This window comes from Candidatus Woesearchaeota archaeon, from assembly GCA_018303405.1.
Classification (GTDB): Archaea; Nanobdellota; Nanobdellia; order Woesearchaeales; family JABMPP01; genus JAGVYD01.
The window spans coordinates 1-55,511 of sequence record JAGVYD010000003.1 but is presented as its reverse complement, the minus strand read 5'-3'; the positions used below and the strand labels follow the sequence as shown (position 1 = coordinate 55,511).

Sequence of the window (55,511 nt, the reverse complement as noted above, 5' to 3'; positions counted from 1 at the left end):
AAGGCCCCATATGAGCTTGAATTACAAAACGCCAAAAGAAGTTTGGGACGAATTATGTAAAGCAGTTTCGTGATGTAAACCAGTTTCGGGATAACAGAGCTCATTCTCTCTCCGCAACCTTTTTAAACACCCTTCTTTTCCATAGCCATTATGCAACTCAATGTTCTTGAAAGCGAAAAAAGAAGGATTGTTGTTGAGTTCAGTGATACTGACCAGGGTTTCTGCAATGCCTTAAAGACAGAGCTGTGGAATGACGAAAATGTTGAGGCAGCTGGCTACCAGATAGAGCATCCGCTGATTGACAAGATCAAGTTTACAGTGGAAACAAATACAAAGGAAACGCCCCAGCAGGCAATTCAGTCTGCTGCAAAAAGGATAGGTTCTGGGATTGACAAGATGTCCAAGGCATTTCCGGTCATTAGGTAGGCATAGGCGGTTCTTTTTTCATCAAAACTTATTTATACAAGTTATTCTCTAAACCATATATAGATATAGCAAAAAGTATAATGTATTATATTTCAAAGTATATTATACAAAATATATAATAAAGTATTATTGAACATAAGGCAAAAAATAGAACAATACATATAATATTAAATATTACAAAAGATATAACATGAAAATCAAAACCAAGCTTTGGAAGCGAAGTCCTACTTCTTTTGCCACGACTATCCCGCAGATTGCCGTAATGCCCCTGGATGAGGACAAGGAGTACAATGTTACCTGGGAATATGATCGGCAGAATGACCTCTGGAAAGTAAAGTTTGAAGAGATTAAAAAGGGTGAGAAAAAATGAGCGATGCCCCTGTAATGCCAGGCATGGCCCCCCACTCTCCGGCAAAGGCTCCCTCCCCTGCTGCACAAGGGATAGGCAAAACTATCTTTTTTATCCTGCTATTGGCATTTATTGGAACAAATTTCTACTTTGCCTGGCAGGAAGCTGGGCAGGAATTCGGCAATATCGAATGGGTCCGGCTAGTTTATCCAAATTATTTGAAAGATGTTGTCAATGATGTGAGCAAGAGTTTTGCAACAACTGGCAGTGGTTCAGACACTACAGCCACAGATGATTCGGCCGCGACTGCCCAGCAGGCTCAGCCTGGACAGAAAGACACTGCTGAAATTGCAACAGGCGAAAAAAGACTAAAGGACCGTTTGGTTGTGCACAATCCTACTGCAAATGTTGGCCTCACAGATGCCATTAGCATTGGCGCGGGTGAATTCCTGGATGCGCTGCTGATTAATGGTGAAGTGGATTATAATGAAGTCAGGATTGAAATTGTGCCTGGCTCTGTGCAGGTGCATCCTTCAGTAAATGGGCTAAATCCAACAGCATTCTATATTTACCAGGCAAACAGGAAATATTACCTCAGATACAGGGATAATGGCGGCGATATGCCTGACACAGCTGAGCCTCTTGAGGCATTCATGACCTTGAAAATTCATGACAGCGAATTTTCTGTCAATACTGATATTAAAGTCATAGTGGCGGGCAGCTGGACAAGCAATGTGCCCGGAGGAGGATGGACAATAGGAGGAGCCTCTGTGGCTATTGTTATAGTTCTTGCATTAATGGGCAGGAATTTTGTGAGAAATCGGAAAGCAAGGAGGGCCGGGCCATCTCCAGAACCACCCGTGGGCACCATACCGCCAACTAGCCCACCGTCCGCCCCGCTTGACCAAAGCCACCACTTGTCTGAATTAGTTTGGAGAAAGCTTAAGCTTATTGACATGCTTTACAAATATGGCGCCTTCCTCGAAAAGAATAAGAGGGACCTGAACGCTTATGCTGCTGCAATTTATTCCAATCTAATCGAGGAACTGGAATTCAAAATACAAAAAAGGGGAGGAGGGATTAAGGCTCGGGACGAACTGAGAAAAGTCATAGACAATGTTGATGTTCTTAGGAGCAATTTAAAATATTTTGATTTGGAGCATCATCACCAGGACTTGCTTTCTTATATTTCGGTTAATCATGGGCGTGCACTTAAAAAGTTCGATAATGACAACAAGTTTGATGAGGCTTTCTTGGGATATATAGTACAAGCCCTGCAAAAATCAGATTCTGGCGCTCAGGAGCTGGAGCAAAAGATTGAAAAAACAGAGGAGACTCTCATAAAAATTGCAAAGGCCATTCTGCGCATCGAAGATTACCTGATTCAAAATCTTGGCAGGATTTCTGATGAAAGAAAGCCCATAGAAGAGAGATTAAAGCAGATTCTGAAGGAAGAGCATATGCAGTTGAGCAATCTTGAATCATTATGGAACAAACTGAAAGAAGATAATAGATTGAGGGAGCCAGAATTTTATAAGAGGGCCATAGAAGAGCTTCTGTCTGAAGATGCAAAAAACAACAAAGAGCTTAATGAAACAATAGCACGCGCAGCAATTCTAACCGGAAATCTAAGCCAATGGGCATCCCAGCTTGACAAGTTTAAGAGTGTTCTTCGGACAATAGCATCAAAACTATCCTTGGTTACAGGCAAGAAAGAGGATGTTGATGCTCTCATAATAAGGGAAGTTTTGGAAAAGATATCCCTTATACATAAAACATATTTTGAGGATGACCGGGTAACTCCCAAAAAAGAAATTCGTGACATGCGTGAAAGCATTTCAGAAATGGATGGCCTTAAGAAAAAGTATGCTGACTTGACATCCAAAATGGAAGGGCTTATAGCGGCCATTATTCAAAATAGGGAGCAAATGGAAAAAGAAGCAAGAGAGCGTGCAGGATCAGGCCAGACAACAACAGAACGGCCTGGCCAGGCCAATCCGCCGCAACAAGGCCCTGTAATGACTGGAACTGCCCCACCGGCCCCTCCGCCGGGAACCGAGCCTCCTCCAGGCGGCCAAGCCCATGATGCCAGCTATCAGGAAGTGGAAGGCGGGCAAGCCAAAGGGCAGGCATCGCCAAAACAGTTGAATGCTGGCAAGCCAACCACGCCGGCTCCAGACCAGGTCCTGAAAAATTTTCCTGAGAAAATGAGGAAACTGAAGTCTGATGTAGTTAGAATAAGAGGCAGCTTAAAATCAATGGAAAGCCATGATAAAGAGCTTAATCCATTAATGAGCGAAGACATGCAAATCCATGCAACAAAAGAATTCTTAATTCCAACATTCATGGGCTTTGCGCAGAGAAATGTTTCAACGACATGGCCAGGGGTCAGGGAACTCACAGAACTCGCAAAAAAAGTAACATTAGGCAAAATCCCGGACGAATTAAGGGATGAGAATAAAGTCAAAAAATGGCTGGCTAAGATGCTTGACAAGCAGGAAGATAACCTCAGGTCAGTTGAAAAAGAGATTGCCAAGGGCCAAAAGTCATTTGGAAAAATTGACGCTGTTGTGAAAATGATTCTCGAGGCAGAGGCAGGCCAGGCTGAAATTTATACGCTGTTATATGAATTGGAGCAGGACCAGGTCCTGAAAACCCAGTTGCAGAACACAACCATGTCATTGGATAAAAAAGGGGCTGAAGCGGCCGGGCATGAATTGGCCGAACGGATTAAGGCAATATTAAGAGTATTGGAGGATAATACAAGGGAAAAGAAAATCAACCTGCAAAAACAGCGGGATTTGCTGTCAAGGCCATTGCGCATTAATGCTGAAACATACAACCAAATGCTGGCTGAGGAAAAGCAATTAAGCTCCAGCATTGCGCAGAACATACGGAACCTTTCTGATCGTGCAGAGATACTGGTCCGCAAATTAAAATCACTTGAACAATTGATTGGTGAAAGCGGGAACCAGCAGGGTAGCGTCAGGAAATGGCTTTCTGCCCTAAGTAAGAAGATGAATAAGTACACGTCAACTTCTGTCAGGGGATTGGTGCTCCTTGCCTTAAGCGCCACAATTTCAGTCCAGGCATTGACAACAACTATAACACCAGGCATGATTTCCGCGGCACGTTCCCAGTCAGATAAGACCCATGTTGCGATGATGGAGCAGCAAAGGCAAAGAATGAGGGCCCAGGACTGGATCAATACAATAAACGTGCCTGGCCAGGCGCAAGAGCAGGCAATCGTCGCCCCAAATGTGCCAAAAATTGATGTGGTGGAGAACGAGGCAGTTTCGCAGTACACTGTCAGCTTCTACACCAGGGCGCCATTCTGGTTCAGCGGCCAGTTTGACAACAAGGAGGGCGCCAAAGACATGCAGGCCGCACTCGCTGCATTGGATTCCGGGCTGAATAGGGAAATAAGCCATGCCATGGCAAGGCTTGACAGGGAACTGGCCAGGGATCTGCAGGCGCGAAAGAAAACTTATGCTGAAGCGGTGAAATTGCTGAAATCAGGATCCATAACAGTCAGTGACATCGAGATTTCGTATGAAGGCCATGCCTGCGCCATGGGATGGTCTGCAAGAAACAACACAGGCAAGGAAGCCAATGAGGAGCTGAGCAAATTGCGCGCAGAACAAGCCAGGGATTCGACAGTGGGCAGGATTGACAGCATCTTGGCTCACAGGCTGGGATACAAAATGACCAATAAGGACATGGAGCAGATTTTTGTAAATGGCGAAGGCTCCATTACCGATGATATTTCAGTTAAGAATGTTGTGCAGGAGCTTAACAGCAGGGGATTCGAACTTGACTGGGAAAAAGTCAAGGCCGCGGACAGGCAGGAATTGATTAAATTTGACAGGATTTTCAAGATGCTGCAGGCTATCCAGCTCAGGGACATGCAGGCGTTAAAGGACAGGTTTGAAGCCTTTGAAAAAGACTACAATGTGGACTCAGCAAAATTAGCCAGGATTATCCAGAATATCAACCTGACAGAAAAAGATCTCTTTGAAAAGCTTAAGGGTATGATGGACGGCTTGAGAAGGGTGGATATTACAATCAAGGTTAAGACCAAGAAGCAAGTGCCAATTCCAATAATCCCAATTCCTTTTGTGCCTCCCCATGATGCTGTGCTAAATGAGCCATGGAGACCATATTTTAGCAAGCAAAAGATACTTCCCCAGAATATCAAGCCAATGAACGATGTGCGATTCAGGAAGCCGATTGGCATACCCAGAGGGGAATATGGAAAAGGGTCAAAGTCTGGTGTGGCAAGGGCACGGGGCCGCGTTTCAGGAAAAGTCGTTCGTGGCGGCAGGGGAGTCGGCAGGTAAACCGGCCGGAGCAAATACTGGATCTTTCAACTTTACTTTTTACTTTCAGATATCTTTATAAATGGCCATTTTCTCCCAAGAAGCAATATCAATGCCAGTAATCCCGCGTACTAATGCCGCGTGCGGCCTTAGCAGGGTGGAGTCAGAATGGACAAGAAAGTTGTATTGGATGCTTTGAAACAGGTAAGAGAAGGTTCTACTAAGAGGAATTTTAAGCAGAGTTTTGATTTTATTATCAACGTTAGGGGCATTGACCTCAAGAAGACTGAAAACCAAATTGAATTCTTCATGACATTAAAGCACACCAGGTCTAAAAAAGCCAAGGTATGCGCGCTGGTTGGGGCAGAGCTTTCTGATGAGGCAAAATCAGTCTGTGATTTCAGCGTTGTCCAGGATGATTTCCAGAAATATGGGCAGGACAAGAAAGCCATGAAAAAGCTTGCTGAGCAGTATGACTTTTTCATAGCACAGGCAAACATCATGCCAAAAGTGGCTGGCGCTTTTGGAAGGGTTCTTGGGCCAAGGGGAAAAATGCCAAACCCAAAGGCTGGCTGCATTGTGCCGCCCAAGTTCAATCTCCGGCCATTGTACGACAAGCTGCAGCACACAGTCAAAATTAGCCTCAAGACATCACCAATAATCCAGACAGTTGTGGGCTCAGAAGACAAGGGCGACGATGAAATTGCTGATAACATCCTGAATATTTACGATCAGGTGGTGCATCACCTTCCGAATGACAAGAACAACATCAATTCAATGTTCATAAAATTGACAATGGGCAGGCCGGTCCAGCTGCTTGAAAAAGTATCAGCTGAGGTCAAAAAACAGAAGAAAAGCCTGCTGCACAAAAAGCATGACGAGCCCAAGAAAGCCGAGGCGGTTGCCCAATGACGGTAAAAACAGAGCATATTCCGGAAGCCAAGAAGAGGAATGTCACTGACTTTGCGCAGCTTATGGACCAGTATCCGATTGTCGGCGCTGTAAACATAGAAAATCTTCCTGCTCCGCAGCTGCAAAAAATGAGGGAGCAGCTCAGGGCAAAGAACATTGTCCTGAAGATGACCAAAAGAAGGCTCATTAAGATGGCCATTGAAAAGGTCAAGGGAAAAAAACAGGGCATTGAGCACCTTGAGGCAAAGCTCGAAGGCATGCCTGCAATGATATTCTCAAAGGAAAGCCCTTTCAAATTGTTCAAGTTCCTGCAGAAAAACAAATCAAATGCGCCTGCCAAGCCAGGCCAGACCGCTCCGGCAGACATTAAGATCAGCGCCGGGCCGACTCCCTTTGCCCCAGGCCCTATTATCGGCGAGCTTGGTGCTTTGAAAATCAAGTCAGGGGTTGAAGGAGGCAAGGTTGTGATTAAGCAGGACAGCATAATTGTCAAAAAGGGAGAAAAGGTCAGCCAAAAGGCATCTGAGGTTTTGTCCAGGCTGGGGATCCAGCCGATGGAAGTCGGGCTTGACCTTGTTGCAGTTTATGAGAATGGCGAAATATTCACGCGCGACCTGCTTGCTGTTGATGAAAGCCAGTATATCAGCAACATAACCCAGGCATCAACATGGGCTATGAACCTGGCAGTTGAGGCTGGATATGCCAGCAAAGACACCGTGGAAATGCTGCTTCAGAAAGTTTACAGGGAATCAAGGGCAGTTGTTCTGGAAGGCGGAATTCCTGCGGCCGGAATGATGGGAGACCTCATGGCCAGGGCCCAAATGCAGGCAATGTCAATTAAGGCAGAGTTCAATATCAATTAATGCTTTATGGAGGTACAGACAATGGAATACATATATGCAGCGATGCTTTTGCACAAGGCTGGGCAGAAGGTTGAAGAATCCTCTGTCTCCAAGGTGCTTGAAGCTGCAGGTGCCAAGCCTGATTCCGCAAGGGTCAAGGCGTTAGTGGCCGCTTTGGACGGCGTTGACATAGACAAGGCCATCGAAAAAGCCGCAGTTGCAGCACCAGCAGCAGTTGCATCTTCAGGGGCTGGAGAAGGCAAGGCTGAGGCAAAGGTAGACGAAAAGAAAAAGGCAGAAGAAGAGAAGAAGAGCGAAGAGGCTGCAGCAGCAGGACTCGGCGCCTTGTTCGGTTAAATTTTTCGGTGTGATTTTAGTTTTCACCCACATGTTTATTATAGTTTGTTGACCAGTTGCGACGACGGCTAATACAGCAGTGATTTGGAGCGGACATGCTAACAGATCAAGAAAGAAAAAATCTTTTGGATAGAGCGGACTCATTGAAGAGGGAAGTCAATTCGTTGAAATCCTCGCTTAATGAGATTAACACCCAGAAGGAATCCTGGTTCTCAAAGAAAGAAGAGATTGGAAAAAGGATTAGGCAGCTTATTGGGGAAGTCAAGGAAGCCAAAACCAGGAGAAATGAGCTCACTAATTCTGTAAAGATTGAGAAGGCAAAAAGGCAGAAGCTTAATGAGACGATTGTCGCCAAGATTGATGAGATCAGAAAAATCAAGCAGGAAAAGGATGCAGTTTCCGGAAAAGGCAAGGAGAAGGGATTGAACCCTGGCCAGGTTAGGAAGCAGATTGCTGATATAGACCGGATTGTTGAGACTGAAGTTATTTCTTTTGACAAGGAGCAGGCGCTCATGAAAAAGAGAAAGGAGCTGAAGCGCCAGCTTGGGCAAATGGTTGCGGCAGGCGAATTGTCAGGCAGCCAGCATGGCCTTTCCATGGAAATTGACAGCCTGAAAAAAGAGGCCAATACTGTCCATGGAGAGCTGCAAACCAAGGCCGAGCAGAGCCAGCAGAGGCACGAGGAAGTGCTGGCCAAGTCCAAGGATATTGACGCGCTGAAAGTGCAGGAAGAGGAAGCCTATAAGAGTTTTTTCGAGCTTAAGCAGAAGTTTGGTGAAGTCAACAATAAGCTGAAGGAAAAGCTCACTGAGCTAAATGAAGTCCATAAGCAGCTCGGCCAGGAGATGGAAGAGCACAGGGAAGAGAAAAGGCAGCAGCGCCGGAAGACACTGAGGCAGAAAGAGATGGATGTGCAGGAAAAGATAAGGCGCGGGGAAAAGCTGACAACAGATGATTTGCTTGTAATGCAGGGCGCAGAATTGGAAGATAGGTAGTTCTGGGGGTCTGATATTTAAAAAAGTTTGAATTTCAAAAAAAGGAATTTACTTCTTCCCTGAAAATTCAGTATAATGGCAGTTGCCGCATGTTTGCCTGTCCTTGTGCTTGGCCAAAAAGAATCCCTGGCCGCACTTTGGGCAATATTTATTCTTTCTTTCCAGCTTGTTTCCTGAAACTGTGTACAATGAATGAATGCCCTTCCCTGCCTTTTTGCTTGGTGCCTTTCCGCCTTTTTCTGCCATGTTTATCACTCAAATAGCTTGTGCCTATTCCTTTTTTTCCTCAGCAGGCTTGGCTTCTGTCTTGGCCTCGCCTTCCTTGCCGGCCTCTTTCTTGCTTGAGCCCCTCTTAATCGCATACTCATACTCGATTTTCCCCATGGATGCCTCATCCTTGTAAATGTAAGCCTCAACAACTGCCCTTCCAAAGCCAACTGCTGCCTTTATTTTCTTGATTATGACAACATTTTCCTTAACGCCTTCCATGCCAGCAATCTTCTTCTTAATCTCTTCCCTTGAGGGAACAGCGCCAGTAAATCCAATCTCAAAAGTCAGCTCAGTCCTGTCGAGCATTGCCCTCTCCTGTTTCTTGACTACATTGAGCTGCATCCTAACGCACCTTTATTGCATATTCGCCTTTTTCAGATATGCCGACTTTGTTGGCTATCATGGATTCTGCTGTGTTGAGTATGTGAAGCCTGCCCTGCCAGCTTGTTGAAAAGCTGCTAGTCTTGCAAACCGGGCACTCAGCGCCTTCAACAAAAAGCTTGCATCTCTTGCATACTTTCTTTTTCATTTTTGCACCTTATTTCTTCTTGCTGTCTTTTTTATCAGACTTTGCCTCTTTCTTTTCTTCGCTTCCGGATTCTTCAGGGGCCGAATCAGCCATCCAGTCCAGCTTTCCGAGGCCAATCTGCCTCATCGTCATGCCAATCTTCGGGTTGGAGACATCCTTATAGCTTACTGCGATGATTCTTGCACGGCAGATGTCATTCACTTTCAGGCTTCTCTTGCTGTCCTTTCCAACCAGGACCTTTTCCTTGCCAAATGAGACAAAGTCGTCCATGGTTTGTGAAATATGTATCATGCCGTCTGTTGGCCCGATATTGAGGAATGCCCCAAAATCTGCAATGTCCTTGATCTTGCCAGGCATGACTTCCTGCTGCTCTGGCTTGAATGTAAGCAGTGTGAATGTCGTTTCGTAGTATGCTGCGCCGTCCCCGGAGATGATTATTCCCTCATGGACATCGTTGACATCTGAAACGTCGATCACAAACCCCAGTTCCTTGGAGATGTAGCCGTCATACTTCTTTTTTATTCGTTTAATGATGGCCTCATTCTTCTCCATGTTAAAATATCCTGGAGGCACCCTTATGTGGTCTTTCACTTGTATCTTGTAAAACATTTTTTCACCCGAATTTCAGGTATTTTTTCTGCCTGATCGTGATAATCCCTGCGCCCTTGGCTTTGAGCCTTCGCTTGAGCGCCAAGTCTTGGGTAGCGACGATGAAATTGGTGTCGGCGACCATGACAATGCCTTCATCAGCGGGCATTATGCCTGATTTTAAAATCTTCACATTTTTCCGCTTGATGAGCTCCAAAGCAAGCTTTGCCGTGCGGCCAATGTTGCCCCTGCTAGGCGCGGTCAGTTTGGACAATTCCACCACAACGCTGTCAATTGTGACCAATTCATACCTGAAGTCACATATCCTCTCAATCTCTGAGAAAATGTCAACCTTCAGAGCGCCTATGCTCATAAGCATGTTTGTGTCGAGCAGTATTTTTTTCATATTTATTTATGTGAGAGAATGGGATTAGGGTGTATTTAAAAAGCTTACTACAGGGGGGCTTTGCCCGAAAAGTTAGTTTGGGCATCAGTTTTGCGAAGCCCGTTCCCGGAGGGATTATGCATTTTTCGGGGTTGCAGAGGAGAAAAATGCAATTCGCGAGAATCTGCCATGCTGAGCAGATGCCCAAACCGGGCCGGAAGGCGAGTTTTCGGGCAAAGCATACAGGAAGAGGATGGAATTATTTATATATCAATTCATGTCACATTTTAGCAATGAGCAGGATATTGTCTGTCATTGGCATGGTACTGGGCATTGTTCTTGGGCTGAAATATTTCGGATTTTATGATGTTGGCTCCGGCGTTGGCTTTGACATTGCCTTTATTGGCGCAGTGTATTTGGTGTGTATCCAGCTATATTATTGGGTTATTCAGCATTTCGAAAACAAAGGCACGCCTGCAAGCTCTGGAATTATAAAATTGGTCTTAATTTTTCCAGGATTGCTGTATATTGTCCAGGCATTATTTGCTATTGACTTGGCCTTTGACTTGACAATAATAATTGCAGCTATCTTGTTCCTTGAAGGGTTGTATGGTATGCACTGACACTCATTCTAGCCGTTCAGCTTTATTTCTCTCCATTTGTGCCAGGCATTCTTCTTTTTGTCTTGGCGTCCAAAATTTAAGCTCCCCTAGGGGTCGCGAATGTATTGGGTGACCGCCGTGAGTGTAAGTTGCGCCAATTTTGCCAGGAACTATTATCTCAAGATGCTCTGCAGCCAAAGAAGCCTTCACAGAGTGATATTTATCCTCACCAATTATTGCTTTGGCAATAGACGAAATCTTAGTGCTTCTGATTTTTGCGGTCCTTTTTTCGCCAATCAAATTTTCGAGCGCAGAGGCTATTGTCATTTGCATCACTGTTGCTCATTATTATCTGCTAATCACGGGGGCGAGTGTTGTGCCATTTTCTCCATGGTCATTCAAAAAATATTTGGCCAAAAGGGTATGCAAATTCTGTCCTATCTCCCTTGTCTTCCTGTAATCCGGAACAAAATATGGGCTATCCATGAAAGCATACTCATTTTGTCCATGCTTTTCCCAAGCTGCAAATCTCTCCAAAGAATCCCGAGACCAGAAGCTTCTCAGTTCCCTCACTGTTGCTCCAGTTTCCGGATCAGACGCTCGCAAAATCAGGCTTATGTCATCCACTACCCCATCAGTTCTCCGCGTGTCAGAAGCATCTTCCGAAAAATGGTCAAAATTGTCTATTATGTCAATTGTCAAAGAAGTGCGTTTATTGTCGGCAGTTCTGCCATATGCCTCCAGCACATACCTGTTCAAGACACTGTCCTTCCCAAATAATGATTGTTTTGTGGTTTGGTCAACCCAAAGGTGTCCGCTTGTAAATCCAACAGGCATAAAAGGAAGGGCTTCTTCATGGATACTTGCCTGTTTCCACTGGTCATAATTGGCTTCAGCCATGATCTTTTCAATATCCCACCGCTTGAGATAAAATTCCCTTTGTTCATGCTCCTCAGTTTCACCAGTGAATGATTTTAGGGCATAGCTGCCAATATGTTCAAATGGGATTGTTTTAATTGCCAAAAGCATGCCCACTGCACCCATGCCAGCATGCTTCAAGAATTCCCGCCTTTTAATTCTGTGAAATTCTTTCTTCTGATAATCAGTCATGCCTTTTTCCATTTCTGTTTCGAAATATTTCCTTGTGTATTTGAAGTCACTCATATTTACCCCTCTATAGTACTAATAATATTAAAACAACTATATTAATTATTCTATTGATTTTTTTAACAAAACCTATAAATTTATATATAAACTGGCAATTATAAAATAATATGGCAGAATACAAGCTTGACTTGTTTGACAAGAAAATATTGTATGAAGTGGATAAGAAGTCGAACATCAGCCTGGCCGAGCTGTCCCACAAGCTCAAGCGGTCCAAGCAGTTTATTCTTTATCGCATGAAAAAGCTTGAGCAGGAAAATATCATAACAGGCTACCATGCAATCATTGACATGGCAAGGCTTGGATACTTCACTTTCAGGGTCTATTTCAAGTTCCAGCAGATGGCCAAAAAACAGGGTGATGAATTCGTCAGCCATGTCGAGAATAATTTAAGCCAGGTTTGGACAATAACATCCATGCATGGGAAATGGGATTTTGCCTTGTTTCTTGGAGTGAAGAACATCCTGGAATTTCATACCATCTGGGACAATATCATGCTTAAGTACAAGAAAAATATCAAGCTGTACAATGTGGCTGTTTATGCCCCTATTTATAACTTTAACAGGAAATTCTTTTTGGACACGCATGAGCATTCCATAGAAAGGGTCTATGGGGGAGGGCAGCGAGAGGATGTTGATGAGTTGGACTGGAGAATCATCCAGAAATACGCCAACGACGTCCGCCAGAGTTCCCTGGAAATTGCAAAGAGCCTGAAAATATCCCCTGACACGGTGCGAAGCAGGATAAGGCTGCTGGAAAAGAAGAAAGTCATTGTTGGCTACAAGATAGGCCTGAACCTGGAGAAGCTGGGCTATGTATCCTATAGGGTTGACCTGCAACTGTTATCAACAGCGAGAAATGCTGAGCTGTTTGAATACTGCAAGAACCACAGGAATATTTACCAGATAAACAAAAGCATCGGTGGTGCTGATTTTGAGACAGAGGTGATAGTCCGGGACCTGAACCATCTCCTGGAGGTCATTGATGACATCAAGTCCAAATTTCCTGATGTTGTGAATGACGTTGATTACTTTGGTTTCTCTACATTCCATATTTTGAAATATATTCCGGACTGATTGCAGAAGCCAATTAACTGGCTATGCGCCAAATCCTAAAAAATTCCGTAGAATACTGCTCAGCGATCTCTTTGTCATGTATTATTAGTATGTTTTCGTCATTCCTGCTGTTGCCGTTCTTGGTCGGGTTCATGCTGCCCGTAATGACCGTCTTATTGTCAATAATGAACACCTTGTGGTGCATGTTGTACTTGTTCGCGTCTTTTCTGGCTTCTATTCCATGAAACTCAAGAAACGGGTAAGATGACTGGTTGCCGGCATTTTTTTTCTCCATCACTCCCTTTATCTCAATCCCGTTTAATTTCTGCATGGCCAGGGAATTTGCGATCCCTTGGCTGGTAAAGGAGAACGCCATAAAATAGACTGAGGAGCCAGCAGAGCCAATTTCTCTTTTGATCTGCATCTCACATTCGTCTATCGGGCAGAAATAATTTTCTATGCTGATATTGTTGTATATGATTTTTGGATGAACAGCATTGCCCTCCCCGGGCCTGCCTTCCCATATCGCAATGAAATTACGCCTGTAATTTTCAGCAAGGAGCTTTGATTCAATGGCTATGGCATTATTGTCATTTTTGTAGGCATCATTGCTCGTGGGGTTAAAGGAGCCTGTGAAAATCCTGGCATCGTCACTAACGCAATATTTGTTGTGCATCAGTTTGGCAGAAGAGTCTTCTCTGGAATAGTTCCTGGGGATATGGTATTCATCATCCATATAGAGCCTTATATCCTTGGTTGCTGACAGCTCATCAAGCAGGCTGATGATTTCAGGCAGGTCCAGGTCATAGAATGCGCAGTAGGCATATTCCCGCGTTTGGCCGAGAAACATTGCCAATGCGTGTGTGCAATTGCCTGTTCGGCAAAATGTTACATCGACCCTCCTTCCTTGCTCTGTAGGCAATGTTGATTCCTTGCCCGGTGCGCACGATTGGAGAAGAATGAGAAGGGGTATGCATATAACTAAGACAGACAAGTTAATTTTTCCCTGGTTTCCTTTTTTGCGTTTTTTTGGCATGCGCCTGGGAGCTGATATTTTCAACTTCCTCGCTGCTTCTCACAAGGCCGTGCACAATTTCAGGATGTTCCCTGTCCAGAAGCCTGATAAATCCTATGGAAGCGGGCATTTGGCTGGTCCATGTGTTCAGTCCCCTTATTGTGCAGTAGGATTTAAGTTCTTTTTCAGTGATTTGGCGGAAAAGCTTCAGGATTTTTATGGAATTTGGGGATTTCTTGTTAAAAAATGATTGCTCAAGGAACACGGCAGCTTCCAAATCCGCTGTCCACGGAAGAACAGCTACATCATGGTTCTTGTCTCGAATGAGTTTTATAAAATCCGGATGTGATATCAACGCCGGTAAATTGCATGGGCTTAATTTCCTTGACTTCAGAATATCGATTGAAAAAGGATAATTAAGCAGACTCCTGATGATTTTCGCAGCTGCCTTGTCCATCACCAAGACCCTGCTGCCTTTGTTTATCCTGCCTTTGAGTTCTTTTCTCATGCGTTTTTCAAGAATATCGCAAAAACAGGCCTTGCAGTAAACCCCTGTCATTTCAGATGCAGGAAAAGCCTGGCACCTGTGGCATTTTTCAGCTTTGATGTTACCCATATACACAAAGAAAGGTGATGGTTTTTTATTTGTTGGCGTTTGGCGGGGCCAGTTCAGTCGGCAGGCTGCCCTTGCCTGCCAGGATTTTCTTGTATTGGTGGTATTTGTGGAATATTTTGTCTATATATCCGACTGTCTCTGTGTATGGCATAATCTGGACATTTCCAGGCCCTGCATTGTACATGCTCAATGCCCTTAACGGGTTGCCTTCGGCCTTTTTCATAAGGTAAGCCATGTAATGCACTGCTGCATCAGTTGCGAGCTTGAGATTTTTCCTCTCGTCCTTTTTGAGGACCTCTGCTTCTGGCAGCTTGTCAATCTCTATCATATCTGCCTTGTACAAGGACATGTAACCCCGCTCTTTATCCTGAAGGATGGCATAGTAAAGCTGTTGGTTGTCCAATTCGCCAAATAGGTATTTCGCCCGGTTCACATTTGCCTGCGAATACCTCTCATCAAGGTGCTCAAGAAAATCGCCAACTGTCCTGAATTCCTCCCCGTCGCTAAATCTTTGGATGAACCCCCGAAGCTCGTTTCGCGTTGATGCTAAGACACTTGACTGGCTTCTTCTTTTGGCACGGTAATCAAGGCCTTTTTCATAATTGTCTGTTGTTTCAACATGCAGCCCCATGTCCCGCGCTGTTTCAGGAATCAGTTGCCAGTCATATGCAGCGCCTGCCAATGAAAAATTATGGCTGCCGAATCCTGATTCCGCCTCAACAAGGCAAAGCATCAGTAATTTGCTCACAGGATAGATTGATGAATATTTTTTTAATGCGTCATCAAGGAATGGCTCATATTTTTTGATCTGGGTCCTGAAAGGATGCTTGTTATAGTCTATTTCAAGGCCATCTTCCCTTATATGCGCCATTAAGCCGCTGTATTTTTCCTCAAGTTCCTGCAAGGCCCTTTCAAATTCAGCCTTTTCAGCCTCATGCTGCAAAATTAAGCCTGAAAGCCTGTCCTCAAGGTTCTGGTTTTGCCAGGATAAAGTGTCTATCTTGGCCCTGTAAAGCTGATTCTGGTCCCTGATTGTGCGCCTGCCCGGCTCGGTGATTAGCCATGCGCTGACCCCTCCGAGAACAATGCCCACTGCAGCAGGAGGCACCATTTCCAGGAATTTCCTTCTGTCCATGATATGGGCACGTGTTAGGGAGTTTTAAATCTTCTGAAACTTCTGTTTTTGTTACTACTCCAGAATACTTAAAAAACGAAACATTTAAATAGTAGTTTATTTTATACCACTCAAGAGTATTAAAAGGCATGCTTTGTGTCATGCTTTGCTCACATAGGGGGAAATGTCTCTTTTTCCTTATCACCTCTTTTTCCCCAGCGGGATTTTCCGCAAGGAAAATCTCGCTAGGGTTTAAAACCACAACCTGTTATAGGAGTCAAGAATTCATTAAAAATGAGCATCGGAGTGTTAAGATTTTGAAGATTTAATTCCTATTTCCGCTTCTTGTATTGGTTTGCGCTTTGCTTTTGCAAAACAGAACGTATCTTTTTTTCATGCAGCTTTATGGTCAACACAGACCCGGCGCCAAAGCCCAGCACAAATATCCAAAAATAGGTAAGGCCTTGCCAGTTTATCCTATTGAAAAAACTGGTTTTTTTGGGCTCCTTGAAATACAGGTCCAGGTTGCTGAGTTCCAATGAGTATTCCGAATACAAGAGCGAAGAGAATGGGTCAGCCTCCAGCAAAGTGGTTGCGTACTCATAATAACTGTAACCCAAAATCGGGAAAAACCCCTTGGATTGCTGTGATACAATGTTTTTGCGCACAGCAGGCAGTTTTTTTTCAACCACTTCCTGCACTTTGGAAGGGTCAACGCCGTAAACGCTCAAGACCATGTCTGCCTCAGCCTTTGCCTTGCTGGCCTTGAAGAGGCAAAGTGCATAAGCTGAGGAATTCATGTCAGAATATGCCCTGTTCAGCTCCTGCCGCGTGTCGCCGAGCAGGTCCGGGACAAGCATGGAAACATATTGGTATCTTTCTTCAGCCTCTGCAATTTTTTGTGTGCAGCTGTTTTTCAGGGATTCCCTGTTGATTGTGACTTCTTTTGTTTTCAGATGAAAGAAATTAGACCATGATTCTGCGCTGTTGATGCGCTCTTCAGCATATGCAAGGTGAAAAATTGCCATATCAGTGAGATTATTTTCCATGTCTGCCACATAGCTTTTCAATAGGTCCTCGGCTTCCAATAGCCTTTCTTTCACAATAATGTATGTTTCAATCTGGCTGACAGTTGTGTAGTTTTGATTTTCAATTTTTATGCTCATTTCACTGAGCCTGGTTTTTTGCTGTTTGTATTTGCCTCGCAGTTCGTCATCTGTAAGGTTCAGGATTTTAAGCTGGAGGTAGGAGTATTTTGTGTTAGCCCCAAAACAGAGGCTGGCAGCAGAATAATAATTCCCGTCACGCAAATGCGAGTATGCCTTGAGAGTAGTGTTTTGGAGGCCATCGATCATATCGTTGCTGATATTGTAAAGTGTCAGGTTTGTGCCGCCCATCGCTTTTTGCATCTCAAGCGTGTGGGTGCAGAGCTCATCTGCCAAATGGCCCATGATTTTGGTATACTCGGTATCAACAACAACATCATTATCAGGCTCTTCGAGCCTCGTTCCTGTAAAACGGTATAATGCATCCTGGACATCGTCAATCTCAATTACAGTAATATTATGCTCTGTTGCAAAGGTTTCAATGTCAACAGTTTCATTTGTTGCGTTATCTTCTTCAAGGTATTTCTCACTTGAGGGAATCAAGACGGTTGTTATGCCATTGGCAGATGCAGCCTCGATTTTTTCCCTCACTCCGCCAACAGGCCCCACCAATCCGCCTGAGTTTATTGTTCCGGTAATTGCCACATCCGGGTCTATGTCCAGTCCCAGCAAAACAGCCATGGTCAGCACGGTGGTTGCAGAGCCTGCGCTCGGCCCGCCGACAATTGTGCTGCCAGCCTTTATAGTGTAAAAAAAATCATATTCATCACAATCGGTTTCGGTCTGCCTGCACGCATATTCTGCGGCAAACCTGGTGCTTATTTGGGTGTCAAGCCTTGTTAGAGGAAACGTGTCAATGTATACTCCGCCATTGCCCGGCTTGACTTCAAGGTACATGTCAGCCACACTGCCGATGAGTTCCCCAGAAACCCCGTCGCTTACGGCGAGAAGCTTGATCGCGCCTTGCTTGGCTGCCATGCCAGGCATGCTCAGAATCAGGAAAAATGCCACGACTAGGACAAGTTTGATTGCTTTGTGCTCAATGAAGATTTTGCCATTCCCGAAATCGCCTGCGCTCATGGCTCCTCGAGTGGATGAGTGTTAAAAAATCTTTGCATTGAGGGGGCTTTGTCCAAAAAGTTAGTTTGGGCATCAATTTTGCGAAGCCCATTCCCGGAGGGTCAAGCATTTTTCGGGGTTGCAGAGGAGAAAAATGCAATGCATGAGAAGCTGCAATGCTGAGCGGATGCCCAAGCCGAGCCGAAAGGCGAGTTTTCGGACAAAGCTGTATTGAGGCAAAAATGATGGGCCAGCATAAATTGTCAAGAACCACCGGTCAGAGACCGCTGGAATGTCATGTTTAGTTCCACAGACCTTGTGGTTCTTGAGCATGTTAGGAATTTTTCACTTGAAAGTTCGACATTGGCTTTCCAGCCACCGGTTAGAAACTAGTGGAAAATTCCAAACATTTTATAATGACTGCATTTGCTACATTCTCATGGCAAAGTTTACAGTATTTGTAAGTGGCGTGGCTGAGGTAGTGGATGAAACACACGACACAAAAACCCTGAAATTCCACAGGCCACAGGGCCTTGATTTTAAGCCGGGCCAGTTTTTGACCATGCAGTTTATTGGGAAGGATGGCCTGCCTGAAAAGAAGATTAGGTCATTTACAATAGCTTCATCTCCTGAAGATGAAATGATTGATATTACTGTCAAGCGCGAAGGTGAAATGAGCAATAGGATGTGCGATGCTGAAATCGGGGCAAAGTTCAGGTTTTCCGGGCCATTTGGCGCTTTTTTCCTTATTGAAGACGATGCCAAGCATCATGCAATGATTTGCGGCGGCTCCGGCGTGACACCGTTTCGCTCATTCATGAGGCATGTGAATCAAAAAAAACTGGGGCATAAAATGACCTTGTTTTACAGCAACAAAACGCCCGTGGACATAATTTACAGGGAAGAATTGGAAAAATTATCAGCGGAAAATCCAAATATCAGGAATGTCCTTACCATAACAAGAGAGGAAGGCCATAAGTGGGACAGCCTGACTGGGAGAATCAACAAGCAGGTTCTTCTGCAATATATTCCTGACATCCAAAACACGATTTTCTATACTTGCGGCCCCAAAGGGCTTATCAACACCGTTCTGGACATTCTTAAGGAGCTTGGAGTCAAGCCCGAAAACATAAAGACAGAAAGATGGAACTAAAACCAGGGGGCACTAACTAATCGGTTTTTGCAATATGAGCCAAAAATTTGTCGCCCTGTATTTTCTGCCAAGCTTGAATGCCTTTTCGGCAGATTGCACTTTTTTGATTTCAAGGATTTTAAAGTCGGAATAAAATTCTGCAAGTTCATTCTCTGAATAATCCTTCTGGAATTTGCCGTTTGGCCAAATAACGCTGTTTTTTTCCGGCCCCGGGTGTTTTGCCATTAATTCTCTCTCCATCTCATCATCAGCAGAGACAACAGAAACGAATGCAAATCCGCCAGGCTTAAGGGTTCGGAACATCTCGTCTCGGCACAGCATACGGCCTTTCTTGGTTTCGATGTCTATGGAAGAGAAGCAGTCTATGGCCGAGCCAAAAAAATCATCTTTGAATGGCCACTTGCTGTCGAGCTCCATATTATACAAATGAATCCGGGGGCCAAGCTTATGCTTTGTTGCTTTTGCCCGCAACGCGTCCAGCGCACCTTTTACGTAATCAATGCCATAAACTATAAAACGCTGTTTTGCCATATAGACCGAATTCCTCCCTTTTCCGCAACCTATATCAAGGAGTCTATGAGGCACAGAAGCCGTAATTCGGTCATTCAGGAAATCAGCGAAATGGGCAACGCCTTTGTATGGAACAGATGATGCCAGGGATGGAATGGTTTCTGATGTCCTGTGCTCAATCTCCCATATTTGTTTTTGCTTTCTGGCATGGCTTAAATTTGTCATTGTGAATCCAGGGGCATGTATGGTGATTGGGATAACACACTAAGATTATTTTAAAATGAGGTTATTGGACTTTCTTGATGTACCTGCACTTGGGAAATGTGGAGCATCCGTAAAATTGCCCATAGACGCTTTTTCTCAGCACGAGCTTTCCCTCTTCGCACCTGGGGCACTTATGCTCAACTTCGCCTGACTCGACCTCGGCCATTTGCTTTAGCACAGCCTCGTCGCTTACCTTTTTTGATGGGCAGTCAAGGTTTATGCAGATTTCCTGTGGCCTTTTTCTTTTCTTGATTATCATGATCATGGGGTGCTGGCAATGCTCGCATATCTTATCCGAATTCTTCACAAGGCCGTTGCTTGGAAGCTTGAAAGTGGTCTTGCAGTCAGGGTATTTGTCGCATGCAATGAACCTTCCAAACTTGCCCCGTTTCATCATCAGCGTGCCTTCGCTGCAGACAGGGCATTTCCCAACGGTGTTTTCCTTGATTTGCTTTTCGCGATTGGCGCCGTGGAGCCCTTCGCCGACATGCTTCTCTTTTTTCTTGAATTCAGTTAGTATCTTTGTCAAAATTTCCTTAGCTTCTTCCAGGACCTCCTCACCTTTTTTCTTCTTGTCCTGGATTTCATCCATTTCAATCTCAAAATGCCTTGTAAGCTCTTCATCCAGTATTTTAGGCACATACTTTTCAAGGATTTCAACTGTCTTTATTCCTAAATCAGTTGCTTCGAGCGCCTGGCCTGAAACATAGCCCCTTTGCACCAGGGTATCAACAATCTGCGCCCTGGTAGACTTTGTTCCGAGGTTTCTTTTTTCGAGTTCCCTTATGATAGAAGAAGGTGTATATCTTCTCGGAGGCTTTGTCTGGTCTTCAAGCATGCTGATTTCCTTGACTTCGACTGTTTCGCCAGCCGAGACCTTAGGCAGTTCCACATCTTTAAGGCCCACATACTGCGCGTAGTAGACATGCCACCCATTTTTCACTGTCCTTGTCCCTTTGGCAACAAAAATCTCGCCTTTGACATCAATTTTCACATTGATTGTTTCCCTCAAGGCAGGGTCACCAAAAGTGGCCATAAACCTGCGCACAATCAGGTCATATATTTTGGCGTTGCTGCCGGAAATGTGCGTTACCTGCCCTGTCGGGTATATTGCAGGGTGCGCCGGATCAGTCTTTTTGCCGTTATTGGGCTTGAGGCTGCCCTGGCCAAGCAGTTTTTTGCACAAATCCCTGTAAAAATCCTGCTTTGAAAGGTCTGTGAGAATTTTCCTGTAATCTATGCTCTCAGGGTATTGCTGGCTGCTCGTTCTCGGATAGCTGATCAAGCCCGAGACATAAAGTTCCTGGGCTATGCTAAGTGTTTCCTTTGGGCTAATCCTGTGCGTTCTGTATGCCTCGGTCTGGAGCGTGGTCAGGTCAAATGGGACTGGGGCAAGTTGGCTGAATTCATTCTTGGCAACATCAGCTACCCTGCCATTGTCTCCTGCACGTATCTTGGACATGACTTTTTCAGCTTTGGCCTTGTCAAAGAACTTGTCCTCCTGGTGCATGAATTCAATCTGGCCGTGCTCAAGGCTGCCCAAAAGCTTGATTTGCCAGTAAGGCTCTGATACAAAGGCCTTTATTTCCTTTTCTTTGTCAACGAGGATTTTCAGTGCTGGGCCCTGCACTCTTCCGCTGCTCAAAACAAGAAACCGCCCAACAGACTTGACAGCCGATGTCAGTGCTCGTGATATGTTAATGCCATAATAATAATCCAGCTTATGCCTTGTTTCCCCCGCCTCAGCCAAAGGCCAGTCAATGGAGGGCGAGCATTTGTCATATGCCTTAACAAGGTCTGGCTTTGTCAAAGTTGAAAACTTCATGCGCCTGGCATCTTTCTTTTTTGCAATAAAGCGCATGATGTTCAGGCCAATGACCTCTCCTTCAATGTCATAATCACATGCAATGGTAACACTGTCTGCTTGCTTGGAAAGCTTCTTGAGCGTGTCAAAATATTTCTTGGCGAATTTGGCGCTTTTGTCCCTTTCGTAGGTGGGCTTCCATTCAATGTCAAAAACCGGGTACTTCCAGCTGCCCTTGCCTTTTTCAGCCAGAGTGAAAAGATGGCCTACAGCACAGCCCACCATTATTTCCTTGCCTTTGCGGGTGAACTGGTAATATGGCACCCCCTTGTCACCCAATTTCTTGGCCTTGCCGTCAGACAATGCCTCTGCTATCTTCTGGCTGGCTTTAGGCTTCTCCGTTACAATTAGCTCATACATGCCCTCAAAAAACCCTCGTCAATATAAAAATATTATGAATAGCCCCATGCCAAGCTTAATATATGTGAGCTGGCAAGGCTGTATCAGCATGGACAAAGCGATTGCCGAAGCAATAGTAAGGGATTTGCCCCATATGGAAAACAGGGACGAATTTTATGCAAGGCTCTCCAAGAAAGGGAATGAGCTTTGCCGGATAACGAACAATTCATTCTCCCAAATAGGCAATTCGACAATGCTCCAAAATGTTCTATGTGTTGATGGCGGGAATGCTGAGATACTGGCCACGCCAAGCAATTCAGTCCAGTTTATCAGGTGCTGTGCAGCATATTTTTCGCACGGGAAACGGATGTGGACAAGAAAAACCGAATTCTACATGGTGGCATCTGTGGAGGAATCCGAGGTTAATGAGCAGGTGAAGTGCACTGTATATTCCTCTGACGGCAATTTTGCTCCTAAAAGCTCCGGCTTGCTCTTTGATGTTGCCAAGCTCATGGCATCTGGCAGCAATGTTACCAATGTGGCAAAAGCCATAGACATTGCAAGAAGGTGCAGTGAGATCCAGTTTGCAGCTTCCCTGGTTCCTGAACTGGCGGAAAATACACTTATCGTATTGGATGGGACTTTGGAACATAAGCATGAACTTGAACAGGACTCATTTCAAGGATTATACAAGGCAGTGGGTGGCAGGGGTATGGCAGTCTGCGCGTTGGCCAAGACAACGTCCATGCTTTCTGATGACGGCCACGCCATAATTGAACGGCTGTCAAAATTGCACAATAATGGAAAATGGCTGGTGAGAATTGCGCTTCGGAGTGAGAAACCAGATCCTGTGCTTGTATGCTTTGCCAGGCTCAATGAACACTCCAGGCATATCTTCAGGATTGAAATAAAGCTATTGCCGGGCTCACAAGACAGCATGGTGAACGAGATTGCGGCATGTTTGTCCATGGATTCCAAAGACATAGCATTTCCCGGCTATCCATACGGATTGATTACTGCTGATAGGTTTGCCCGGGTCTCTTCAAACGAAGCTGCATATCTCAAGACAGTTTTTATGGCCAGGTCAGGCAAAGGCTGGGATGAGATATCGCGGGCGCAATATTCCCTGAATGCGCATGATGTTTTGGACAGCATGTGAACCGGAATGCTAAACTGCCACAGCCGCTGCAATGTTGAGCGGATGCACAAACCGAGCCGAAAGGCGAGTTTTAGGACAAAGCACTGCAAGGCGGATTAGTAGAAAAGTTTACGTTTTGCCATCAATTCTGCGAGCATCTGGAAATAAGGCAGACAGCAGTTTTCGGAGTTCCAGAGAGAAAACTGCCTTCGTGAATAAGATGCCCATGCGAGCCGATGGCAAAACCTGAGCCTTCAGGCGAAGTTTTCTACTAAGCTTGCAAGGCAAAATCTTTATATACTATCATTTATACTATCATTATTAGGCTTCATGTATACTGGTTATATTAAGGGATATATTTTTTAGAAATTGGGATTTAAGACAGTCAAACAACAAGGGGGTGTTAACATGGAGAAACTAGGGCATGTGGCCTTTATTATTGGCGTCTTGATTGCCATTCTTTCAGGCCTATTGACAAAGTTTGTGCCTGCGGATATCTTGATGTGGATATTGGTGGCTTTGGGCCTGATCGTGGGCTTTTTGAATGTGACAGAGAAGGAGTCAACAGCTTTCTTGGTGGCAACAATTGCCCTTATGTCAGTTGGAGGGGCCGGCCTGAATGCCTTTGCCTCAGTTGGCAGTATGATTGAGGGAATACTGAAGAATTTGGTTGCATTTGTGGCCCCGGCAGCATTGGTGGTTGCCCTTAAAGCTGTATATGCCATCAGCGCCACAAAGTAATGGTTGACATTTGATTTTCTTTTTTATTTTTCATTTTCAGGCTGGGAAAAGGTATTGCACCTGGTCCTCCAGTTCTCATCCTCGTAGATATGGTCGAAATAGAAAAACACAAAGTTTATATATTAAGATACCAAAGCAAGAAATATACATTTTGGAATAATATTTTGCTTGTTTAAACGATTTATCGTCTCCGGAGGGAAATCGAATGAAGAAATTATTTTCGTGGGTAAGGGACACTTTCCGAGTGGAAACAGCTGCAGAAGAACATGGCAAATCTGGCCAGGAGGATTATGTGGAGCTGGATACACTGCAGGGAGAGGACTCGAAGTCAAGAGTCATTGTGCGCCCATTTGTTCTGGAGGATTTTGCAGACATAAAGGAGATTCTTGATATGCTTAGGGAAGGATATACAATTGCCTTGGTGAACATTAAGCCGCTGAAAGACAAGGACCTGGTCGAGCTCAAAAGGGCAATCAACAAGCTCAAGAAGACATGTGATGCAATCAGGGGCGACATCGCCGGATTCGGTGATGATTATATCATCGTGACCCCTTCGTTTGCCAGGATCTACAGGACAAAGCAGACAGAAGCCGGTGCCATTGACGAAGGATAAGGCCTTTCTTATTTCTAAATATTTTTATTTATTAATATTTATTTTGCAGAATCCGTATTTATGTGCCCAAGGTTTCCCATTTCGCGCCAGTTAAAATCTAGGTCATGAACTATATTTTTCTCTACCACAAAACATAAAAATACTTTAAGTATATTTTCGAACCATGAAAGAAAAACAGACAACCCATATAAGGGCTGAAATCAGTGACAAGAATACCCTATTGAGCGGCCAGGAATGCCCTATGTGCAAGGAAAAAACCCTGACGCTGAGAGAAAGCGAGAGTGAAGTGCCATATTTTGGCAAGGTGTTCTTGTTTTCAATGACCTGTGACAATTGCAAATACCATAAGGCTGATATCGAATCAGCAGAGACTCGCGAGCCTGCCAAGTTTGAAATCGAGATAAACTCAGAGGAGGATATGAAAATCAGGGTGGTGCGCAGCAGTGCCGCGACCTTGAAAATCCCCCATGTGACTACAGTCACGCCAGGCCCGGCCTCGCAGGGATATGTTACAAATATCGAGGGTGTTCTCAAGAGAGTCAGGCATGAGATAGAAAGCCTGAGGGAAATGGAAGAGGATGACGACTCAAAGAGAAAGGCCAAGAACCTCATAAAAAAGCTGAACAACGTGATGTGGGGCAGGGACAAGCTCAAGCTTATCATTGAAGACCCGACAGGCAATTCTGCGATTATAAGTGACAAGGCGGTTAAAAGCAAATTGGGCAAGGCCAGGCAACCCCTCCCGGCCTGACTGGCGCGCCAGTTCATCGGCACTATTTATCGTCAGCAAAGGAAGCAATATTATTTAGAAAATAGATATTATTGTCTACATGTTCTATTATAGATATAACAAAATATATTTATTATAACAATTGTTCTGATATATATTTCAGGTTATCTAAGAAACACCGAATGAATTCTTCAAAATGCCCTGTTGCTTATGCTGCTGCGTAAAACCGGCATCAAAGTTGGAAAGATGATTCTTTATCCAAAATAACCAAAAAATGCCTATATCAAAATATTTATATAATAGTTCATCGCATGGAATCACGGAAATGAGCATCAACGACTTGGCTAAATTGCTTGGAGTGACGAAGGAAGAGGCTGAAGCGATGTTGCAGAAGCAGGATACGATTTCTCTGGATTTAAGCGAGCGCGCTGGCAAAAGAAAATAGGCTTGCGCCATGTTCGTCAGGTTATAGTGTTTGCCAATTTACAGTTTTAGCGGCATTCGCAAATGCTAACATCAATAAGAAAGGGGAAAAAGGATTAGTGAAACAAAAATGAATAAGTGAAATAAGAAAAATTGGCCTCACTTTAGGCCAGCGTCCTTTCTCAGCAAATCAGCCTTGTCTGTTCTCTCCCATGTGAAATCAGGGTCATTTCTGCCAAAATGTCCAAATGCGGCTGTCTTCCTGTAAATTGGCCTCCTCAGCTTCAGGCTGTCAATTATTCCCCGGGGAGTCAGCTTAAAATGCTTGAAAACAAGCTCTGAAATTTTTTCCTCTGGAATCTTGTTTGTGCCATTGCACTTTACCAAAACGCTTGTTGGCTGCGCAATTCCAATTGCGTATGAAAGCTGCACTTCGCATTGTGACGCAATTCCGGATGCAACAATATTTTTGGCTATGTATCTTGCAACATATGCCCCGCTCCTGTCAACTTTGGACGGGTCTTTGCCGGAAAACGCGCCTCCGCCATGCCTGCCCACGCCTCCGTAAGTGTCCACAATAATTTTTCTGCCTGTCAAGCCAGTGTCCCCTTCAGGACCGCCAATCACGAACTTGCCAGTTGCATTGATGTGTACCTTTGTGTTCGCATCCATGTATTTCCCGCAAACCGGCTTGACAACCTGTTCAAGGATCTGCTTTTTTAGTTCCACTTCGGATATATGCTCCTTATGTTGCTGTGCGATAACAATTGCTGTAACTCTCTTGGGAACATTGCCGTCGTATTCAACACTCACCTGGCTTTTTCCGTCCGGGCCCAGGTCCTTTATCAGCCCCTTTCTCCTGACCTCTGACAGCTTTTTGGTTAGCTTGTGCGCAAGGACTATTGGCAACGGCATCAGTTCCGGAGTTTCGTCAATTGCAAACCCGTACATCATGCCCTGGTCGCCGGCGCCCTGCTCGTGGTTCTTGTCTTCATTGACTCCCTGTGCAATATCAGGTGATTGGCCGTGCAGGGAAACAAGGACTCCGGCATCATAGCAGTCTATTCCGAATTCAGGGTCAGTGTATCCAATATCCTTCAGTGTGGACCTTACAATTGACTGGACATCTGCATATCCCTTGGTTGTGACTTCGCCTGCAACTACAACCAATCCAGTGGTAGTAAGCGCCTCCACTGCAACGCGGGAATATGGGTCTTGCTTAATGAGCTCGTCCAAAACCGCATCCGAGATTTGGTCGCATATCTTGTCAGGATGCCCTTCAGTCACACTTTCACTTGTTAATGTATACTTGCCGTTTTGCATAAAATTCACCCCATGCTTGAAATTCCACCAATAATTTCAAAATAATGAAGAAAAAACATATATCTGGTTATTAAACTTGCCATTCTATCACGTTGATGCAGGGCATTCCCGCATAATGCAGCCATCGCCCTCTGAATCGCTAATTGGCCATTGATTTAAGCAGTTTTTGCAGCTGGGCATAGTCGATTTTTTCATAGCCCGGCACGCTCAGCGGGTCAACTCTTCCTTCAATCCTCTTCCTTAATGGTTCTTTCCCGGAAAAGGCACTTTCCACCAATTCATCAAGGAAATCCTGCTGTTGCTCGGATACCGTCGATTGAGTGCTGCCTCCTAGCCTGCTTCCGCCCCACTCAAAAATTTCCTGGGCCCGTTTTATGGCATAAAGCTGTATCAATAGCTCGGGTCTGTAAGCGGCATTGCCGGGATTTTCCATTTTTTTAATTAGATAATCCTCGCTTTTCTTCAGCTTCTCAACAACAGGTATTCCGCCGCTGTAGATGCGCCCCCCGTCTTCCGTTGCCCAGTTATGGGCATAAAATGCCTCTGGCTCAGCGACTGGATTCGGCACAGAATATGCAGCCCGGGCCTGTGGTGTTCGTGCTTTTTCTCTGTTTGGCAAAATTGCTGGCATTTTTTCACTCCCTGCCTGGTCAAACTCCTGATTAGGCAATTTTATTTTGATAACCATCCTCAATATTCACACGCTCTTTTTTCCCTGGTGATGGTCATTCAGTCTCTTTAAATAGACTTTTGACACAAATATTCCTATAAGAATAATTAATCGGCATCATTAGCCTTGCACGGCAACCCATGCGGCATCAGGTTTTTAAATAAGGTCAGATTCTTCAGGAGTTGAGGTGGTAAAATGGTTCTGACTGAATCCGACTACAACAAGCTTAAGCATGGAGATTCCGCACCTGAATTTGGGCTGATGGGAACTGACAATGAAATGCATTCCCTGCATGATTACCATGGAAAAAAAGGGCTCTTGGTTATTTTCATGTGCAATCATTGCCCGTATGTTAAGGCAAAAATCGACACAATCAACAGCCTGGCCAAGGATTTCGCCAAAAAGGGCATTGCAGTGGTTGGCATAAGCGCAAATGATGTGTCAAGATATCCTGATGACAGTTTTGAGAGCATGCAGGCCTGGGCTGAAGAAAAGGGTTTTGCTTTTGACTATCTTTATGATGAGACGCAGGATGTGGCCAAGTCCTATGGCGCTGTTTGCACTCCGGACCCTTTCCTGTTCGATAAGGACTTCAAGCTGGTCTATCATGGAAGGATAGATGACGGTGTTGGCCCAGATGCCCCGGTGACAACGCATGAGCTGAGAAACGCAATTGAAAAAGTTGCCAAAGGGGAAAAATTGCCTGGCAAGGAAAGGCCTTCAATGGGATGCTCAATCAAGTGGAAGAATGTGTAATGTTATGTAAAATCCAAGAGCGTTATTTTTCATTTTGTCAAGAACCACCGGTCAGACGGAGTCACTTTGTTCGCCGGTTTGCTAAAGCAAACGACCGGTGGAATGTCATGTTTAGTTCCACAGACCTCGTGGGTCTTGAGCATGATCAGAATTTTCCATAGCAAATCACTTTAATAATCGGAACTTTGTTCCTAACGAATAAGTGATTTGCTTATTAGGAAATAACCTTGCACTCATTTCAAAACATACGAAAATTAGGGTTATTTCCTATAAATTCGATTTTAAGAATTCTTTTCTTCCTGTTCTGCTGATTATGCCGCTAATACCATCCTTTTTTCTTCATGTACCATATCATGGCCACTGTCACGGCCAGCATAACGGCGAGTATAAGGAAATACCCATATTTCCACTCAAGCTCTGGCATATTCCTGAAATTCATGCCATAAATTGCCCCAATTGCTGTGATGGGCATCATAATGGTTGCAATCACGGTCAGCACTTTCATGGTTTCGTTCAGCTTATTCGAAGTAACTGAAAGATGCACCTCAAGAATGCTGGAGATTACTTCGCGGTAATTGTCAATCTGGTCATAAACTCGGACAACATGGTCGTAAATGTCCCTGAAATATGCAATTGAGTCGTCGCTGATGTAGTCGTAGCTTCCTTTTGTAAGCTGGGACAATATCTCCCGCTCAGGCCCGGCAACCTTTTTCACCCGAAGCAGCTGCCTTTTGATTTGGAAAAGGCGTTTGAGGCTGTATGGTGATGGCCTGTACATTGTCCTGCTTTCTATCTGCTCAATCTCATTGTCATATGATGAGATTATTGTCGTATAATTGTCAACTTCCACATCAATGAGGTGATGGAGCAGGAAATCCATGCCCTTGCCCATCAAAGTTTCCAGCCTGAGTGTGTCATTCTGCAGATGCTCAAAGCTGGGTATCTTTCTCCAATGGTTGCTTATCACAAAATTCCTGCCCACCAGAAAATCCATTTCGACAAATTTTATCTTGTCCTCGCGGTACAGGCTGTACAGGACTATGAAATCATAATTCTTGAATGGCTCGATTTTTGGCCTGGTCCAGTTTTTGGACATGTCTTCAATTGTCAGGGGATGCAAATGGAAAATATCCCTGAGCTTCTCAAGCTCGTGGTGTGTTGCCTGCGAGATGTCTATCCAGATTCGTGCGCCCTGCAAGAAACCCTTATCTATATTCTCAATTGTGGAAAACTCTAGTGCCCCTTTTTTTAATATGCAAACCGTATTCATATTATATTGCCGTCTTTATCGCTATCAGTAAATTCCGCACTATTTCTTCAATGAAGAGCCAATCATTGTGCCCGAGGAGATGAGACTGGCTGAAAGCACGGCCCAATTCCCATCCAGTGAGTAGCCAAGCCAGCCTGAGCTGACCTTGATTATCCATAAAGTGATAAAAAAATATATGAGCCCAAGGAAAATAAGCATGACAGATGCCAGAAGAGTCATCATCAATGTGGCGACACCGCCTGCAACCGACCCAAAAAACCATCTCATGATTTCATCCCCCTTGATTAATAATCAATTTGACAACAGTTGGAACTTGCTGAATTGCAGCTGAATGGGAACTTAATGGCGATTTTTTTGTCCTGCGCATCAAAAAATTTCAAAGTTTTTAAAGGTATTCACTGATTCAGATGCCAGAGGGGGATAAAATTCCGAAAAGAATATAAATGGCGCCCAATTATTCTCCATTCATGGAATTTGAGATTAACGAGGTCAAGGACATAAGAAAAAGGCTGGGATTGACACAGCTGGAGCTTGCCAAGAGGGCAAATGTCAGCCAGAGCCTTATTGCAAAAATCGAGGCTGGCAGGATTGACCCGACCTATTCCAAGACAATTAAGATATTCCAGGCCTTGCGCGACATGGGCAAGGAGAAGGAAATTACAGCCGGTGAAATAATGCAGAGGAAAATGATATCCGTTCAGGTAAATGATGACCTGAAAAAGGTAATTGAGACCCTGAAGAGGCATGAAATAAGCCAGATGCCCGTGACAGAGGGCACCGAGGTTGTGGGAACAATTAGTGAGGCAACCATCCTTGAAAGCCTTCTTAACGGCAAGTCTGGCAGCAGGGCCAAGGATGTCATGGCAGAAGCCCCGCCTTCTGTATCCCGGCAAACGCCAGTATCGCTGGTTTCCAATCTTCTCAGGTATTTTTCAATAGTTTTGGTTGCAGAGAAAGGCAAGCCCATAGGCCTGATAACAAAGTCTGACCTGATAACCAAGATGTATGGGAAAAATCCCATGCAGTAACTTCCATCTCTTTTCAGCCATGCAGGTTCTTGAGCTTTCCAAAGTGCAGTGGCTCTGGCAGATTTGCAACATAGACTTCAAAATTGCTTATATTGCCCTGCAGGAATGGGCTGAGAAGCCGGCCGGCCAGCAAGTCTGTTCCCTCATGAGCAAGGTTTAAGGATGGCAAAGCAAGAAGCAACCTGTTTTTCCAGTTTCCCTTCAGAAAACACTTGAATTTTTCACTCCTTACACCATCCTTGATTGAGACCGCCGGGTGTTCATGCCCGATGATTATTATATCGGAACTTCTGAATGCCTGGTTCACAGGGATTGCGTCGCCGTGGCAGATATACACCTTTTTGCCATTTAAAGTGAAACCATAATGGTCTACAACTTTTACCTGCCTCTTGCGGGCAATTGGCGCCAGTATGGCATCATGGTTGCCCTTTATTAGGACAATCTTTTTAGCCTGCTTGGCCAGGAAATCAATGAATCTCAGCACATCCCTCCATTCCTGTTCCGAAATCCTGCCGAATTCGTGCTTGAGGTCGCCGGTGATAATGATTGTGCCGGGATTGGTTTGCAGAATCATCTGCCCCACCCTGTCCACGATATCCCGGTAAAGAAATTTTGGTATAAGCATCCCTTTTCTGTGCAGTTCGCCCTCATAGCCAATATGCACATCTGAGATGACCAGCATTTTTTTGGCCTTTATGTGTAGCCCAAGATCCACGATTTTGATGTCCTTCTCGATATGCATCGTCCACCTTTGCGCTTCGTATCCGTATTGGATGCCGCGCTTGGATTTATTCCGTCTCAAGCGTGCAAAAGATTAAGCTTTTAAAAGGGCTTTGCATTCAAATCCGCATGGCTGGCATTTTTAATTTGTTCAGGAAGAAAAAAATGGAAGGGAAAGAGGAGGAGCCGGAGGCTTCCGATAGCAAATCTGATAAAGTTCCCGGCTCTGAAAAAAATGATTATATCGATATTTCTGCAAAGGGCTCTGGGCCGGGTGATGGTTCTGAGAATGATGAAGAATCGTCCAGGGGAAAATTAATTGTGATTGAGGGCAATGATGGATCAGGAAAGCGCACCCAGATTGACCTCCTGGCTGATCGGCTGGGCAAAAAACTTGAGATTGAGGTCCTGGATTTCCCGGATTATGGTTCTTTTTATGGCAAGCTTATCAAGAGGTACTTGTCAGGCGAGTTTGGCAAGCAAGTGAACCCATACTTGATTGCCATGGCATATGCAAATGACAGGCTGACAAAAAGGGAAAAAATGATGAAATGGCTAAATGCCGGAAAAACAGTCATCTGCAACAGGTACGTGGCCTCAAACAAGGCCCACCAGGCAGTCAAGCTTGGGACAGCTGCTGAAATGCAGGACTTTGTAAAATGGGTCGACGAAATGGAGTATGAGGTAAATGCCTTGCCGCGGCCTGACATCACAATTTATCTCTACGTGCCCGTTGACATAGCAATTGGCCTTGTGCAGCAGCGCGCTGACAAAACACAGACAAAAACTGATATCCATGAAAAGCTATCGTACATGAAAAAAGTGGAGCAGATATATTTGGCAATGTCCAAGAACAAGAATTGGATCAGGATTGACTGCGTTGAAGGCGAGGAAATCCTAACCAAAGATGAGATTCACGGGAAAGTGTACAATATTGTCAAGAACCAGCTGATTTAATATTAGTTAAGATTATTCTGGCAAGGCCTCTTCTGGGTTTGTCCTGAATTCCTTCAAGTCCGTATCAGGCAGCTGGGAAAAATCAGCCATATCCAGCCGCAATTCAACCCGAAGAAATGGGTATTCCTTTTTCACGAGATTATGGATTGTTTCCATGAACTCGTCAGAAGGCGGCTTTATGCTGGAAAACCTTGGATTTGCCAATGCTGGCTTTGGCATAAATTTCTGCAAGACCCATGCTGACTTGAATCCCTTCAGCATTGTCGCGATGTTGAGGATGTCTTCCTTCTTGTAGAGGATATGCGGCACAATGGTTGTCCGGAGCTCCAATTCTATATCGCTTTCATTGGAGTGCAAAATTTCCAGGCTGGCACGCACATCATCTGCAAGCTCAGGTGCCGATCTGAAAAAAGTGGAGGAAACAGTGACCCTGTCAAATATTGCGGCATCATCAAGCGGGGACTTGACATCCATCCTGATAAAATCCACAAGGCCGTTCTGAAGGGCTTCCTCCAGCACATCCGGCCGTGAGCCATTGGTTTCCAACCCGACTTTGAATCCAGCGCTTTTGCAGAACATTGCCAGCTCCAGGAGAGCAAGCTTCTGGAGGCATGGCTCCCCTCCTGTAAACATCACGGCCTGCGCCACATTATTCTGCATGATTAATTTCTTGACCTGCCTGAGGTCAATAAGGGTTTCCTGCTTAAATCCAAGCATTTGCGGTGTAAAGCAAAAAGGGCATTGGTAATTGCAGCCAGAGAAGAATACCACCATGCAATTCCTGCCGGGCCACAGTGTTTGAGAATTTTCAATGATTCCTGAGATATGCGCTTGCATGCTTAAACCCCCATAAGGGGCAGCAAGCGAGATTTAAAAGTCTATGCCTGTGAATAAATTCCTATGCCTTTGCCTTCGGGCTCTCTGTTTCATCCTCTGTTTCTTCAGCAAACCATTCGTCCATTTTCTTGTTCTTCAGTGTCGTCTTGTAGCTTATTCCGTTGTTCATGTTTGCCCCTCCTTTTTTCGTCTCTTGCATTTAGCCTCATGATGATTATTTTCCAGTGGAGCCAAAGCCCCGCTCGCCTCTCATGCTGCTGCCGAGCTCATGGCTTTCCTCGAGCTTGGCATGCACTACAGGCTGGATAAGAATTTGCGCTATTTTGTCTCCCTTGCCGATATGGTAGGGTTCTGCGCCCAGATTGACCAGGGTCACAACAATTTCGCCCCTGTATGTCGAGTCAACAACGCCGCCCATGCTTTTGATTCCATGGTTCCTGCTCAGGCCAGACTTGTCCCATATCAGGCCAACATGGCCGATTGGAATTTCAATTGCAATCTTTGTCCCGAATGCGTGCCTTTGGCCAGGGCTTAAGGTTGTGTCTTCTGTTGAATACAAGTCCATGCCGGCATCGCCATCGTGGGCATATGCGGGCAGCTTTCCTCCCCCCAAATTCTTGATTTTTAAAGTTGCCACCGGATTCCCAATGCCTAGGTGATATTTAAATTAAATGCAAATGGAAAATATAGTTTGCAGAAATATATTTTCAGGAACATGATTTATTGAGGGATATTGGCTTCCTTTCCTCCCTGGCCAGGCTCCATGTCAAATAACTTTGCCAGGTTATGCTCCAGAAGCTCCCCGCTTGAGGAATCGAATTTCATGTTCAATGTCTTGAAGGTTCGTGTAAAGATTGTGACATTCCAGATTTGGCCATAATCCTTTAAATTTTGAAGTACATACATCGCTTTCAGCGGAAGCTCGCCGGGATAGTCAGTTTTTTGGAAAGCCAATGCTGCCTTCTTTATTTCCTCGAAGTCCCTTTTGACATCATCGATGATTATTGGCCTGATTTTCTCAGGCTCCTTCTGGAAAACATCCTTCTCTTCCTGGATCTTGACTGAATCATTTTCAAGCGTAAAGCTGGTCATTGCCTTTGTGTCATCGTCATAGTGGCCCATCTGCCAGGCCGCGCCAGGCTCATCCATGAAGAAGAAGTGTACAAGGTAAGCGTTGCTGTTCTTCTTCTCCCATTCCCTGAAATCCGGGTTTCCCTGGAATTTTAGGAAAATTTCCTTGATTGTCATAGTTCCACTATAACTCCGTCTGCCCCGGGATTTATAATTGTTGTCCTTTTTTTGAATATCTGCCTGGCCTTGGCATTTTCATGCAGGTGGCCGCAGATCACCAGGTCGATTTTATTGTTGTCTATGAATTCCCTGTAGGATTTGCATCCCACATGCTCTTCATCAATCAGGTCCAGCTTTGTTCCGGCCGGCGGGCCGTGCACAATAAGCACAGTCTTCTTGCCTGGCTTGATGTGTTTCCTGAATGATTTGGAGACAATCTCAAAATCAGGCTCGCGTGTCATGAATCCGCCGCCACCGAAGCCCATAAAAACATATTTTCCGGATTCATAGACAGCCTTGTGCAGAAAATTGACATTTTTCAAATTCAGGCACGCTCGCTCCATGTTTACTTCATCCTCATGGTTGCCATGGATGATTAGGAATGGCTTGCTAAACGACGCAATGCTCTTGATCAGCGTGCCCATCTCGTTCTCAAAAGTGGTAATATCGCCGGCGCATGCAATGATATCGCAGTTTTTAGCCTTTTCCTGAAGTTTTTCCAGGATGTTGATCCTGCCATGCAGGTCAGTGAATGCAAGGATTCTCATTTGCCTGTAAAAAATAGGATGCATAAAAAGTTAATTGATTCCTTCAGAGATTTTTGTATATCGCTCTGACAAAGTTCAATTCCTCGTCCTTGAGTACGGCTAGCAATTCCTTTATCATGAAAATGTGGTCCTTTTCAGAAAAAATGCCAAATAGTTCAAGTAGTGTAAATTCATTGTGCATAATTTTTAGGACCTTAATGATATCCTTGTTGGTCAGCGTAAAAGTGCATAATTTTTCCAGAATCTCTGGGTGGGGCTTGAATACTTTTAATACACGGTCAAAATCTTTTAGATTGCAATTTACCAAGAAGACACCCACCAACTCTTCTAGTTTGGCATTGAGGTCGGTTAGAGGGGAATTGAATTTAATTTCAGTGGCATCCTTGAGTGAATTTGCATCAAGTTCATTGGCAGCCAAGCATTTCAAAATCCTGCGCGACACATCTCGGTAGTTGGAAATTATTGGGCTAAACCCCCATCCAAAGCCAGTGCCCCAGGCTCTTGCATCCCCAATAAACGCTATTCTGTCCACATTATTCTGGTCGAAATTCGAGGCTATCGGGATATTGCCATAGTATTTTTTCTTGATGGTGATTTTTTTACCTTGGGTGTAGGGATGGGCCTTTACCATCTCAGCAAAATCTTTTTCAAGCAAATCCCTTCCCAGGGGCGTGCGGGTAACATAAAAACTGCCTATGAAATCAGTTTTCTTGTCAACAGGAAATGACCACCAATAGGGGATAGGATGCTTGTCAAGTATGGATTCCATAAAATTGTATTCTTTGCTTGGAAGTCCAATACGGGAAATTGCCCAGCCACCAACTGGAATGAAATATCCGCGTGTTACAACCCTAAATCGGCTGGCGAGAACAGAATCATACCCCATGGCATCTATTAGCAGCCTGCATGTGAATTGGCCAAGAGAGGTATTAACATGAATGCGGTTCCCATCATCTCTCAAGGATTCGAAACTGCAGTTCGACAAAATTTTAGCCTTATTCTTTTTTATTTTTACTATGAATTTGTTGAGCAGCTTGTTTTCATCTATAGCCGGGATGAATTTATTGATCTTGCCCAGCTTTATCCTGACCTCACTCCCAAGCATTGATCTCGCGACCCCATTTGTCATCCTCGAAGTAACCGTATCTGATATGCCTACCTCCTTAACCCTGTCATTCCAATAGGTCCATGCATGTATTGTCTGCCCGGCCAGGCCTTTCTCAACAATTAGAACATTGAGTTTGGACGAGAGTTCAGAGCCAACAGAAAGTCCTGCGGGACCTGCACCTAGAATTATTACATCAAAGATGTCCTCTTTTTCCATGCGTCAAATTATATGAGTATCCTATTTAAATATTATGAAATATTATGATATAGGTTTGGTTTGTCTTATTTGCACAGAATAACTTGCCATCTTGGGAATTAACGCAATATGAACGCCATAACAGGACACATTGAAGTTATATTGATGCATAGTAATCCTCCAGCACAATCTTGTCGAGCTCTTTCAGGTTTTTGACAACATAGAAGCGGCCTTCGCCTGTTTCAGCCATCTTCTTGGCAAACTTTTCTCCCTTATCATCGAGGTTTATCCCTATCAGTGACAAAGTTATTCCGGATGTTCTTGCCATCGAAACTGCTTCAAGCGTTTCCTCTTCCGGGCTGTCGCCAAAAGTGGGGAGTGCATCTGTCAATAGCAGCAAATGTTTTGTGGAATGAACGCGCGGAAACATGTCAATGCTTTGCATGATTGTGTCTGCAATATTGGTCTGCATGCTCGCCCTTATCATGGTAATGGCCCGCAACAGCCTCTGAAAGTCAGTTGTAGGGGATATTTTCTCCTTGATGTCTGTTCCAAATGACAGAAGCCCGACCTCATCCTTCTCATTTATTGCCTTATAGGCAAGGGCAATGCCTGCCTTTTTGCAGATTTCTATTTTCTGGCCCCGCATGCTTCCTGACGCATCAATAGCATAAATAATCGAAAGCTTGCCCCTGCTTTTCCTGTCATAAACAACCAGGTCTTCCTCCTTCAGGGAAGTGTGCTTTCTGCGAATGACCTGCCTCACGGATTTTTTCAGCGACAAGTCCCTGAACCTGTCTCCCCGCTTGTAGCCACGCGTATCGCTGGCATCGCCGTAAACATTGGCCTTTTTGTGAATTTTTTCTCCCAGCATCCCCTTTGGTATGATGTTGTTCAGCTCTTCCATATAAAGAACGAATGAAGCGAGGTCATATCCCTTGTCTGTGAAGCTGCCATCGCTGTCAATAACCTGGTTGTCCTTGAGCTTTTGCAGCCTTTCCTTGAGCTTATTGCGAAGCTCCCTGGCAAACTCAGGAATCCGTATGTTTTTGTTTATGTAGCTGGAATCATAGCCGCTGATCCTCCTGATGATGCTGTCTCCATACATGCTCTTGGCCAGGCTGAAATTCTTCACCATCTGTTCTATCATGATATCAGGATTGAATGAACTCAAATTTTGGTTGATTGCATCAGAAACAAGCTTGCCCTCATCGATGCTTTCCTTGTCAGCATCAGTTATTGAGTGCGTCAGTTCGCTCTCAGACCTGGAAAATCCCTTTTGGCGTTCCTCTTCAAAAGGTGTTTGTTCTTCAACTTCAGTGTACATGTCAAAGGCCATCACCTTTTTCAGCGTTAAAGTCGAAATGATCGGTGAATTTCTTGAATTCCTCTGCTATGAAGTCAGCAGGGCTTTTGAGGTATTTGACAGATGGCTTGAGTGTTATCCTGTGGCTCACAACTGATATAATGGCTTCCTGGACATCAGAAAGCTCGACAATTTTCCTTTTTGCAAGGAAGGCATTTGCCTGCGCCCTTTCAAAAAGCCCAATGCTTGCCCTTACGCTTGGCTTTTCCTCAAGGTCTTTGTGGTCTCTCAGGCTCCTGACAAAGGTGACGCTGAAGTCCAGAAGGCTTTCCGGGAATTTCACCGCCATTTTTTTCCCATTTGAGAGCACAATGGTTTTTTCTATCTGCGGTGTTTCTGGATATGACATGTAGATTATGTCAAACCTGTCCACAAAGACTTCCGAAAGCCGCTCTGTTGAGCTGTCCTCTGGATTCATGGTTCCTATGAAGATGAAATTGGTCGGGAAATCCACATCATAGCTTCCAATGGTGGCCGTTTTTTCGCTCAGGACCTGGAGCAGGCTGTTTTGCAGCTTTTCCGGGCATCGGTTGACTTCATCAAAGAACAGCACTCCCTGGTCGGCCTTGAATATTTTGCCAGGAGTGAACGCTTTCAGGCTCATAGGCCCAAATTCAAGAGCCTTCACTGGGTCAATATCCCCGAGGAGGTCTTCAACCGTCAGGTCAGGTGAACCCTGTATCCTGACAAAGCGGTCCGACCCCTTGATTTTTTTTGTTTTTCCATCCTGCTCTGATTTAATATCGATTTCAGGCAGAAGCTTTGCGACATTCTTGGCCAACGTTGTTTTGCCAATTCCGGGCGGACCCACAATAAGTATGTGCCTGCCCATTAAAAGCGCAGATTTGACCTGCTTCTTTACAGAATCCTGCCCCATTATATCTGAAAAGCAATCAGTTTCCTGAAGAAAGCTTTTTTCCAGGCTCCGGGTGATATCAATGGCCATAGGACAATTGGATAACCGTGGCCGTTTATAAATATATGTCCGGAACTTTGTTCCTAACGAATAAGTGATTTGCTTATTAGGAAATAACCTTGCACTCATTTCAAAACATACGAAAATTAAGGTTATTTCCTATAGGTTAGATAATTTCAGAAATAATACATGGCCGGGCCATGCGTTTAATTTGCAGTTTTGGGTTTTTTCTTGGCTGGCGCTTTCTTTGGCTTCTTTTCAGTTGTTTCAGAAACAACTTCTGCTTCCCTTATATCATCTGTCTCGGAGGGGGATGGCTCTTCATCTTTCTTCTCGGCTTTCTTGTCTGCTTTTTCAGCCTTGGCGGCCTTCTTGACCTTTTCATCCACGCTTTCTTTTTTGTCAACAGGCGCATCTACCAGCTCTGCATCAACCCTGCCCGCATCATTCTTGGTAACTTTGACCTTGATGTATGCGGGGGGATTCTTTATGCCATGTTTCCATATGAATAGGTTGAGGTATTTTCCAAGGTTCACGTCCTCGCTTTTCATGTGCTTTTCCAGGAATTGCCTGGCAGCATCAACGGCCTTCTTCGCCCTTCTGTACTTTGGGGCTTTTAGCCATTCTTTTCGCAGGGGTATTGTGTAAATTCGCTCAACTGCCATAGTAATCATGCCTTTGTTTTGGTCCTTCTCCAGCTTCTTTTGACTGTTGTATGCCTGCCCGGATGGATTTTCCTTCCGATGCCATACTTCTTTGGGACTGTCCAGAATGGAGCCCATCTTGACTGCTTTCCCTTCTTGGTAAGCCTTTTCTTCTTGCTTGGATGCTTGACTCTTGCCATTTTTTCACTTTTATATTCAGGTTGATTGAATGAATTTTATTTGATAATTAGCTTTTTCTGGCCCTAAGCTCGCCTGATTTTGCTCTCACGCTTGTTTCCCGCGAGCCTCATCAGCAGGTTTTTCAGCATTTCGTCATTGATTTTTTGGACCCTGCCTGACTGGACCAGTTGCCCAATCACAGCAATTACCTGTATAGCTTTTTCCTGGTCAACAGCTTTTATGTTGCCGTATCTTTCCAGGGCCTCTTTGGTAAACAGCTGCTTGACAATGCCTTCCAGCTCTGCTATCTGCCTTTGCAGCTCGGCCTCCTCATTTATTTTGCTGTTGGCCTGTGCATTTTGATTGGCTTGCAGTTGTGCCAGTTTTCTCCTTCTTATATCCTCAATCTCACTCATGATATTTTATATCAGCTTATGGCGATAACCTAAAAATGTTTTACTCTGCAGCCTGTGTTTCAGGGACTGCCTCTTTGGCATCTTTTTTCTTTTGCTTCTGCTTGCCTTCTGTCGGGGCTGGTGCAGCTGCCTTTAGCTCAGCCAGTTTGTCCGCATGCTTGGCTTCCATCTTGGGCATTTCCCTTGGCTTTGACTGGCGAATCTGGCTTGCGGCCTTGTCCACCAGCGACTTGCCCTTGGGCGTTACGATTCTGCCTTTATGGGTTCCCTTTGAAGTTTGCTTGGTCAGGCCAGCGGCATCCAGCTGCTGCAATATTTTTCTTACAATATTTCCTGATCCTTTGAAAGTGTGCTCTGGGGCATGCCCCCTGTTCTTTCGCCCGCCATATTTTATCCTGAGCTTTGCAACCCCTACTGGGCCGAGCTTGTATACATATTTCAAAACAGATGCTGCCCTGTAGTACCACCAGTCTGCCTGCATTGGCGGCCTTTCCTTGTGCATTCCTGTTTTTGCAAAGGCTGACCATACAGGAGGCTTGATCTGGCTGACACTTTTCAGCTCCTGGGCTGCTTTTTCAACAAGTTCCTGCTGTGGAACATCATATGCACTTGTCATTTGCTCACCTTGGATATTGCAATTTTGTATATGTTTTAGCTCTTCTTGGTCTTTATGCCTTATTTATAAGCTTAACTATTAGTTTATGGCCATTTGTAAAGCTAATCCTACAACTACAGAACCTCCAAACCATGATATGGGACAGTGTGTTTGTTTAAATAACTATGCTTTGGTTTGCATGGCCTGGCTATTCTCCCATTATCTATTGCCGCTTATTCCCAAAATAGAAAACCTTGCTGATGTCATAATCAGTTGGGTTCATTTCCTGCCTAGAAGCCCCTGCGCCAACACTTGCCTTCTTGGGCTCTTCTTTTGGAGGCGCAACTGTTGCCGCCTGATGCGCTGTTGTTTCCTGGCCTGCTGGCCTGGGGCTTGCGGCCGGTGCCCTCTCTGCTCCCTGCACGGCTATTTTCCTGATATCTGCCAATTCCTTTTTCAGGCCTGATATCTCATTTTCAAGCCTTTGGAACTCGCCCTCAAGATTGTTCCCGGAAAACCATTTTATCAGGTCTTCTGTGACTTTGTTGAAAATTACCTGCTTGAAGTACCTCTCCCCTTCAGAAAGCTGGGAGTCATAAGCAATCAGTGCTTCAGCAATTTTTGTTGCAGTCTGGAAATCATTTGCTATCTTTGTGCGCATAATTTCCTTTACCAGTAAGTTCAGTTTTTCGCCTTCTTGCATTTCTACCGCCATTGATTGATTTAATAGGGACTTTTTAACGTTATTATATTTGGCGGACAGCCATCTTTAATAAACTTTATGGAATGCCCGGGAATAAAATTCAAATCGTTGAAGCGACTGCCTGGTTTATTTCTTTTGCTTTGGGACTTGTATTCTGGTAAGCATCCTATGCTGGATGTCTTTCAACTTGGGGTCTGATAGTTCCCTGTCATTGATGATATCCTGATAAGCATTTGATATCCCTTCTATATATTCATTATCCAATGGGAATTGCCTTGTCTTGCCGATTGTGTATTGGAACAGGTACTCAACAGGCCCAAACCCCATCCAGGTGCCTGAAAACGCCATTGCGTCGCCCTCAAATAATTCCCGTAGGTGAAATGGCTCCTGCTTTACAGGTATGCCAAGCGCATCCGCGATTTCCAAGACTTTTTTCCTTTTTGTTCCTGGCAGGATGTCCATTGACAATGGAGGGGTATAAAGTACCCCATTTTTCACCATAAAAACATTTTCCCCTCCCCCTTCCAAAACATTTCCTTCATTATCCGTTATGAGTATCTCATGGAAATTTTCCCTTGATGCATCATCCTTCCCTGTTCCAGGAAGGTCATAATTTCCAGCTGTCTTGAAATTTCGCATTGGGCTCCTGACTCCGCGCGTTTTTGTTTCAAATCCAGGGCCCATGATTTCCGGTTCCCAGACAAGAACCCGTGGCGGAACTTTGCCGGCCAAATATGAGTCAACATTTTGGGTCGCTATTGTAACATACCCCTCCGCCCCGAGGCCTTCAACACCCGGGGCTATAGTCATGACGCGTTCCCCTTTTGGTCCCTCCACAAATTTATCATCTCTTCCAACGCCTGGCCTAAGGTAGATTTGTTGCTTCAGATGCAGTGCCCCGCTCTCGATGTTTCGGATAATTGCCCCAATATGAGCATCTCTTAATACGTTAAAATCCAGCACCAGGTATATTTGTGGTCTGTCAGCCGCCATTTCAATGCCGGGGTTTAGCCTGCGAAATCTTGCTCCAGGGCGCTCATATTCATTTTCATTTCCCCTCTCAGAGATTAGCTTGACCTTGGCTGTCCGCATAAGCCTATTCACATTTTCATCAAGCGTGAGAAAGTTGACAATTTCGGGGTCGCTGGAAGAAGGGACCGCCAAGGCGCCTTCAAACCCTGCTTTGCCATAATCCCTGTCTTGCCTGACAGGGCTGCCTGGGAACAATTTCAAGTAATCAACTATGCTATAGAAGCCTGTATTGCCACGAGTATCATGGCGGTATATCACATATGGTTTGTCAACGTCAAGTCTAAACTCAGGTTCCACCCTATCCCCCAATTGCAAAATAATTCCATCATTTATAAAATTTCCGATTTCTTCGCTATTTTAAAGTAGCAAATATTTCCTTGTAGATCTGGCAATGCCACTCTCCACTGGACACTTCAACATAAGCCATTTAAAGCCGGAGAATTTTCAAAAGGTGAATTAGGAATGGCCATAGCCTTCAAGGAAACACCGAACAGGAAAGAAGAGCTTCTGAATATTTTGCATCCTGTTGTGAAACGGTGGTTTTTTTCCAAATTTGAGGAATTCAGCCTGCCTCAGCTTTTTGGGGTTATGGAAATCCACAGCAGGAAAAACACCCTGGTGACAGCTCCAACAGGTGCAACAAAAACCCTGACAGGCTTTCTTTCAGTCCTCAATGAGCTTATTGACAACAGTGAAAAGGGGGTTCTTGAAGACAGGATTTATTGTGTCTACATTTCTCCGCTAAAAGCCCTGAATGAGGATATCAAGGTTAATTTGATAACTCCCCTGGAAGAAATGGAAAAGATTTCCGGAAAAAAACTGGGGATTAGGGTTGGGGTCAGGACAGGAGACACACCCACGGCTGAAAGGGCAAAAATGAGCAAGACCCCGCCGCATATCCTGATAACAACGCCTGAAACATTGGCAATCCTGCTATCCACGGTCAAGTTCAGGGACCATATGCGAAAAGCTGAATGGTGCATTGTTGATGAAGTGCATGCCCTTGCTGAAAACAAGAGGGGCGTGCATCTGTCTTTGAGCCTGGAGCGCCTCCAGGAACTTACAGGCTACATGACACGCGTCGGGTTGTCCGCGACAGTTGCGCCTATTGAGGAAATTGCGAAATATTTGGTGGGGTTTGAAAATGGGAAGGAAAGGGATTGCACAATCATTGACACGCAATTCATAAAAAAGCTTGACTTAAAGGTCCTGAGCCCTGTGCCTGACCTGATTAACACAGCACATGAAGTAGTGCATGATGCGATGTATAGGATGATTGACAGGCTTGTCCAGGAGCACAAGACAACGCTGATTTTCACAAATACAAGGTCTGCCACAGAGAGGGTTGTAAACCACCTTAAGGAAAAATTTCCAAAGAATTACACAGAGAATATTGGCGCCCACCATGGCTCATTGTCCAAGCAGCACCGGCATAAAATTGAGAATTCTTTGCGCGAAGGCAAGCTGAAGGTTGTGGTCTCATCAACCAGCCTTGAGCTGGGAATTGACATAGGGTACATCGACCTTGTAATCCTTCTTGGCTCGCCTAAATCAGTGGCCAGGGCGATACAAAGGTGCGGCCGTGCCGGGCATCGCCTCCATGAAGTGACCAAGGGAAGGATAATCGTCATGGACCGTGATGACCTGGTGGAATGCAGCGTGCTCCTGAAAAGTGCTGTGGAGAAAAAAATAGACAAAATCCACATACCGCAAAATTGCCTTGATGTCCTTGCCCAGCATATTTTCGGGATTGCAATTGCAGACAGGATTAGCAATGATGACATTTTCAGGGTCATAAAGAGGTCATACTGCTATAGCAGCCTGAAGCGCGACGATTTCGCTGAAGTCATGGATTATCTTTCCGGGAAATTTGTCGCCTTGGAGGACAGAAATGTCTATGCCAAGATTTGGCAGGATGAGGAAACAGGCATGGTGGGCAAGAGGGGAAAGATGGCGCGGGTGCTCTACATGACCAATATTGGCACAATCCCCGATGAAGCGTATGTGCAGGTAAAAGTTGGCCAGCATGTGATAGGCGAAATTGACGAGGCTTTTCTGGAAAGGCTGAAGCGCGGGGACGTATTTGTCCTGGGCGGTGAAAAATATGAATTCCTTTATGCCAAAGGCATGACTGCCTATGTCAATGCATCTGTCTACAGGCCGCCAAGCATTCCCTCATGGGTAAGCGAAATGCTGCCACTGAGCTTTGACCTTGCAATGGAGATCCAGAGATTCAGGAGGCTCATGGAAGACAAGTTTAAGTCAAGAAAAAACATGGAGGAGATTATAGCTTTCGTCAATGAATACCTTTATGTCGACGATTTTGCAGCAGCTGCAATTTATGAATATTTCAAGGAGCAGTATTACTATCTCGAAATTCCGCATGACAAGAAAATTTTGATTGAGCACTATTCAGACAAGGACAGGCATTATGCTGTTGTGCATTCCCTGTTTGGCAGGCGTGTCAATGACTGCCTCAGCAGGGCGGCCGGGTTTGCGATATCCAGGATGGAGCACAAGGATGTTGAGATAGGGGTGAATGACAATGGTTTCTACATTTCGAGCAACCGTGCACTTCCTGTCAAAAAAGCCCTGGAAATCCTCAGGGGCAAGAAAATCGAGATGCTGATGGATGCTGCCATTGACAAGTCTGAAATCCTGAAACGGAGGTTTAGGCACTGCGCTACAAGGAGCCTGATGATATTGAGAAATTACATGGGCAGGACAAAGAAGGTTGGAAGGCAACAGATGTCAAGCCAGCTGCTGATAAGTGCTGTGAGAAGGGTAAGCCAGGATTTCTGCATACTTAAGGAAGCAAAAAGGGAGGTATTGGAAGACCTGATGGATATCCAAAGCACAAAGCAGGTGATCGGCCTTATGGAAGAGGGAAAAATAAAAGTCGTGGAAAAGACTGTGACAATACCTTCTCCCTTTGCATTTGGCCTGCTGCTTGAAGGCCACATGGATGTGCTCACAATTGAGGACAAGGTGGAATTCCTTAGGAGAATGCATGAGATGATACTTGCCAAGATTGCCAAGAATCACAAGGATGTTTCTCCTCCGAAGAGAATCAGCGCTGAAAATTTCAATTATGAGGAGTTCTGGAGAGAAATGGTGGAAAAGCAGGAGGCAAGGCAGGACAGCCAGACTCAGCTCCTTAAGCAGCAGCTTTGGGAAACCAAGAATGTGCCTGGCTTTGCCAAGATGGAAATCATGAAGATGATTAAAGGCGAGAAAAATATTGATGAGAGGGTCCTTGCATCAATTGAAGAGTACAAAGATGAGATAGAGGCAAATTGGCCAAAGGAATTGAAGGCCTTTGTCATGCTGAAGGCCAAAGAGCTAAAGGCGCAGAATTGAGCAGGCATTGCCAGGCTCAGGAAAGAAGAGCTTTGGTGTAATCGATATCATCCAAAAATTCATAGGCATACCCCTCTGCCAGGGTCGCGGCTGCATCCGCCGTTATGGAATCATCAAAGCCAAGGCTTTTGATTTTCTCAATTATCTTGTCGGAAATGGTCTTTTTTTCCGAAAGCATGCTGCTAATCCTGGTCATGAATCTTTTTTGGTCTTGGTTGTCCCCGGCCTGCGCAAATTGCACCAGGGCTTTGCAATACCTGAGAATTTTAATGTTTGACAGCCCTTCGGTTGCTGAAAGATGCTGGAGATTCTCCTGTACGATGCTGATTGGGGGGATATGAAGCTTCTTGCCTTCGAGCTTAAATGGCCTGTAAATGCCGACATCCGAAGGCACAACAGCAATGTGCTCTTCGACAATTCTTTTTAGCGCCAGCTGCAATAATGCGCTGACGCTTAAGCAGTAGCTTGGGAGGTTCATGTCCATCCCCCTCTGTTCATAAGTGCCGTGCTTGTTGACTTTCACCGGGTTCCATGCAGTGTCCAGCTTTTTTGCATATTTCTTGATAAGCCGTGGGTCAAACCCCCAGTGGATGAGCTGGCTTTTTAAGAGATCATATCTCTTTTGTATTAGCTTGGCCAGGTCTGTTATTGTGTAGATATAGCTTTGAAGCCCGCCGAATATCTGGAAGTCATTGTAAAGCCCATTGAATTTGAGGTTTTCCCCGCCTCTGTAAAAAAGCATCCTGGAATCCTTGGCAAGGTACGTCCCCTGGATATAAGGGGAGGATTGCATAAAGGTTGTCACAACAGGGTCAGCTGCAATGAGAAAATTATAGCCGCTGATAAAGGATTGCTGCTCTTTTTTGTCCGGCAGTGTGACAATTACCCTCTTTTTCCTGCTAAAAATATTCTTGGGGACTGCAAAATGAAAATGAAAGCCCAGGCATAGGCCGCTCATCTTGAACTTTTCTTCGCCTAGAATCTTTTTTCTGATGTCATACCAAAAGCTTGAGTTTATCTCGGGATTGAACTCTCCTGGGTAAGTGGCAAATGGGTATAATAGCAGGTTCTTTTTCTCAGCAACTTCCCATGTTTTTTCAAGGGTGTATAATATGTGGTTAAAGGATGTCCTAAGGTCAGAGCTCGGCTGGGAGCCAACTTCTACCATGTGCTTGCCAACTTCCTTGACAACTGAAACATCCTTGAAATATTTCTTGGCACGGGATATAATGTAGTCCTGCTCATAGACAACATGGCCTTCCTTGTCCAGGGTAAACATCTCCATTTCAAACCCTGTTGTAAACCTGCCCTTCGCCTTCCATATTTTTTTGGTGTTGCTCATTCTTGTTCTTGGATTCAGGCCCTTGTGCCAATTTGCTCGCCCCTATTCACTATTGCCTTGGTTTGCAAGCAGATGCGAGGGATACTGCATGCCCCACATTATTGTGCAACGCAAAAAAAGAAGCTGGAATGCTTAGCCCGATAAGTTATATAAATGTTACTAATGTGTTTAATATGTCAAGAACTGCCTGCTAAAGGGATGCTGGAAATCGAAGATTTCCATCATGCTCAGAAATCGATATTCTTTCACCGAGCTAAAGCTCGGAGCGTGCGAAGTCGATTTCTGACATGTCAAATTTTTATTGGTTAAGGTAAACCTATTTAAACCGAAGGAAATGCACTAAAAAAGAGGAGGGTTTGGCATGCCGAAAAAACAGGGAGAGATTGACGAAAATATCAGGATGGTGAAGGATATGCAGAATGTCTGCATACACTGCATGTCCCAGCTAGACAAGGTGGCCTCCATAATTGAGCTTTCGCCTGCTGAAATAGATATTCTCAAGCAGCCAACAAGAAGCTTCACATTTATAATACCCGTGCGCATGGACAAGGGCACTGTCAGCAGGTTTGTGGCGCACAGGGTCCAGTTCAATGATGCGCGCGGCCCGACAAAAGGGGGAATCAGGTTCCACCCCGACGTTGATTTGGAGGAGGTTAAGACCCTTGCATTTCTCATGACATTGAAATGCGCCTGCGTTGATATTCCATTCGGTGGCGCCAAAGGGGGCGTTGTTGTCAATCCAAAGGAGCTTTCCATAGGTGAGCTTGAGCGGCTGAGCAGGGGCTACATACGTGGAATCCACAGGTTTATTGGCCCGAACATTGACATTCCCGCCCCTGATGTTTACACTACGCCGCAAATAATGGCCTGGATGCAGGATGAATATGAGAAAATTTATTTCGAGCATCGGCCAGGTGTGATAACAGGCAAGCCGAAGCCATTGGGCGGAAGCGAAGTCAGGGACTATTCGACTTCTTATGGATGCGCAGCTGTTTTCAAGGAGATGGTCAAGGAAATGGGCCTCGACAAGGAGCTAAAAATTGTTATACAGGGATTTGGCAATGCAGGCTCTAACCTCGCAAGCATATTATCAGGATGGGGCCATAAAATAATTGGTATCAGTGATTCCAAAGGCGGCATTTTCAGCAATGATGGTCTGGACATCAAGTCATTGCTCGCTTTCAAGGAAAAAATTGGCACTGTGATTGGATTTCCGGGGAGCGCAAGAGTCACAAATGAGCAGCTTTTGGAGCTGGATTGTGATGTTCTTATCCCCGCTGCCTTAAGCAGCCAGATTACAAAATCAAATGCGGACAAGATTAAAGCCAAGATTGTGATGGAGCTTGCCAATGCGCCTGTTACAACCGAAGCCGATGAAATTCTGGACGCTAAAGGGATTGTTGTAGTGCCGGACATCCTGGCAAATGCTGGAGGAGTGGTTGTGAGCTATTTTGAAACTGTGCAAAATCACTATAACTACAAGTGGAAGCAGGAGGCAGTGCTGAGGCGCCTTGACAGGATAATGACAACTGCATTCAGGGAGGTCTATGACAAGTCAAAGCACCATAAGTGCAGCATGCGGAATGCGGCTTACATAGTCGCCGTAAGGCGAGTGCTCGAAGCTGAAAAGCTGAGGGGGACATACTGATTCTCCCCTGACAGTTGGCAGCTCAATATTCCAGTTCAAGGACAGCATTGTTAAAAATGAAATTAAAAATAAACTCCCTGCTTTTTGGGACTGCCGGAATCCCGATAGCAGCTAATCCAAGGACAACTCCAAATGGGATTTCTAAAGTGAAAGAGCTTGGCCTGGGGGCTATGGAGCTTGAATTTGTGCACTCTGTAAATATCACAAAAGAAAAGGCTCCAGAAATCAATGAAATAGCAAAAAAAAACAACGTTGTTCTGACCTGCCATGCGCCTTATTACATAAATCTGAATGCCGTTGAAAAGCCAAAATGGCATGCCTCTATTTCCAGGATTGTCCAGTCTGCAAAAATAACATCATTGTGCGGAGGCTATTCAGTATGCTTCCATCCTGCATATTACCTAAAGCAGGATCCCAAAGATGTATTCAGCAAGGTAAAGGAGGCAATAAGCATAATAGTCGAGGAGCTGAAAAACAGCGGCGTTGAAATCTGGGTTAGGCCGGAAACTGCCGGCAGGGTGGCCCAGTTTGGCAACTTGTCGGAAATACTTGATATGTGTGCGCATTTTGACAATGTCCTGCCGTGCATAGACTGGAGCCATTTGCATGCGCAAAGCAATGGAAAATACAATACAAAAAAGGAGTTTGAGGACGTGCTTTCATTGATGGAAAATAAGCTTGGCAAGCGCGCCATGCAAAATGTGCATTTCCATTGCCAGGGCGTTGCCTACAGCGATAAAGGTGAGAAAAGCCATATCCCGCTTAAGGAATCAGATTTAAACTACACAGAGCTTGTCAGGGCGTGGAAGGAATTTGGGATAAAGGGTGTTGTGATAAGCGAATCGCCAAACATTGAGAAGGATGCCCTGTTGATGAAAAGGATTTATGATTCAGCATAGCAGCGGGCTTTATTCTTGAAAGGAGGGGGATATTTGGCAGAAGGGAAAAATATTAATAAGCACGCCGCAGGTAAAGCAACATGGGGAAAAAAGGTGCAGTTATAATACCATTAGCAGTCTGTTTACTGTTCACTATATCATGCTCCGTATTTGCGCAGGATGAGATTTTCACTGCCAGCGACCTGACTGCAAGCCTGGCAATCTCATCAAACATGGATATTGTGCCTCTCGGCAATAACTGGAGAATCGACAAGCTGAGAGTGGAGCAGACATTTTTCCCAAAAGATGCCTGGAACCAGGATGTCTTGGAATTGGACAATAATCCTGAAGCATCCATAAATGATTCTGCAATAAATTATGTCTGGGAGCCTCCTGGAACCGACTCGGTTGGCTTTGCCATGGACAGCATGGTCAAGGTCACGTATGGCTTTATGCCAGTTGACAGGAAAATTTCCTTTCCTTTGCTTGAGCTGCCTGAAGACCTGCAGAAGTATGTTATCCCGCAAAAGAATATTGATTCGGAAAAAAGGGAAATAATCGAAAAGGCAAGCGAGCTTGCAAAAGGGGAAAGCGACCTTTATGTTGTTGTCTTCAATGTTGCTGAGTGGATACAGAACAATATAGAATACAGCCTCGACAGCCTGACTGCAGAGGCTTCTCAAAAGGCATCATGGGTGCTTGAAAACAAGGAGGGCGTTTGCGACGAGCTTACCTCGCTTTTTGTGGCCATGCTTCGCAGCCTCGGAATTCCTGCAAGATATATAAGCGGCGTTGCCTACACGAATTGGAACAGCCTGAATGATTTTGGGCCGCATGCGTGGGCAGAAGTCTATTTTCCAGGGTATGGGTGGATTCCCTTTGACATAACATATGGTGAGTTCGGATTTGTGGATGCCGGGCATATCAGGCTAAAGGAAAGCCTTGATTCAAACGAGCCAACTGTCAACTACCGGTGGGACGGCTGGCTGGTGGACATTCAAACGCACAGGCTAAAAATCGAGACTGAAGTTGCTTCCTTGGGCAGCAGATTGAATCCAGACCTGATCCTGGATGTGGCTCCACTGAAAGACAGGGTAAAATTTGGCTCCTATAATCTAATTGAGGCTGAAATCTACAATCCCAACAGCTATTATTATCCAACAGAAGTTATAATTTCAAGGTCGAGTGGGCTGGAATTGGTCGGGGACTCCAAGAAGCAGGTCCTCCTTTTGCCCGGGGAGCGAAAGAAAGTTTACTGGGTGATGAGAGTGGACAGCAATCTGGACAAGTCATTTATCTACACTTTCAGGATAATTGTGCAGGGTGCAAGAAATGCAACAGGCACTGCAACATTTGTCTCTTCCGACAGGGACCAAAGCTTTGACCTGGAATACATCAATGGCATACTGGCGCAGAAAATTGAGGAACGGCAAAAAACATACAGCAGGAGCGTAGGGCTTGAATGCAAAACAGACAAGAGCGAATACTATCTTGATGAAATCATAAAGATGGATTGTGACATCAGGAATGAAGGCAATGCCTATCTTAAGGATGTCAGCATGTGCTATGAAAACGACTGCAAAATGCTGGATCTGGGAATAGCTGAAAAAGGCAGCGTCTCGTATGCAATAAAATTTGAAAGCGAGGGTGCGAAGAACCTCGACATTGTCGCAAAGAATGAGTTTATCACAAAGACAGTTGGCCTGTCGCTGACCATGCTTGACCCTCCAATGGTCTCAGCTGAAGGCATCATCACTCCGGAGTCCCTTGAATTTGGAAAATCGTACACCATGGAATTTACACTGCTCAAGGACTCCTTTTCCGAGCCGGTTAATCTCAATGTCAGGATGGCCGGGCCGATGGGTGAGCGGACATGGCAGGTTCCAAACATGAGCCAGGACAGGAAGTTCTATGTGAGCTTTGAGTCCAGCATGCTCAATCCTGGGCAAAATGATTTTGAAATAGTCTTGGACTATGAGGACAAGCTTGGGAGAAAGTTCACAGGAAGCAAGACTTTTGCCATGCAGTTCGACAACCTGAATTTCCTGCAGAGGCTGCAGCTTAAAATGAACAGCTTCGCCAGGAATTTCTCATCCCTTGACATAAAATTGGTGGTCATGATTGCATTTGCCTTTGGAATTGCATTGGGATTCATTTTCAGGCCAAAGAAACACAAGGCTGGCGTTCCCGAGGACTATCTGGAGAAAGTTGAGGGAAAGGGGCTTGATGCCATGGAACCTGCCCATGAAATTGAGCCCGGGGAAATTAAAGGCGATTCCCTTATAAAGCCGTTTCAGCGGACAATTGAAAAGGTGGTGGTGCCTGAATCAAAAAATGAGGAAAAAAGTCCTGAATTGCGTGACAGGCGCAAGGATGACCAGGGCAAAAAGCCAAAACAACCAAAGAAGGCCTGATCCGTTTGGTTTTAAAAAGGGTGTTATTCAGCCAGGCATGTTGCATGGATTTTAGAAAGCATTATAATATGAAAGGAATCTGATGATAAAATGAAAGAAAAATATGAAAAAATTGTGCCCGACACATCAGTAATAATTGAAGGCCTTCTGTCTGCAAAGATCAGGGACGGAAAAATCAGGGCAGACACAGTCATTATACATGAGGCAGTGCTCGCAGAGCTTGAGCATCAGGCCAACCTGAACAAGGCCCTGGGTTTTTTGGGCATTGACGAGATAAAAAGGATTAAGCAGCTTTCTGTCAAGGATGGTTTTGAAATTAGATTCGCGGGAAAAAAGCCTTCTGCAGCTGAAATAAAGTATGCATCATTGGGTGAGATTGACTACATTATCAGGGAGCTTGCTATCGAGGAAGATGCAGTGCTTATGACAGCTGACAAGATACAGGCCCAGATTGCAGAAGCCAAGGGTGTCAGGCTTATCTATGAGAAAATTGAGGCATTGCATAAGAAACTCCTGCTTGAGGATTTCTTCGATGAGACCACTATGAGCGCCCACCTTAGGGAGAATGTGCCGCCTTTTGCAAAGAAAGGAATGCCGGGGAATTGGCAATTCATCAAGGTCAGGGAAAAAATCCTCGCAAGGGAGGAAGTCCAGGATATTTCCAGGGAAATAATAGAGGAAGCCGGAGTCAGGAAAGATGCATTCATTGAGATTGAAAGGCCAGGCTCAACCATAGTGCAGCTTGGCAAGTTCAGGATTGTTATTACGAAGCCGCCATTTTCTGATGGCTGGGAAATAACAGCAGTGAGGCCTGTCAAGAAATTGGGCCTCGGGGATTACAAGCTGTCTGAAAAGCTCAGCAAAAGGATTGAGGAGCAGGCAGAGGGGATATTGGTTGCAGGCGCGCCGGGGATGGGAAAATGTCATGGAAAAGGTACACCCATCCTTATGTACCGTGGTCAAATAAAAATGGTTGAAGATATCAGGGCGGGGGATTTAATCATGGGTCCTGACTCTAAGCCAAGGAAGGTGTTAAGCACTACAAAAGGATACGGTAAACTGTACAGAGTTAAACCGGTAAAGGGGGACCCTTACATAGTCAATGAAAACCATATTTTATCTTTGAAATATAGCACGAGTAAAATTGAAAAAACTACCAATATATCTGTTAAAGATTTCTTAAATTCACCACCACATATTAAAGAGCGTTGTAAAGGATATAGAACTGGAATAGAATTTCCGAAAAAAGAAACCCCAATTAGCCCATATTTTTTAGGAATATGGTTAGGGGACGGTCTTTCTGCAAGCTTAAGAATATCCAATTCTGAAATTGAAATTCTAAGTTTTTTAGATGATTATGCTCAAGAAAATGGGTTGATGCTTAAACAGCATTCATACAAAATGGGAACAACGTGTCAAACTTATGGTTTAACTGTTGGCCATCGGGGGGGAGTTGTAATTAATCCTCTTCTAAATAAAATGAAGGCCCTTAACATAATGCAGAACAAACATATTCCAGATCTTTATAAGATTAATGATTATGGAACCAGATTGGAAATTTTGTCTGGTCTGATAGATACAGATGGCTATTTATATGCAAATTGTTTTGAAATTGCTACAAAATTTGAAAAATTAAAGGATGATATCCTGTACCTCGCAAGGTCAGTTGGTTTTGCGGCATATAGCAATGACAAATACGTGAAAAATAGAAAATATTATCGAATAAGAATATCAGGCGATATTTCAAAAATACCGACAAGGATAAAAAGAAAGCGAGGGCATGCAAGGGAGCAGGTTAAGAATGTTTTAAGGACTGGAATAAAAGTTGAAGATATCGGATATGGCGACTATTATGGCTTTGAATTAGATAAAGATGGTTTATATTGTTTAGGCGATTTCACTGTTACACATAATTCAACCTTTGCGCAGGCCCTTGCAGAATTTTATGCTGGAAAAGACAAGATCGTCAAGACAGTTGAGGCCCCAAGGGACCTTGTGCTGCCTGACAATGTCACCCAGTATGCCATCAGCCATGGTGACGCCCAGGAGATTCATGACATTTTGCTTCTGTCCAGGCCCGATTATACCATATTTGATGAGATGAGGAATACAGATGACTTCAAGCTGTTTGCCGACTTAAGGCTGGCCGGAATAGGATTGGCAGGGGTTGTCCATGCAACAAATCCGATTGATGCCATCCAGAGGTTTGTCGGGAGGATTGAGCTGGGCGTGATACCGCAGGTTATAGACACGGTGATTTTCATAAAAAACGGGGCTGTGTTCAAGGTGCTTTCGCTGAACATGACAGTCAAAGTTCCATCAGGCATGACAGAGGCTGACCTTGCCAGGCCGGTAGTTGTTGTTAATGACTTTGAGACTCAGAAGCTTGAATATGAATTGTACAGCTACGGCGAGGAGACTGTTGTAGTGCCTGTCAGGGGCGAGCAGCAGGCCAAGCCAGCGCATAAGCTCGCGGCCAAATCAATTGAGCAGGAATTCAGGAATTACACGGCAAACCCCAAGGTGGAGATGCTTTCAGACAACAAGTGCGCCGTTTATGTTGCAGAGAATGATATCGCAAGGATTATAGGCAAACAGGGACAGAATATCAACGGCATTGAGGAAAAATTGGGGCTGTCAATTGAGATTAGGGACATCATGGACAAGCCAAGGGGAAGTGATTCCCAGGAAGCGCATGAAGGCCTGGAATACGAGGTTAAAATTATGAAGAAAGGCGTTGTTTTCCAGCTCGGCCATGAAGCTATTAACAAGGATGTTGATGTATTTGTCGCTGGTGATTATCTGCTGACGGCAAAAGTCGGCAAGACAGGCATAATCAAGGTGCACAAGAACAACAAGATTGGAAGGATTCTTGTTGATGCTGTGAACTTCGGGGAGAAAATAAAGCTTGTTGCGAAATAGGATTGTCATAAAGATATGTAAAAAATCTAAGCGGGACAATATTTTCTTATTTGGATGTTATATTCTTTTGTTGATATTTCATTTGTAAATTGTCCCCTGAAGATTGATAAAATATTTTTTCGCATGATGAATGTGCTTGCCCACCTGCTATAAGACAGCCAGCCCTCAATAAAATCATAAATGGCATCGTAGCTAACCAATTTGCTGTAATATTTTGCACAGAGCTGCGACAGGTTTATGCGAAACTTCCTTATATTGCTTTTTTTCAGCAGCTTATGGTAATAAAATATCTTGAATCCCAAAAATGTTGTGCCTTGCATGACTAAAGAGATTTTTGACTTATCAGGATGCAGTTCTATTTTTAGGCTGGCTTTGAGGAAATTATTTATCTCTGACTTGCATGCTTCTAGGTTCCATTTGTTATTGCCCAAGATGACAAAATCATCAACATAGCGGATATAATAGTTTACCTTAAGTTTATGCTTGACAAAATAGTCAAGCTCGTTGAGGTAGACATTCGCAAAGAACTGCGAGGTCAAATTTCCAAGAGGCATGCCTTTTTTCCCTTCTTTCGGCAATATATGATTTGCGAGAATCTGTTTTATAAGCCACAAAATCCTTTGGTCTTTTATTCTTTTCTTTATTGCCCCCATTAGAATTTTATGGTCGATATTTTCAAAATATTTCTTTATGTCAGCTTTTAAAATATAGCGTTTGAGGGTGTTGTTCCTGCTCACTTTTCTTTTGAAATAGTCAAATCTTTGCAATGCTTTCAAAGTTCCCTTGCCTTTCCTGTTTGCATAAGAGTCATGGATAAATGTTTTTTCAAATATTGGCTCAATAATGTTGCATAAAGCATGATGCACAACCCTGTCACGAAAATCTGATTTGCTTATCTTCCTTGTTTTCGGGTCG

The 55,511-nt window shown here is 44.6% G+C and carries 56 protein-coding genes; 22 read left to right on the top strand and 34 right to left on the bottom strand.

The window, feature by feature from the left end; all coding sequences use genetic code 11:
* Positions 1-150: 150 nt before the first annotated feature.
* From J4227_00730 to J4227_00700, 7 genes are all read left to right on the top strand, one after another.
* Positions 151-426 (top strand): DNA-directed RNA polymerase subunit L, encoded by a 276-nt coding sequence (locus J4227_00730; GenBank protein MBS3109039.1) that lies wholly within the window; start codon positions 151-153, stop codon positions 424-426.
* Positions 427-616: 190 nt separating this feature from the next.
* On the top strand, positions 617-796 hold the full coding sequence (locus tag J4227_00725; GenBank protein ID MBS3109038.1) for a hypothetical protein: 180 nt from the start codon (positions 617-619) through the stop codon (positions 794-796).
* A complete protein-coding gene (locus tag J4227_00720) occupies positions 793-5,115 on the top strand; it encodes a hypothetical protein (GenBank protein ID MBS3109037.1) in 4,323 nt (1,440 codons plus the stop codon). Before J4227_00725 ends, J4227_00720 begins: the two co-directional genes overlap by 4 nt.
* A gap of 147 nt (positions 5,116-5,262) precedes the next feature.
* Positions 5,263-6,006, top strand: a complete 744-nt coding sequence (locus tag J4227_00715) for a 50S ribosomal protein L1 (GenBank protein MBS3109036.1) — start codon at positions 5,263-5,265, stop codon at positions 6,004-6,006.
* Positions 6,003-6,869: a 50S ribosomal protein L10 gene (locus J4227_00710; protein MBS3109035.1), complete on the top strand. Its 867-nt coding sequence runs from the start codon at positions 6,003-6,005 to the stop codon at positions 6,867-6,869. Before J4227_00715 ends, J4227_00710 begins: the two co-directional genes overlap by 4 nt.
* Positions 6,870-6,890: 21 nt before the next feature.
* Positions 6,891-7,205: a 50S ribosomal protein P1 gene (gene rpl12p / locus J4227_00705; protein MBS3109034.1), complete on the top strand. Its 315-nt coding sequence runs from the start codon at positions 6,891-6,893 to the stop codon at positions 7,203-7,205.
* Positions 7,206-7,300: 95 nt separating this feature from the next.
* Positions 7,301-8,200, top strand: coding sequence for a hypothetical protein (locus J4227_00700; protein ID MBS3109033.1), 900 nt, complete (start codon positions 7,301-7,303; stop codon positions 8,198-8,200).
* 48 nt (positions 8,201-8,248) lie between these two features.
* Here J4227_00700 and J4227_00695 read toward each other — a convergent pair whose 3' ends face one another.
* The 5 genes from J4227_00695 to J4227_00675 are packed head-to-tail and all read right to left on the bottom strand — an operon-like array spanning position 8,249 to position 9,960.
* Complete coding sequence (locus J4227_00695; protein ID MBS3109032.1) at positions 8,249-8,446, bottom strand: 30S ribosomal protein S27ae; 198 nt, start codon at positions 8,444-8,446, stop codon at positions 8,249-8,251.
* 24 nt (positions 8,447-8,470) lie between these two features.
* The gene (locus tag J4227_00690; protein MBS3109031.1) at positions 8,471-8,812 is read right to left on the bottom strand and encodes a hypothetical protein; all 342 of its coding nucleotides are present in this window, start codon (positions 8,810-8,812) and stop codon (positions 8,471-8,473) included.
* 1 nt (position 8,813) lies between these two features.
* Positions 8,814-8,999 (bottom strand): DNA-directed RNA polymerase subunit E'', encoded by a 186-nt coding sequence (locus tag J4227_00685; protein ID MBS3109030.1) that lies wholly within the window; start codon positions 8,997-8,999, stop codon positions 8,814-8,816.
* Positions 9,000-9,008: 9 nt separating this feature from the next.
* A complete protein-coding gene (locus J4227_00680; protein ID MBS3109029.1) occupies positions 9,009-9,608 on the bottom strand; it encodes a DNA-directed RNA polymerase in 600 nt (199 codons plus the stop codon).
* Between the two features lie 4 nt (positions 9,609-9,612).
* Positions 9,613-9,960, bottom strand: coding sequence for a hypothetical protein (locus tag J4227_00675; protein ID MBS3109028.1), 348 nt, complete (start codon positions 9,958-9,960; stop codon positions 9,613-9,615).
* A 305-nt stretch (positions 9,961-10,265) separates the two neighbouring features.
* On the opposite strand from J4227_00675, the gene J4227_00670 reads away from it, so the two are divergent.
* The gene (locus tag J4227_00670) at positions 10,266-10,595 is read left to right on the top strand and encodes a hypothetical protein (GenBank protein MBS3109027.1); all 330 of its coding nucleotides are present in this window, start codon (positions 10,266-10,268) and stop codon (positions 10,593-10,595) included.
* Between the two features lie 3 nt (positions 10,596-10,598).
* On the opposite strand, the gene J4227_00665 is transcribed toward J4227_00670, so the two are convergent.
* Together J4227_00665 and J4227_00660 are read right to left on the bottom strand one after the other, a co-directional pair.
* Positions 10,599-10,901, bottom strand: a complete 303-nt coding sequence (locus J4227_00665) for a hypothetical protein (protein MBS3109026.1) — start codon at positions 10,899-10,901, stop codon at positions 10,599-10,601.
* A gap of 21 nt (positions 10,902-10,922) precedes the next feature.
* On the bottom strand, positions 10,923-11,738 hold the full coding sequence (locus J4227_00660) for a hypothetical protein (protein MBS3109025.1): 816 nt from the start codon (positions 11,736-11,738) through the stop codon (positions 10,923-10,925).
* A 110-nt stretch (positions 11,739-11,848) separates the two neighbouring features.
* Here J4227_00660 and J4227_00655 point away from each other — a divergent pair, with 110 nt between their 5' ends.
* On the top strand, positions 11,849-12,814 hold the full coding sequence (locus J4227_00655; protein MBS3109024.1) for an Lrp/AsnC family transcriptional regulator: 966 nt from the start codon (positions 11,849-11,851) through the stop codon (positions 12,812-12,814).
* Between the two features lie 13 nt (positions 12,815-12,827).
* Here J4227_00655 and J4227_00650 read toward each other — a convergent pair whose 3' ends face one another.
* From J4227_00650 to J4227_00635, 4 genes are all read right to left on the bottom strand, one after another.
* A complete protein-coding gene (locus J4227_00650; protein MBS3109023.1) occupies positions 12,828-13,829 on the bottom strand; it encodes a hypothetical protein in 1,002 nt (333 codons plus the stop codon).
* Positions 13,789-14,424: a hypothetical protein gene (locus tag J4227_00645; protein MBS3109022.1), complete on the bottom strand. Its 636-nt coding sequence runs from the start codon at positions 14,422-14,424 to the stop codon at positions 13,789-13,791. Before J4227_00645 ends, J4227_00650 begins: the two co-directional genes overlap by 41 nt.
* A 25-nt stretch (positions 14,425-14,449) precedes the next feature.
* On the bottom strand, positions 14,450-15,559 hold the full coding sequence (locus J4227_00640; protein MBS3109021.1) for a transglycosylase SLT domain-containing protein: 1,110 nt from the start codon (positions 15,557-15,559) through the stop codon (positions 14,450-14,452).
* Positions 15,560-15,870: 311 nt separating this feature from the next.
* On the bottom strand, positions 15,871-17,724 hold the full coding sequence (locus J4227_00635) for a hypothetical protein (GenBank protein MBS3109020.1): 1,854 nt from the start codon (positions 17,722-17,724) through the stop codon (positions 15,871-15,873).
* A gap of 418 nt (positions 17,725-18,142) precedes the next feature.
* On the opposite strand from J4227_00635, the gene J4227_00630 reads away from it, so the two are divergent.
* The gene (locus J4227_00630) at positions 18,143-18,856 is read left to right on the top strand and encodes an FAD-dependent oxidoreductase (GenBank protein ID MBS3109019.1); all 714 of its coding nucleotides are present in this window, start codon (positions 18,143-18,145) and stop codon (positions 18,854-18,856) included.
* A 12-nt stretch (positions 18,857-18,868) separates the two neighbouring features.
* Here the strand turns inward: J4227_00630 and J4227_00625 are convergent, their stop codons facing one another.
* A complete protein-coding gene (locus J4227_00625) occupies positions 18,869-19,591 on the bottom strand; it encodes a class I SAM-dependent methyltransferase (GenBank protein ID MBS3109018.1) in 723 nt (240 codons plus the stop codon).
* Between the two features lie 61 nt (positions 19,592-19,652).
* Positions 19,653-21,854: a DNA topoisomerase I gene (topA, locus tag J4227_00620; protein MBS3109017.1), complete on the bottom strand. Its 2,202-nt coding sequence runs from the start codon at positions 21,852-21,854 to the stop codon at positions 19,653-19,655.
* A gap of 88 nt (positions 21,855-21,942) precedes the next feature.
* On the opposite strand from topA, the gene J4227_00615 reads away from it, so the two are divergent.
* From J4227_00615 to J4227_00600, 4 genes are all read left to right on the top strand, one after another.
* The gene (locus J4227_00615; GenBank protein ID MBS3109016.1) at positions 21,943-22,992 is read left to right on the top strand and encodes a DNA double-strand break repair nuclease NurA; all 1,050 of its coding nucleotides are present in this window, start codon (positions 21,943-21,945) and stop codon (positions 22,990-22,992) included.
* Between the two features lie 387 nt (positions 22,993-23,379).
* Positions 23,380-23,712, top strand: coding sequence for a hypothetical protein (locus tag J4227_00610; protein ID MBS3109015.1), 333 nt, complete (start codon positions 23,380-23,382; stop codon positions 23,710-23,712).
* Positions 23,713-23,917: 205 nt separating this feature from the next.
* Entirely contained in the window at positions 23,918-24,325 is a 408-nt protein-coding gene (locus J4227_00605; protein MBS3109014.1) for a cell division protein SepF, read from the top strand.
* 163 nt (positions 24,326-24,488) lie between these two features.
* The gene (locus J4227_00600) at positions 24,489-25,076 is read left to right on the top strand and encodes a ZPR1 zinc finger domain-containing protein (protein ID MBS3109013.1); all 588 of its coding nucleotides are present in this window, start codon (positions 24,489-24,491) and stop codon (positions 25,074-25,076) included.
* Positions 25,077-25,637: 561 nt separating this feature from the next.
* Here the strand turns inward: J4227_00600 and metK are convergent.
* Both metK and J4227_00590 read right to left on the bottom strand, forming a co-directional pair.
* The gene (gene metK / locus J4227_00595; protein MBS3109012.1) at positions 25,638-26,801 is read right to left on the bottom strand and encodes a methionine adenosyltransferase; all 1,164 of its coding nucleotides are present in this window, start codon (positions 26,799-26,801) and stop codon (positions 25,638-25,640) included.
* Between the two features lie 139 nt (positions 26,802-26,940).
* A complete protein-coding gene (locus tag J4227_00590; protein MBS3109011.1) occupies positions 26,941-27,489 on the bottom strand; it encodes a hypothetical protein in 549 nt (182 codons plus the stop codon).
* 177 nt (positions 27,490-27,666) lie between these two features.
* Here J4227_00590 and J4227_00585 point away from each other — a divergent pair, with 177 nt between their 5' ends.
* Positions 27,667-28,227 carry a thioredoxin family protein gene (locus J4227_00585; protein ID MBS3109010.1) on the top strand — a complete coding sequence of 187 codons (561 nt, stop codon included), beginning with the start codon at positions 27,667-27,669 and terminating at the stop codon, positions 28,225-28,227.
* A gap of 319 nt (positions 28,228-28,546) precedes the next feature.
* On the opposite strand, the gene corA is transcribed toward J4227_00585, so the two are convergent.
* Complete coding sequence (gene corA, locus J4227_00580; GenBank protein MBS3109009.1) at positions 28,547-29,497, bottom strand: magnesium/cobalt transporter CorA; 951 nt, start codon at positions 29,495-29,497, stop codon at positions 28,547-28,549.
* Between the two features lie 39 nt (positions 29,498-29,536).
* The gene (locus J4227_00575; protein MBS3109008.1) at positions 29,537-29,764 is read right to left on the bottom strand and encodes a hypothetical protein; all 228 of its coding nucleotides are present in this window, start codon (positions 29,762-29,764) and stop codon (positions 29,537-29,539) included.
* Positions 29,765-29,964: 200 nt separating this feature from the next.
* Between J4227_00575 and J4227_00570 the strand changes: the two genes are divergently transcribed.
* Positions 29,965-30,525 (top strand): CBS domain-containing protein, encoded by a 561-nt coding sequence (locus J4227_00570; protein MBS3109007.1) that lies wholly within the window; start codon positions 29,965-29,967, stop codon positions 30,523-30,525.
* Between the two features lie 13 nt (positions 30,526-30,538).
* Here J4227_00570 and J4227_00565 read toward each other — a convergent pair whose 3' ends face one another.
* Positions 30,539-31,327: a metallophosphoesterase gene (locus J4227_00565; protein MBS3109006.1), complete on the bottom strand. Its 789-nt coding sequence runs from the start codon at positions 31,325-31,327 to the stop codon at positions 30,539-30,541.
* Between the two features lie 47 nt (positions 31,328-31,374).
* On the opposite strand from J4227_00565, the gene tmk reads away from it, so the two are divergent.
* Positions 31,375-32,202, top strand: a complete 828-nt coding sequence (gene tmk, locus J4227_00560; protein ID MBS3109005.1) for a dTMP kinase — start codon at positions 31,375-31,377, stop codon at positions 32,200-32,202.
* Between the two features lie 12 nt (positions 32,203-32,214).
* On the opposite strand, the gene J4227_00555 is transcribed toward tmk, so the two are convergent.
* From J4227_00555 to J4227_00490, 14 genes are all read right to left on the bottom strand, one after another.
* A complete protein-coding gene (locus J4227_00555) occupies positions 32,215-33,039 on the bottom strand; it encodes an anaerobic ribonucleoside-triphosphate reductase activating protein (protein ID MBS3109004.1) in 825 nt (274 codons plus the stop codon).
* 61 nt (positions 33,040-33,100) lie between these two features.
* Complete coding sequence (locus J4227_00550; GenBank protein MBS3109003.1) at positions 33,101-33,238, bottom strand: hypothetical protein; 138 nt, start codon at positions 33,236-33,238, stop codon at positions 33,101-33,103.
* Between the two features lie 15 nt (positions 33,239-33,253).
* Positions 33,254-33,604, bottom strand: a complete 351-nt coding sequence (dut, locus tag J4227_00545; protein MBS3109002.1) for a dUTP diphosphatase — start codon at positions 33,602-33,604, stop codon at positions 33,254-33,256.
* A 155-nt stretch (positions 33,605-33,759) separates the two neighbouring features.
* Positions 33,760-34,287, bottom strand: a complete 528-nt coding sequence (locus J4227_00540; protein ID MBS3109001.1) for a hypothetical protein — start codon at positions 34,285-34,287, stop codon at positions 33,760-33,762.
* A complete protein-coding gene (locus J4227_00535) occupies positions 34,284-34,877 on the bottom strand; it encodes a metallophosphoesterase family protein (GenBank protein MBS3109000.1) in 594 nt (197 codons plus the stop codon). The genes J4227_00540 and J4227_00535 overlap by 4 nt, the downstream gene beginning before the upstream one ends.
* Positions 34,878-34,920: 43 nt before the next feature.
* Positions 34,921-36,201: an NAD(P)-binding domain-containing protein gene (locus tag J4227_00530; protein ID MBS3108999.1), complete on the bottom strand. Its 1,281-nt coding sequence runs from the start codon at positions 36,199-36,201 to the stop codon at positions 34,921-34,923.
* Between the two features lie 136 nt (positions 36,202-36,337).
* Positions 36,338-37,519 carry a VWA domain-containing protein gene (locus tag J4227_00525; GenBank protein MBS3108998.1) on the bottom strand — a complete coding sequence of 394 codons (1,182 nt, stop codon included), beginning with the start codon at positions 37,517-37,519 and terminating at the stop codon, positions 36,338-36,340.
* A complete protein-coding gene (locus tag J4227_00520; protein MBS3108997.1) occupies positions 37,509-38,492 on the bottom strand; it encodes an ATP-binding protein in 984 nt (327 codons plus the stop codon). Before J4227_00520 ends, J4227_00525 begins: the two co-directional genes overlap by 11 nt.
* A 176-nt stretch (positions 38,493-38,668) precedes the next feature.
* The gene (locus tag J4227_00515; protein MBS3108996.1) at positions 38,669-39,127 is read right to left on the bottom strand and encodes a 60S ribosomal protein L31; all 459 of its coding nucleotides are present in this window, start codon (positions 39,125-39,127) and stop codon (positions 38,669-38,671) included.
* Positions 39,128-39,132: 5 nt separating this feature from the next.
* Positions 39,133-39,306 carry a hypothetical protein gene (locus J4227_00510; protein ID MBS3108995.1) on the bottom strand — a complete coding sequence of 58 codons (174 nt, stop codon included), beginning with the start codon at positions 39,304-39,306 and terminating at the stop codon, positions 39,133-39,135.
* A 63-nt stretch (positions 39,307-39,369) separates the two neighbouring features.
* Positions 39,370-39,702, bottom strand: coding sequence for a hypothetical protein (locus J4227_00505; GenBank protein ID MBS3108994.1), 333 nt, complete (start codon positions 39,700-39,702; stop codon positions 39,370-39,372).
* Positions 39,703-39,742: 40 nt separating this feature from the next.
* Positions 39,743-40,318 carry a 30S ribosomal protein S19e gene (locus J4227_00500; protein ID MBS3108993.1) on the bottom strand — a complete coding sequence of 192 codons (576 nt, stop codon included), beginning with the start codon at positions 40,316-40,318 and terminating at the stop codon, positions 39,743-39,745.
* A gap of 202 nt (positions 40,319-40,520) precedes the next feature.
* Entirely contained in the window at positions 40,521-41,000 is a 480-nt protein-coding gene (locus J4227_00495; GenBank protein MBS3108992.1) for a hypothetical protein, read from the bottom strand.
* Positions 41,001-41,126: 126 nt separating this feature from the next.
* Positions 41,127-42,329 carry an aminotransferase class IV gene (locus tag J4227_00490; GenBank protein ID MBS3108991.1) on the bottom strand — a complete coding sequence of 401 codons (1,203 nt, stop codon included), beginning with the start codon at positions 42,327-42,329 and terminating at the stop codon, positions 41,127-41,129.
* A 165-nt stretch (positions 42,330-42,494) separates the two neighbouring features.
* Here J4227_00490 and J4227_00485 point away from each other — a divergent pair, with 165 nt between their 5' ends.
* Positions 42,495-45,392 (top strand): ATP-dependent helicase, encoded by a 2,898-nt coding sequence (locus J4227_00485; protein MBS3108990.1) that lies wholly within the window; start codon positions 42,495-42,497, stop codon positions 45,390-45,392.
* A 16-nt stretch (positions 45,393-45,408) separates the two neighbouring features.
* Here the strand turns inward: J4227_00485 and J4227_00480 are convergent, their stop codons facing one another.
* Positions 45,409-46,734: a hypothetical protein gene (locus J4227_00480; protein ID MBS3108989.1), complete on the bottom strand. Its 1,326-nt coding sequence runs from the start codon at positions 46,732-46,734 to the stop codon at positions 45,409-45,411.
* A 412-nt stretch (positions 46,735-47,146) separates the two neighbouring features.
* Between J4227_00480 and J4227_00475 the strand changes: the two genes are divergently transcribed.
* The 4 genes from J4227_00475 (at position 47,147) to J4227_00460 (ending at position 54,596) form a co-directional block, all read left to right on the top strand.
* Entirely contained in the window at positions 47,147-48,382 is a 1,236-nt protein-coding gene (locus J4227_00475) for a Glu/Leu/Phe/Val dehydrogenase (GenBank protein MBS3108988.1), read from the top strand.
* A gap of 56 nt (positions 48,383-48,438) precedes the next feature.
* On the top strand, positions 48,439-49,281 hold the full coding sequence (locus J4227_00470) for a TIM barrel protein (GenBank protein ID MBS3108987.1): 843 nt from the start codon (positions 48,439-48,441) through the stop codon (positions 49,279-49,281).
* An 80-nt stretch (positions 49,282-49,361) separates the two neighbouring features.
* A complete protein-coding gene (locus J4227_00465; GenBank protein MBS3108986.1) occupies positions 49,362-51,674 on the top strand; it encodes a transglutaminase domain-containing protein in 2,313 nt (770 codons plus the stop codon).
* Positions 51,675-51,764: 90 nt separating this feature from the next.
* Positions 51,765-54,596 (top strand): hypothetical protein, encoded by a 2,832-nt coding sequence (locus tag J4227_00460; GenBank protein ID MBS3108985.1) that lies wholly within the window; start codon positions 51,765-51,767, stop codon positions 54,594-54,596.
* 26 nt (positions 54,597-54,622) lie between these two features.
* Here the strand turns inward: J4227_00460 and J4227_00455 are convergent.
* Positions 54,623-55,511 (bottom strand): group II intron reverse transcriptase domain-containing protein (locus tag J4227_00455; protein ID MBS3108984.1); only part of this gene is annotated, 889 nt, incomplete at its 5' end.

Bases quoted from the DNA above. Each gene is read 5' to 3' on its own strand.
- corA (MBS3109009.1), bottom strand. From the start codon at position 29,497: ATGAATACGGTTTGCATATTAAAAAAAGGGGCACTAGAGTTTTCCACA.
- J4227_00590 (MBS3109011.1), bottom strand. From the start codon at position 27,489: ATGGTTATCAAAATAAAATTGCCTAATCAGGAGTTTGACCAGGCAGGG.
- J4227_00725 (MBS3109038.1), top strand. From the start codon at position 617: ATGAAAATCAAAACCAAGCTTTGGAAGCGAAGTCCTACTTCTTTTGCC.
- J4227_00645 (MBS3109022.1), bottom strand. From the start codon at position 14,424: ATGGGTAACATCAAAGCTGAAAAATGCCACAGGTGCCAGGCTTTTCCT.
- J4227_00575 (MBS3109008.1), bottom strand. From the start codon at position 29,764: ATGAGATGGTTTTTTGGGTCGGTTGCAGGCGGTGTCGCCACATTGATG.
- J4227_00610 (MBS3109015.1), top strand. From the start codon at position 23,380: ATGGAGAAACTAGGGCATGTGGCCTTTATTATTGGCGTCTTGATTGCC.
- J4227_00670 (MBS3109027.1), top strand. From the start codon at position 10,266: ATGAGCAGGATATTGTCTGTCATTGGCATGGTACTGGGCATTGTTCTT.
- dut (MBS3109002.1), bottom strand. From the start codon at position 33,604: ATGGACTTGTATTCAACAGAAGACACAACCTTAAGCCCTGGCCAAAGG.
- J4227_00480 (MBS3108989.1), bottom strand. From the start codon at position 46,734: ATGAGCAACACCAAAAAAATATGGAAGGCGAAGGGCAGGTTTACAACA.
- J4227_00710 (MBS3109035.1), top strand. From the start codon at position 6,003: ATGACGGTAAAAACAGAGCATATTCCGGAAGCCAAGAAGAGGAATGTC.
- J4227_00650 (MBS3109023.1), bottom strand. From the start codon at position 13,829: ATGCCAAAAAAACGCAAAAAAGGAAACCAGGGAAAAATTAACTTGTCT.
- J4227_00475 (MBS3108988.1), top strand. From the start codon at position 47,147: ATGCAGAATGTCTGCATACACTGCATGTCCCAGCTAGACAAGGTGGCC.
- J4227_00465 (MBS3108986.1), top strand. From the start codon at position 49,362: ATGGGGAAAAAAGGTGCAGTTATAATACCATTAGCAGTCTGTTTACTG.
- J4227_00715 (MBS3109036.1), top strand. From the start codon at position 5,263: ATGGACAAGAAAGTTGTATTGGATGCTTTGAAACAGGTAAGAGAAGGT.
- J4227_00570 (MBS3109007.1), top strand. From the start codon at position 29,965: ATGGAATTTGAGATTAACGAGGTCAAGGACATAAGAAAAAGGCTGGGA.
- J4227_00525 (MBS3108998.1), bottom strand. From the start codon at position 37,519: ATGGCCTTTGACATGTACACTGAAGTTGAAGAACAAACACCTTTTGAA.
- J4227_00500 (MBS3108993.1), bottom strand. From the start codon at position 40,318: ATGACAAGTGCATATGATGTTCCACAGCAGGAACTTGTTGAAAAAGCA.
- J4227_00720 (MBS3109037.1), top strand. From the start codon at position 793: ATGAGCGATGCCCCTGTAATGCCAGGCATGGCCCCCCACTCTCCGGCA.
- J4227_00695 (MBS3109032.1), bottom strand. From the start codon at position 8,446: ATGGCAGAAAAAGGCGGAAAGGCACCAAGCAAAAAGGCAGGGAAGGGC.
- J4227_00535 (MBS3109000.1), bottom strand. From the start codon at position 34,877: ATGAGAATCCTTGCATTCACTGACCTGCATGGCAGGATCAACATCCTG.
- J4227_00655 (MBS3109024.1), top strand. From the start codon at position 11,849: ATGGCAGAATACAAGCTTGACTTGTTTGACAAGAAAATATTGTATGAA.
- J4227_00485 (MBS3108990.1), top strand. From the start codon at position 42,495: ATGGCCATAGCCTTCAAGGAAACACCGAACAGGAAAGAAGAGCTTCTG.
- J4227_00675 (MBS3109028.1), bottom strand. From the start codon at position 9,960: ATGAGCATAGGCGCTCTGAAGGTTGACATTTTCTCAGAGATTGAGAGG.
- J4227_00530 (MBS3108999.1), bottom strand. From the start codon at position 36,201: ATGGAAAAAGAGGACATCTTTGATGTAATAATTCTAGGTGCAGGTCCC.
- J4227_00700 (MBS3109033.1), top strand. From the start codon at position 7,301: ATGCTAACAGATCAAGAAAGAAAAAATCTTTTGGATAGAGCGGACTCA.
- J4227_00665 (MBS3109026.1), bottom strand. From the start codon at position 10,901: ATGACAATAGCCTCTGCGCTCGAAAATTTGATTGGCGAAAAAAGGACC.
- J4227_00625 (MBS3109018.1), bottom strand. From the start codon at position 19,591: ATGACAAATTTAAGCCATGCCAGAAAGCAAAAACAAATATGGGAGATT.
- J4227_00635 (MBS3109020.1), bottom strand. From the start codon at position 17,724: ATGAGCGCAGGCGATTTCGGGAATGGCAAAATCTTCATTGAGCACAAA.
- J4227_00495 (MBS3108992.1), bottom strand. From the start codon at position 41,000: ATGCAAGAAGGCGAAAAACTGAACTTACTGGTAAAGGAAATTATGCGC.
- J4227_00460 (MBS3108985.1), top strand. From the start codon at position 51,765: ATGAAAGAAAAATATGAAAAAATTGTGCCCGACACATCAGTAATAATT.
- J4227_00540 (MBS3109001.1), bottom strand. From the start codon at position 34,287: ATGACAATCAAGGAAATTTTCCTAAAATTCCAGGGAAACCCGGATTTC.
- J4227_00515 (MBS3108996.1), bottom strand. From the start codon at position 39,127: ATGGCAGTTGAGCGAATTTACACAATACCCCTGCGAAAAGAATGGCTA.
- J4227_00505 (MBS3108994.1), bottom strand. From the start codon at position 39,702: ATGAGTGAGATTGAGGATATAAGAAGGAGAAAACTGGCACAACTGCAA.
- J4227_00510 (MBS3108995.1), bottom strand. From the start codon at position 39,306: ATGGCAAGAGTCAAGCATCCAAGCAAGAAGAAAAGGCTTACCAAGAAG.
- metK (MBS3109012.1), bottom strand. From the start codon at position 26,801: ATGCAAAACGGCAAGTATACATTAACAAGTGAAAGTGTGACTGAAGGG.
- tmk (MBS3109005.1), top strand. From the start codon at position 31,375: ATGGCTGGCATTTTTAATTTGTTCAGGAAGAAAAAAATGGAAGGGAAA.
- topA (MBS3109017.1), bottom strand. From the start codon at position 21,854: ATGTATGAGCTAATTGTAACGGAGAAGCCTAAAGCCAGCCAGAAGATA.
- J4227_00660 (MBS3109025.1), bottom strand. From the start codon at position 11,738: ATGAGTGACTTCAAATACACAAGGAAATATTTCGAAACAGAAATGGAA.
- J4227_00730 (MBS3109039.1), top strand. From the start codon at position 151: ATGCAACTCAATGTTCTTGAAAGCGAAAAAAGAAGGATTGTTGTTGAG.
- J4227_00630 (MBS3109019.1), top strand. From the start codon at position 18,143: ATGGCAAAGTTTACAGTATTTGTAAGTGGCGTGGCTGAGGTAGTGGAT.
- J4227_00685 (MBS3109030.1), bottom strand. From the start codon at position 8,999: ATGAAAAAGAAAGTATGCAAGAGATGCAAGCTTTTTGTTGAAGGCGCT.
- J4227_00640 (MBS3109021.1), bottom strand. From the start codon at position 15,559: ATGGACAGAAGGAAATTCCTGGAAATGGTGCCTCCTGCTGCAGTGGGC.
- J4227_00550 (MBS3109003.1), bottom strand. From the start codon at position 33,238: ATGCAAGAGACGAAAAAAGGAGGGGCAAACATGAACAACGGAATAAGC.
- J4227_00520 (MBS3108997.1), bottom strand. From the start codon at position 38,492: ATGGCCATTGATATCACCCGGAGCCTGGAAAAAAGCTTTCTTCAGGAA.
- J4227_00680 (MBS3109029.1), bottom strand. From the start codon at position 9,608: ATGTTTTACAAGATACAAGTGAAAGACCACATAAGGGTGCCTCCAGGA.
- J4227_00600 (MBS3109013.1), top strand. From the start codon at position 24,489: ATGAAAGAAAAACAGACAACCCATATAAGGGCTGAAATCAGTGACAAG.
- J4227_00585 (MBS3109010.1), top strand. From the start codon at position 27,667: ATGGTTCTGACTGAATCCGACTACAACAAGCTTAAGCATGGAGATTCC.
- J4227_00605 (MBS3109014.1), top strand. From the start codon at position 23,918: ATGAAGAAATTATTTTCGTGGGTAAGGGACACTTTCCGAGTGGAAACA.
- rpl12p (MBS3109034.1), top strand. From the start codon at position 6,891: ATGGAATACATATATGCAGCGATGCTTTTGCACAAGGCTGGGCAGAAG.
- J4227_00615 (MBS3109016.1), top strand. From the start codon at position 21,943: ATGGACAAAGCGATTGCCGAAGCAATAGTAAGGGATTTGCCCCATATG.
- J4227_00690 (MBS3109031.1), bottom strand. From the start codon at position 8,812: ATGCAGCTCAATGTAGTCAAGAAACAGGAGAGGGCAATGCTCGACAGG.
- J4227_00555 (MBS3109004.1), bottom strand. From the start codon at position 33,039: ATGCAAGCGCATATCTCAGGAATCATTGAAAATTCTCAAACACTGTGG.
- J4227_00470 (MBS3108987.1), top strand. From the start codon at position 48,439: ATGAAATTAAAAATAAACTCCCTGCTTTTTGGGACTGCCGGAATCCCG.